This is a genomic window from Paraburkholderia sp. GAS42, assembly GCF_050436565.1.
GTDB lineage: Bacteria > Pseudomonadota > Gammaproteobacteria > Burkholderiales > Burkholderiaceae > Paraburkholderia.
Genome location: NZ_JBNDML010000022.1, coordinates 1 through 57,208 on the forward strand (window position 1 = coordinate 1; position 57,208 = coordinate 57,208).

The 57,208-nt window shown below is 62.5% G+C and carries 57 protein-coding genes (1 of these 57 cut by a window edge); 11 read left to right on the forward strand and 46 right to left on the reverse strand.

Going from position 1 to position 57,208, the window contains the following annotated elements; genetic code table 11:
- The 8 genes from P3T16_RS27135 to P3T16_RS27170 all read right to left on the reverse strand — a co-directional run.
- The coding region (locus P3T16_RS27135) for a porin (protein WP_429344636.1) at positions 1-413 on the reverse strand (413 nt) is incomplete at its 3' end.
- 368 nt (positions 414-781) lie between these two features.
- On the reverse strand, positions 782-1,114 hold the full coding sequence (locus tag P3T16_RS27140) for a 4Fe-4S binding protein (protein ID WP_429258679.1): 333 nt from the start codon (positions 1,112-1,114) through the stop codon (positions 782-784).
- Positions 1,111-2,694, reverse strand: a complete 1,584-nt coding sequence (locus P3T16_RS27145) for an FAD-dependent oxidoreductase (RefSeq protein ID WP_429344637.1) — start codon at positions 2,692-2,694, stop codon at positions 1,111-1,113. The genes P3T16_RS27140 and P3T16_RS27145 overlap by 4 nt, the downstream gene beginning before the upstream one ends.
- The gene (locus P3T16_RS27150; RefSeq protein WP_429344638.1) at positions 2,691-3,569 is read right to left on the reverse strand and encodes an ABC transporter permease subunit; all 879 of its coding nucleotides are present in this window, start codon (positions 3,567-3,569) and stop codon (positions 2,691-2,693) included. Before P3T16_RS27150 ends, P3T16_RS27145 begins: the two co-directional genes overlap by 4 nt.
- On the reverse strand, positions 3,566-4,345 hold the full coding sequence (locus tag P3T16_RS27155; RefSeq protein WP_429344639.1) for a taurine ABC transporter ATP-binding protein: 780 nt from the start codon (positions 4,343-4,345) through the stop codon (positions 3,566-3,568). The genes P3T16_RS27150 and P3T16_RS27155 overlap by 4 nt, the downstream gene beginning before the upstream one ends.
- Positions 4,346-4,400: 55 nt before the next feature.
- Positions 4,401-5,402 (reverse strand): taurine ABC transporter substrate-binding protein, encoded by a 1,002-nt coding sequence (tauA, locus tag P3T16_RS27160; RefSeq protein ID WP_429344640.1) that lies wholly within the window; start codon positions 5,400-5,402, stop codon positions 4,401-4,403.
- A gap of 110 nt (positions 5,403-5,512) precedes the next feature.
- The gene (locus P3T16_RS27165) at positions 5,513-5,938 is read right to left on the reverse strand and encodes a RidA family protein (protein WP_429344641.1); all 426 of its coding nucleotides are present in this window, start codon (positions 5,936-5,938) and stop codon (positions 5,513-5,515) included.
- Between the two features lie 404 nt (positions 5,939-6,342).
- On the reverse strand, positions 6,343-6,498 hold the full coding sequence (locus tag P3T16_RS27170; protein WP_429344642.1) for a hypothetical protein: 156 nt from the start codon (positions 6,496-6,498) through the stop codon (positions 6,343-6,345).
- Positions 6,499-6,543: 45 nt separating this feature from the next.
- On the opposite strand from P3T16_RS27170, the gene P3T16_RS27175 reads away from it, so the two are divergent.
- From P3T16_RS27175 to P3T16_RS27185, 3 genes are all read left to right on the forward strand, one after another.
- Positions 6,544-7,290 (forward strand): SDR family oxidoreductase, encoded by a 747-nt coding sequence (locus tag P3T16_RS27175; RefSeq protein WP_429258673.1) that lies wholly within the window; start codon positions 6,544-6,546, stop codon positions 7,288-7,290.
- Between the two features lie 78 nt (positions 7,291-7,368).
- A complete protein-coding gene (locus P3T16_RS27180) occupies positions 7,369-8,505 on the forward strand; it encodes a Gfo/Idh/MocA family protein (RefSeq protein ID WP_429344643.1) in 1,137 nt (378 codons plus the stop codon).
- 91 nt (positions 8,506-8,596) lie between these two features.
- A complete protein-coding gene (locus P3T16_RS27185; RefSeq protein WP_429344723.1) occupies positions 8,597-9,523 on the forward strand; it encodes a LysR family transcriptional regulator in 927 nt (308 codons plus the stop codon).
- Between the two features lie 140 nt (positions 9,524-9,663).
- Here the strand turns inward: P3T16_RS27185 and P3T16_RS27190 are convergent, their stop codons facing one another.
- Positions 9,664-10,773: an alkene reductase gene (locus P3T16_RS27190; protein ID WP_429344644.1), complete on the reverse strand. Its 1,110-nt coding sequence runs from the start codon at positions 10,771-10,773 to the stop codon at positions 9,664-9,666.
- Between the two features lie 460 nt (positions 10,774-11,233).
- On the reverse strand, positions 11,234-11,983 hold the full coding sequence (locus P3T16_RS27195; RefSeq protein ID WP_429344645.1) for an SDR family NAD(P)-dependent oxidoreductase: 750 nt from the start codon (positions 11,981-11,983) through the stop codon (positions 11,234-11,236).
- A gap of 153 nt (positions 11,984-12,136) precedes the next feature.
- Here P3T16_RS27195 and P3T16_RS27200 point away from each other — a divergent pair, with 153 nt between their 5' ends.
- Positions 12,137-12,631 (forward strand): DUF3237 domain-containing protein, encoded by a 495-nt coding sequence (locus P3T16_RS27200; RefSeq protein WP_429344646.1) that lies wholly within the window; start codon positions 12,137-12,139, stop codon positions 12,629-12,631.
- Positions 12,632-12,687: 56 nt separating this feature from the next.
- On the opposite strand, the gene P3T16_RS27205 is transcribed toward P3T16_RS27200, so the two are convergent.
- From P3T16_RS27205 to P3T16_RS27225, 5 genes are all read right to left on the reverse strand, one after another.
- Entirely contained in the window at positions 12,688-13,818 is a 1,131-nt protein-coding gene (locus P3T16_RS27205; protein ID WP_429344647.1) for a porin, read from the reverse strand.
- 43 nt (positions 13,819-13,861) lie between these two features.
- Positions 13,862-14,407, reverse strand: a complete 546-nt coding sequence (locus P3T16_RS27210; protein ID WP_429344648.1) for a hypothetical protein — start codon at positions 14,405-14,407, stop codon at positions 13,862-13,864.
- 86 nt (positions 14,408-14,493) lie between these two features.
- A complete protein-coding gene (locus tag P3T16_RS27215) occupies positions 14,494-15,837 on the reverse strand; it encodes an MFS transporter (RefSeq protein WP_429344649.1) in 1,344 nt (447 codons plus the stop codon).
- A gap of 107 nt (positions 15,838-15,944) precedes the next feature.
- Positions 15,945-16,304, reverse strand: a complete 360-nt coding sequence (locus tag P3T16_RS27220; protein ID WP_429260367.1) for a protocatechuate 3,4-dioxygenase — start codon at positions 16,302-16,304, stop codon at positions 15,945-15,947.
- Positions 16,301-17,146: a gallate dioxygenase gene (locus P3T16_RS27225; RefSeq protein WP_429344650.1), complete on the reverse strand. Its 846-nt coding sequence runs from the start codon at positions 17,144-17,146 to the stop codon at positions 16,301-16,303. The genes P3T16_RS27220 and P3T16_RS27225 overlap by 4 nt, the downstream gene beginning before the upstream one ends.
- Before the next feature lie 394 nt (positions 17,147-17,540).
- On the opposite strand from P3T16_RS27225, the gene P3T16_RS27230 reads away from it, so the two are divergent.
- Complete coding sequence (locus P3T16_RS27230; protein ID WP_429260365.1) at positions 17,541-18,242, forward strand: GntR family transcriptional regulator; 702 nt, start codon at positions 17,541-17,543, stop codon at positions 18,240-18,242.
- A 52-nt stretch (positions 18,243-18,294) separates the two neighbouring features.
- Positions 18,295-19,542, forward strand: a complete 1,248-nt coding sequence (locus P3T16_RS27235) for a LysR substrate-binding domain-containing protein (RefSeq protein ID WP_429344651.1) — start codon at positions 18,295-18,297, stop codon at positions 19,540-19,542.
- An 88-nt stretch (positions 19,543-19,630) separates the two neighbouring features.
- Here P3T16_RS27235 and P3T16_RS27240 read toward each other — a convergent pair whose 3' ends face one another.
- The 4 genes from P3T16_RS27240 to P3T16_RS27255 form a co-directional block, all read right to left on the reverse strand.
- Positions 19,631-20,740 (reverse strand): 4-oxalomesaconate tautomerase, encoded by a 1,110-nt coding sequence (locus P3T16_RS27240; protein WP_429344652.1) that lies wholly within the window; start codon positions 20,738-20,740, stop codon positions 19,631-19,633.
- A 16-nt stretch (positions 20,741-20,756) separates the two neighbouring features.
- Entirely contained in the window at positions 20,757-21,452 is a 696-nt protein-coding gene (locus P3T16_RS27245; RefSeq protein ID WP_429260362.1) for a 4-carboxy-4-hydroxy-2-oxoadipate aldolase/oxaloacetate decarboxylase, read from the reverse strand.
- Positions 21,449-22,177: a PIG-L deacetylase family protein gene (locus P3T16_RS27250; RefSeq protein ID WP_429344653.1), complete on the reverse strand. Its 729-nt coding sequence runs from the start codon at positions 22,175-22,177 to the stop codon at positions 21,449-21,451. Before P3T16_RS27250 ends, P3T16_RS27245 begins: the two co-directional genes overlap by 4 nt.
- Positions 22,178-22,369: 192 nt before the next feature.
- Positions 22,370-23,335, reverse strand: a complete 966-nt coding sequence (locus tag P3T16_RS27255) for a LysR family transcriptional regulator (protein WP_429344654.1) — start codon at positions 23,333-23,335, stop codon at positions 22,370-22,372.
- A gap of 394 nt (positions 23,336-23,729) precedes the next feature.
- Between P3T16_RS27255 and P3T16_RS27260 the strand changes: the two genes are divergently transcribed.
- Positions 23,730-24,407: a heavy metal response regulator transcription factor gene (locus tag P3T16_RS27260; protein WP_429260359.1), complete on the forward strand. Its 678-nt coding sequence runs from the start codon at positions 23,730-23,732 to the stop codon at positions 24,405-24,407.
- Complete coding sequence (locus tag P3T16_RS27265; RefSeq protein ID WP_429344655.1) at positions 24,407-25,855, forward strand: heavy metal sensor histidine kinase; 1,449 nt, start codon at positions 24,407-24,409, stop codon at positions 25,853-25,855. Before P3T16_RS27260 ends, P3T16_RS27265 begins: the two co-directional genes overlap by 1 nt.
- Here the strand turns inward: P3T16_RS27265 and P3T16_RS27270 are convergent.
- From P3T16_RS27270 to P3T16_RS27280, 3 genes are read right to left on the reverse strand one after another with little or no spacing between them, the layout of a single operon-like run.
- The gene (locus P3T16_RS27270; protein ID WP_429260357.1) at positions 25,830-27,326 is read right to left on the reverse strand and encodes an efflux transporter outer membrane subunit; all 1,497 of its coding nucleotides are present in this window, start codon (positions 27,324-27,326) and stop codon (positions 25,830-25,832) included. The two genes, P3T16_RS27265 and P3T16_RS27270, sit on opposite strands and share 26 nt — an antisense overlap.
- A gap of 26 nt (positions 27,327-27,352) precedes the next feature.
- Positions 27,353-28,579 (reverse strand): efflux RND transporter periplasmic adaptor subunit, encoded by a 1,227-nt coding sequence (locus P3T16_RS27275; protein ID WP_429344656.1) that lies wholly within the window; start codon positions 28,577-28,579, stop codon positions 27,353-27,355.
- Positions 28,580-28,600: 21 nt separating this feature from the next.
- Positions 28,601-31,843 carry an efflux RND transporter permease subunit gene (locus P3T16_RS27280; protein WP_429344657.1) on the reverse strand — a complete coding sequence of 1,081 codons (3,243 nt, stop codon included), beginning with the start codon at positions 31,841-31,843 and terminating at the stop codon, positions 28,601-28,603.
- Positions 31,844-32,173: 330 nt separating this feature from the next.
- Here P3T16_RS27280 and P3T16_RS27285 point away from each other — a divergent pair, with 330 nt between their 5' ends.
- Complete coding sequence (locus P3T16_RS27285) at positions 32,174-32,461, forward strand: DUF4148 domain-containing protein (RefSeq protein WP_429344658.1); 288 nt, start codon at positions 32,174-32,176, stop codon at positions 32,459-32,461.
- A gap of 130 nt (positions 32,462-32,591) precedes the next feature.
- On the opposite strand, the gene P3T16_RS27290 is transcribed toward P3T16_RS27285, so the two are convergent.
- From P3T16_RS27290 to P3T16_RS27370, 17 genes are all read right to left on the reverse strand, one after another.
- Entirely contained in the window at positions 32,592-33,740 is a 1,149-nt protein-coding gene (locus P3T16_RS27290; RefSeq protein ID WP_429260353.1) for a porin, read from the reverse strand.
- 161 nt (positions 33,741-33,901) lie between these two features.
- Complete coding sequence (locus P3T16_RS27295) at positions 33,902-34,834, reverse strand: LysR family transcriptional regulator (RefSeq protein WP_429260352.1); 933 nt, start codon at positions 34,832-34,834, stop codon at positions 33,902-33,904.
- Positions 34,835-34,972: 138 nt separating this feature from the next.
- Positions 34,973-35,227: a hypothetical protein gene (locus P3T16_RS27300; protein ID WP_429260351.1), complete on the reverse strand. Its 255-nt coding sequence runs from the start codon at positions 35,225-35,227 to the stop codon at positions 34,973-34,975.
- A 70-nt stretch (positions 35,228-35,297) separates the two neighbouring features.
- Complete coding sequence (locus P3T16_RS27305) at positions 35,298-35,501, reverse strand: hypothetical protein (RefSeq protein WP_429260350.1); 204 nt, start codon at positions 35,499-35,501, stop codon at positions 35,298-35,300.
- Positions 35,502-35,666: 165 nt separating this feature from the next.
- A complete protein-coding gene (locus P3T16_RS27310; protein ID WP_429344659.1) occupies positions 35,667-36,266 on the reverse strand; it encodes a type II secretion system protein in 600 nt (199 codons plus the stop codon).
- 35 nt (positions 36,267-36,301) lie between these two features.
- Complete coding sequence (locus tag P3T16_RS27315; protein WP_429344660.1) at positions 36,302-36,691, reverse strand: type IV pilin protein; 390 nt, start codon at positions 36,689-36,691, stop codon at positions 36,302-36,304.
- A gap of 9 nt (positions 36,692-36,700) precedes the next feature.
- Positions 36,701-37,219, reverse strand: a complete 519-nt coding sequence (locus tag P3T16_RS27320; RefSeq protein WP_429260348.1) for a type II secretion system protein — start codon at positions 37,217-37,219, stop codon at positions 36,701-36,703.
- Positions 37,220-37,249: 30 nt separating this feature from the next.
- Positions 37,250-39,355, reverse strand: coding sequence for a secretin N-terminal domain-containing protein (locus P3T16_RS27325; protein ID WP_429344661.1), 2,106 nt, complete (start codon positions 39,353-39,355; stop codon positions 37,250-37,252).
- Positions 39,356-39,532: 177 nt separating this feature from the next.
- Positions 39,533-40,171 carry a hypothetical protein gene (locus P3T16_RS27330; RefSeq protein ID WP_429344662.1) on the reverse strand — a complete coding sequence of 213 codons (639 nt, stop codon included), beginning with the start codon at positions 40,169-40,171 and terminating at the stop codon, positions 39,533-39,535.
- Complete coding sequence (locus tag P3T16_RS27335; RefSeq protein WP_429344663.1) at positions 40,168-40,743, reverse strand: hypothetical protein; 576 nt, start codon at positions 40,741-40,743, stop codon at positions 40,168-40,170. Before P3T16_RS27335 ends, P3T16_RS27330 begins: the two co-directional genes overlap by 4 nt.
- Entirely contained in the window at positions 40,740-41,270 is a 531-nt protein-coding gene (locus tag P3T16_RS27340; RefSeq protein WP_429344664.1) for a hypothetical protein, read from the reverse strand. Before P3T16_RS27340 ends, P3T16_RS27335 begins: the two co-directional genes overlap by 4 nt.
- Positions 41,267-42,028, reverse strand: coding sequence for a hypothetical protein (locus P3T16_RS27345; protein ID WP_429344665.1), 762 nt, complete (start codon positions 42,026-42,028; stop codon positions 41,267-41,269). Before P3T16_RS27345 ends, P3T16_RS27340 begins: the two co-directional genes overlap by 4 nt.
- A gap of 109 nt (positions 42,029-42,137) precedes the next feature.
- Complete coding sequence (locus P3T16_RS27350) at positions 42,138-43,880, reverse strand: GspE/PulE family protein (protein ID WP_429344666.1); 1,743 nt, start codon at positions 43,878-43,880, stop codon at positions 42,138-42,140.
- A gap of 19 nt (positions 43,881-43,899) precedes the next feature.
- Entirely contained in the window at positions 43,900-45,102 is a 1,203-nt protein-coding gene (locus P3T16_RS27355) for a type II secretion system F family protein (RefSeq protein WP_429344667.1), read from the reverse strand.
- 63 nt (positions 45,103-45,165) lie between these two features.
- Positions 45,166-45,615 (reverse strand): type II secretion system major pseudopilin GspG, encoded by a 450-nt coding sequence (gene gspG / locus P3T16_RS27360; protein ID WP_429344724.1) that lies wholly within the window; start codon positions 45,613-45,615, stop codon positions 45,166-45,168.
- A 167-nt stretch (positions 45,616-45,782) separates the two neighbouring features.
- The gene (locus P3T16_RS27365; protein WP_429344668.1) at positions 45,783-46,478 is read right to left on the reverse strand and encodes a response regulator; all 696 of its coding nucleotides are present in this window, start codon (positions 46,476-46,478) and stop codon (positions 45,783-45,785) included.
- 24 nt (positions 46,479-46,502) lie between these two features.
- A complete protein-coding gene (locus P3T16_RS27370; RefSeq protein ID WP_429344669.1) occupies positions 46,503-47,135 on the reverse strand; it encodes an SCO family protein in 633 nt (210 codons plus the stop codon).
- Between the two features lie 416 nt (positions 47,136-47,551).
- On the opposite strand from P3T16_RS27370, the gene P3T16_RS27375 reads away from it, so the two are divergent.
- A complete protein-coding gene (locus tag P3T16_RS27375) occupies positions 47,552-48,685 on the forward strand; it encodes a histidine kinase (RefSeq protein ID WP_429344670.1) in 1,134 nt (377 codons plus the stop codon).
- A 23-nt stretch (positions 48,686-48,708) separates the two neighbouring features.
- Here the strand turns inward: P3T16_RS27375 and P3T16_RS27380 are convergent, their stop codons facing one another.
- Positions 48,709-49,491, reverse strand: a complete 783-nt coding sequence (locus P3T16_RS27380; protein WP_429260338.1) for a response regulator — start codon at positions 49,489-49,491, stop codon at positions 48,709-48,711.
- A gap of 546 nt (positions 49,492-50,037) precedes the next feature.
- On the opposite strand from P3T16_RS27380, the gene P3T16_RS27385 reads away from it, so the two are divergent.
- Positions 50,038-50,670 (forward strand): lytic transglycosylase domain-containing protein, encoded by a 633-nt coding sequence (locus P3T16_RS27385; RefSeq protein ID WP_429344725.1) that lies wholly within the window; start codon positions 50,038-50,040, stop codon positions 50,668-50,670.
- 116 nt (positions 50,671-50,786) lie between these two features.
- Here P3T16_RS27385 and P3T16_RS27390 read toward each other — a convergent pair whose 3' ends face one another.
- From P3T16_RS27390 to P3T16_RS27415, 6 genes are all read right to left on the reverse strand, one after another.
- Positions 50,787-51,296 (reverse strand): DUF1269 domain-containing protein, encoded by a 510-nt coding sequence (locus P3T16_RS27390; RefSeq protein ID WP_429260336.1) that lies wholly within the window; start codon positions 51,294-51,296, stop codon positions 50,787-50,789.
- Positions 51,297-51,487: 191 nt separating this feature from the next.
- Positions 51,488-52,711 (reverse strand): c-type cytochrome biogenesis protein CcsB, encoded by a 1,224-nt coding sequence (ccsB, locus tag P3T16_RS27395; protein ID WP_429344671.1) that lies wholly within the window; start codon positions 52,709-52,711, stop codon positions 51,488-51,490.
- Between the two features lie 97 nt (positions 52,712-52,808).
- Positions 52,809-53,480: a c-type cytochrome gene (locus P3T16_RS27400; RefSeq protein ID WP_429344672.1), complete on the reverse strand. Its 672-nt coding sequence runs from the start codon at positions 53,478-53,480 to the stop codon at positions 52,809-52,811.
- A 78-nt stretch (positions 53,481-53,558) separates the two neighbouring features.
- On the reverse strand, positions 53,559-54,944 hold the full coding sequence (locus P3T16_RS27405; RefSeq protein ID WP_429344673.1) for a cytochrome C: 1,386 nt from the start codon (positions 54,942-54,944) through the stop codon (positions 53,559-53,561).
- 289 nt (positions 54,945-55,233) lie between these two features.
- Positions 55,234-56,928, reverse strand: a complete 1,695-nt coding sequence (locus tag P3T16_RS27410; protein WP_429344674.1) for a cytochrome C — start codon at positions 56,926-56,928, stop codon at positions 55,234-55,236.
- A 2-nt stretch (positions 56,929-56,930) separates the two neighbouring features.
- On the reverse strand, positions 56,931-57,208 hold the final stretch of the coding sequence (locus P3T16_RS27415; protein ID WP_429344675.1) for a LolA family protein. Its footprint extends 559 nt past the window's final position; 278 of the gene's 837 nt are visible here — the last part of the coding sequence; the start codon falls outside the window, past its right edge; it ends in the stop codon at positions 56,931-56,933.

Sequence of the window (57,208 nt, forward strand, 5' to 3'; positions counted from 1 at the left end):
AGGGCCTCGTTCAAACGAAACGGATCGGTCGGATACACGATGCGGAAGCTCGGTTCGTACTGACGCCCGAACGACAGCGAGCCGTACGTCGCGTGATTCAGGCCAACCCAGGCCTGACGATAGAAGAGCGCCGTCGTATCGGCAAACAGGGTGCCGTTGTTGAGGTTGAAGCCGGTCTCGACGTCGAACTGCGCCTTAAGCCCGCCGCCCAGATCTTCATCGCCCTTCAGGCCAAACAGCGAGCCGGTCGAGCCACCGCTTCGTTCGGCCCAAGTGTGTTTTCCACCATTGTCGAGGTACTGGACGAACGTGTCGGCCACACCGTACAACGTCACACTCGAATCGGCCGCTGCGGCACTGCCGGCGACGAGAACCAGCGTGGCTCCACAAATACCCTGGCTGATCAAACGCATGCATGTCTCCTCTTTTTATGTCCGCCTGCAGCGGATCTGATTGCACAGCTTTCTGTCACCAGAGGATCTGGAGATCGATTTCGCCGGGGTGTCGGCCCTCGACCCGGCCAGCGCGCGCAGGCGCTGGGTCGTACGCCGCGTTTTAGCGGCATCAGGGCGGCCCCGGTCCAACTATAAATAGAATGAGCGTGCTAATTTCACGTCAACGAAATCAATAAGGCCAGTGCATTATTTTCATGAGGAGCTTGCAGAAGACGCATGTCAGCCGAGGCGCGGAATTTCGCCCGCGAGAGGAGTCGGGACAGGGAGCGCGAGAGGGGTGGAAGACCGGTGCAGTTACAGCGATGAGGGCCAGGCCTGCGGGGATATCACGTCACGCCAATCTCAAACAGCCGGTGCGTCAGATCGTTTTCGGTGCCGCCCGCCCGCGCCTTGCGCCAGCCGAGCGCGCGGCCATAGCTGCCGAGTTGCGCCCGCTGCACGAGATCCGCTTCGTTCACCGTGACGTGCCGGTCATGAAACGGATGAACGTACATCGCATCGACGGGACAGTACAGTTCGCACATGAAGCAGGTCTGGCAATCGTCAGGACGCGCGATAACCGGAATGCCGTCTTCCACGGCATCGAAGACGCCGGTCGGGCACACCTCGACGCAGCGATTGCACGACGTACAACGCGATGCGCTGATCAGTTCAATCAAGACGCGTTCCCCCGTGATGTGTCGACGGCGTCGCGACCTGTCGTCAGCGTATCGAAGCCGCTGATGACCTGCCGATAGCGACGCGCCGCGTCGCGTCGCGGATAGTCGCTGCGTCGGTGCAACGCGCGCGACTCCCTGCGTTCGAGTGCGCTCCGGTAAGCCAGCTTCGCCACATACAGCAACGCGCGCGCGGAGCGCGCCGTGGCAAGCTTCCCGTCCGCAGGCGCGGGTTCGGCTAGCGCGTCGTCGAGCGCGCGGGTCGCGCGCAGGAGTCGCGTCCCGTTGCGAAACAGATTGACCTGCAATGGCAGAACCTCGCGTTGCAGCGTCTCGCGTGCGGCCGCCGGATGTGCAATCGATAGTGACTCGTACGCGGGCCAGTCGCCGGCAGCGGTGCTGATCGATGCACCGCCTCTGCGCTGTGACGCAGCAAAACTGCTGGCCGCCTCGCCTGCCCACGCGCCCGTTGCAATCGCCCACGCCGCATTCGGTGAGCCGCCGCCGCTACGTCCACCGACGATGACCTCGCGCGAGGCCGCGTCGCCTGCCGCGTAAAGCCCGGGCACGTCGGTCGAACAGTCGGCGCGGGCAAGCCGGATGCCGCCCGTGCCGCGCACCGTCCCTTCGAGCCGCAGCCCGACGGGAAAGCGCTGACGGAATGGGTCGATGCCCATCCGGTCGTACGGCAGAAAGGCGTTCGCCTGGCCACTGCGCAACCAGCGCTGGACCTCGTCGTCCGCGCGATCGAAGACGGCGAACACCGGCTCGTCGATCAGCACACGCGCAACGGAGACAAAGGCTTCATCGTCGTCGACGCGAATCTCGCTGCCGTCTTCGCGCGAGTAGCTCGCCCACAGAAACGGCAAGCCCTTCGTCACCGACGAGAACGCAGCTGCAAGCCCATACTGGTTCGAAAACTCCATGCCGGAGAACGTCGCGCCTGCTTCGGCTGCGGCGAGATGGCCGTCGCCGGTACAGACGTCGGTGCCGAGCGCGCCGCCGAGAAATGCGCAACCGCCCGTCGCGATGACCGTGGCGCCCGCCGAGACACGCCAGCGCGCGCCATCGCGACGCACGCCGTAGCCGCCCGCTACCCTGCCCTCGTGTTTGACGAGGCCGAGTACGGGGCTGTGATCGAGGATCGTCACGCCTGCGCGGCGAACCTGCAGCCGCATGAAGCGCATGTAGTCCGGTCCGCGCAATGTCGCGTAATTCGCGGAGCCGTCTGCTTTCCTCGCGAACGGATAGCCGAGATCGCCCAGCAGATGAAGCCGCTGGACGACTTCCGCGAGCAGTGCGTCCGTCCAGCTGCGTTCGCTGAGTTCACCGCCGGATGCATACCGCTCGGCGAAGTGCCGCCCGTAATCCGCCGGATCGGTCACGTACCAGACATTGTTGTTCGACGCGGCCGCCGCGCCCGACGTGCCGCACCAGCCTTTGTCCGCGAGTACGACGCGCGCGCCACGCCGCGCGGCACTCAATGCGGCCCACGTGCCAGCGGGGCCGCCGCCGAGCACGAGGACGTCGGCATCGAGCGCGATGGCTTCAGTCTGTCCGTTAGCCGCAGCGGACGCGCTCATGCGTGCCCATCCCACGGCACCAGCGCGCGCTGCAAGCGACGCAATCCCAGCTCGAACGTCGCCGCGATCAGCGCGATCACGATGATGCCCATCACCACGACGTCGGTGACGAGAAACTGCGCAGCCGACTGGATCATGAAACCGAGCCCGCGCGTCGCGGCGATAAGTTCCGCCGCGACCAGCACCGACCAGCCGACGCCCAGGCTGATCCGGATACCGGTCAGCACATCGGCGGCCGCGGACGGCACGACGATGTACCGGATCAGTTGCCAGCGCGTGGCGCCGAGCGCCTGCGCGCCGCGCAGGCGGCTCGGCTTCACGCGTCTGACGCCCTGCTGCGTCGCGATTGTCAGCGGCGCGAAGATCGCGAGCCAGATCAAGAGGATCTTCGACGGCTCGCCGATGCCGCACCAGATCACGATCAGCGGCAGATACGCAAGCGGCGGGATTGGACGGTAAAACTCGATCAACGGATCCGCGATCGCCTGCGCCGTGCGATTCAGGCCGACGAGTACGCCGAGCGGCACCGCCGTCAGAATCGCGAGCGCAAGCGCGGCGAATACGCGCGAAAGACTCGCGAGCGTATGTTGCAGCAACGTCGCGTCACTGAAGCCGACCGTCGCCACCGCGATCGCCTTTTTCACCACCGCAAGCGGCAACGGCAGAAACACCGGGCTCACCCATTGCATCGCCGCCGCCAGCGACCAGACCGATATCACCACGATCACCGTGACGATGCTGACAACGAGTGGTCGCGAGAGCGCGCCATGCAGATCGCCCGTGCGGTTCTCACGCCGTGTGCCCGCCTCCGCACGTGGACGCGTGAGGCGAATGCCGCCTTCTCTGCTGTCCGTGGCCGTGTTTGCTGTTGTCACGCTTCCTCCGTCTCGCCTGCAAAGAATTCCGCTTCGATTTCGTCGCGCAGTCCGATGAACGCCCGGTCGTTCTTGATCTGCCTCGACGGTTCGCCCGCGACGAAGCGTTCGCCGAAATCCAGCCGTCGAATCGAATCGATGCGCCCTGGCGACGCTTTCATCAGCACGAGGTCGGTTGCCATGAAGAGCGCCTCGGTGATGTCGTGCGTGATCATCAAAATGCCTTTGCCATAGCGGGTCCACAGGCGCAGCAGATATTCCTGCATGCGTGTGCGCGTCAGAGAATCGAGCGCGCCGAGCGGTTCGTCCAGCAGCAGAAAGCGCGGATCGACGGCGAGCGAACGCGCCAGCGCAACGCGCTGACGCATGCCGCCGGAAATTTTCCACAACGGATAGTGCGCATATGCTTCGAGCGCCGTCAGCGCGAGCAGCGACTGCACCTTCGCCTCGCGCGCCGCGCGCGGCACGCCGGCCAGCTCGAGACCGAAGCCGATGTTCTGCGCCACGTTCTGCCAGGGCAACAGCGCATCGTCCTGCGCGACGACGCCGCGATCGGCACCGGGTCCGGCGATCGTTTCGCCGTCGATCGTGAGTCGCCCTGAAGACGGCGCGATAAACCCGGCAATCGCATTCAGCAACGTCGTCTTGCCGCAACCGGAAGGACCGAGCACGACCGTGAAGCTGCCGTCGCGCAGATCGAGATCGATGTCCGACAGCACCGTTGTGTCGCCGCCGGCGCTTTCAAAGCTCACGCTGACTGAATCGATGCGTATCATCGCGCTCGCCTCCTGTGCGTTTGATGGATCGAGTGGGCAGGCCACTCAGGAAGGACTATCGGTTGCCCGCCTGCTGCACGATCGATGCCGTCACCGTCGGCCGGTAATCGGGCAGCACGTCGTCAATCCGCTTCTGCTCTTTCAGAAAGCGCGATGTATCCGCAAGCGCCGAAGCCGTTCCGCCACCCAGCAACGTCTGCCCGGCCTGCTCGCTCAGGAGCGGGAAGGTCGTGCCGCGCAACAGCGCGGGCACGTCCGCCGGGTCCGAGCCACTGACGCGCGCGATCTCCTGGATCTGTGGCGAATTCGCCGTCCAGTTCGCGCCGTCCTTGCGGTATTCGGCGTTGACGTCGCCCGTCACCTTCGCGAACGTCACAAGAAACTCCGGATGCGCCTGCGCGAAGTCATTCCGCGCAACCCACGCGAGGAACGTCGGCGCACCCCACTTGCGCACATCGGCGGAGGTCGTCAGCACCTTGCCCGTTTTCGCGATCTTTCCGAGCGCCGGGTCCCAGACGTAGGCGGCGTCGATGTCGCCGCGTTGCCACGCCGCAGCAATTTCAGGCGGCGCAAGATTGAGGATCGCGACCTGTTGCGGCGAGATATCCCAATGCTTGAGTGCGGCGAGCAGACTGTAGTGCGTCGTCGAAACGAACGGCACAGCGATCTTCTTGCCGATCAGATCTTTTGGATTGTCGATATGGCTGCCATTGCGCACGACGAGCGCCTCCGCCGAGCCGATTTCAGCCGCGATGAAGAACGTCTGCAACGGCAGGCCGCGCGTGATGCCCGCTGCCAGCGGACTGCTGCCTGTGAAGCCCACCTGCACATCCCCGGATGCCATCGCCGCGATCACTTCCGCGCCGGTCGAAAACTTCCGCCAGTTGATTTTCCAGCCGCTCGCCTTCTCGTAGCGCCCTTCCGCCTGCGCGATTTTCGATGGTTCGATGTCGGTCTGGTAACCGATCGTGACTGTCCTGTCGGCGGCAAGCGCCGAGGTGGCCAGCGTCGCAAACGACAAGGCAAGCGCGAAGCTGCGCGCGAGTTTTCCGTACATGGTCAATGCTCCCCGAAAATGAATGCGCCGGTCGGGCGCGCGATGTATCCGGCTGTTTGCAAAGCGGAGGTGTCCGCCTGCGATGTATGAATGCCTGATTGCAGTGGTGATTACCGGGCTGCCGCCCGAGCCTCGTGTGAAAACAGCACGAGGTCGATCTCGACGCGTGCATCACGGCCAAGACGCGCAACGCCGACTGTCGTACGCGACGGCAGACGTTGCGGGTCGTCGAAGTGCGCGTCGTAGACACGATTGAATGCCGCGTAGTCCGCGTCGAAATCGCGCAGATAGATGCGCACGAATACCGTGTCGCGCAGCGCGTAACCTGCGTGCGTGACGATGCGCTTCAGGTTGTCGAAACACAATTGCGCCTGCGCGGCGATATCGCCGGGCAGCGGGGCGTCGGGACGCCGTGGATCGACCGGCAACTGCCCGGTTACGTGAAGCCAGCCGTCGGCTTCCACCGCATGGCTGTAGCGCGCCGAAACCGGCGCGGGCGCCGCGGCCGCCACTGTATGAAAGATCGTCGACGACATCTGTTATATCCGCTCTGGCATGGCCTGGCCAACTTCGTGCCTGTTCGTGCTGCTACGTGCTGCGTTTGCAGCACGGTGCTGTCTGGGGTTGTTTTAACAACGATGATTCCGGAGCCAGTATATGAACGGCGTCGTGACGCTCAAAGCAACCATTCCTGACTTGCTTATCGCTGACGGAGATTTGGCGTGGCCATCGAACAGGCCGCAGAAGACTAAAGTGGGACAGCGGATTAGCCCGCGCCAGTGATCGCTGAAGTGACCGTCAGGGGTGTCGCAACAGTTCGCCGAGGCCGATCGGCCGTGAGCGCGGTTCGGGCCCAATTGCTTCTCGACGCGCCCGGAAAATCCATTTTTTGGTACTTCCCCGCCATTTCTGCGCCATAAGGATGCCCAATCTTTCCAGTTCATATCCAGCGCGGACATTGTTGGGACAGATCGAATAGTGAATTTGGAATGATCGTCTTGATCGGGGTAATGCGTTCATCCATATTTGTCGCCGTGACGACGACCCAGGGCATCGGCAAAAGCGGTGACTCGATCTTTCGATGCCCTTCGGTCATGCCCCTGCTTTCGTCCAGAAATCATTCATCTCTCGAAGACATGCCATGAAACTGACAGGAAACACCATTCTCATCACCGGCGGCGGCGCCGGCATCGGTCGCGGCCTCGCAGAAGCGCTGCACAAGCTGGGCAATCAGGTCATCATCGCTGGCCGTCGCAAGGCCGCTCTCGATGAGACTACCAGCGCCAACCCTGGCATGAAGTCGATCGAACTCGACATCACGAATCCGGAAAGCGTGACGTCTGTCGCGCGCCAGTTGATCGAGACGTATCCCGCACTGAACGTGCTGATCAATAACGCGGGCATCATGCACATCGATGATCTCAGCGCACCCGTCGACGACGCGATGATGGTGTCGACGCTCACGACCAACCTGATGGGTCCGATCCGCATGACCGGTGCGCTGGTCGAGCATCTCCAGAAGCAGAACGACGCTGCGATCCTGAACGTATCGTCGGTGCTGGGCTTCGTGCCGATGGCAATCGCGGGCGTCTATTCGTCGACGAAGGCCGCCATGCATTCGTATACGCAATCGCTGCGCTACAAGCTGAAAGATACGACGGTGCGCGTCATCGAAATCGCACCGCCGTGGGTTCAAACCGATCTACTGAACAGCAGGAATGAACCGCGTGCAATGCCGCTTGCACCGTTCATCGAACAGACGATGCATGAACTCGGCACCGACGCAGACGAAGCGCTTGTCGAGATCGCGCGTCCGATGCGCAACAACGCGGGCCCGAACGAAGCCGCATTTGTCACGCAGTTCAACGATATGTTCGCGGAAGGTTAAGCGAGCGCGCGACCGGACGGAATGTATGCAACAGTAGATACGTTCTGCCCGGCATCCGGACTTCCAGCAGGTGATTCGATGACTGAGCAATCCGGCCCATCCCTTCCCGCCGCAACTCTCGTCGCTCCAGTCCGCGTCGGCCTCGTCGGTGTCGGCAACTGGGCGCAACATGGACACGTCCGTGTGCTGAGCCTGCTGCCGCAGTACGAACTGACCGCCGTCTACAGCCAGCGGCGCGAAGCCGCCGCATCGGTCGCCGAACGTTACGGCTTCAAATATGTGGTGAACTCGCTAACCGAACTGGTCGAGCATCCGGAAGTCGACCTTGTGATCGTTCTGACGACGGCACCGCAACACGAAGAAGGTATCCGCGCCGCCATCGCCGCGAAGAAGAACGTCTATAGCGAGTGGCCGCTGACGCCCGCCGTCGAGACTTCGCAGGCGTTGATCGAACTCGCGAAAGAGGCTGGCGTGCGTCATGTGGTGGGTCTTCAGCGACGCCTCGCGCCTCACAACCGCTATGTTCGCGACCTGCTCGCGCAAGGCTATGTGGGCAAGCTTCGCTCCGTGCGCATTCACGTGAGCATGGACTACTTCCAGTCGCTGCGTTCGAATTCGCTGCGGTGGACCGTGCCTCCTGAAAACTTTTCGAGCGTGATCGCGATCTACGCAGGGCATTTCCTCGACATGCTGTTCGAAGCCACAGGCTGGCCGACCAGCGTCGCTGCACTGGCCGTCAACCAGTTCGAAACCGTCACGATCAGGGAAACCGGCGAGGTGCTGCCCACGTCGACACCGGACCAGCTCGTGCTCATCGGCAGGCTGCGTGACGGCGCCGTGGTCACGGTGCACGTTGAAGGCGGCAAGCGCAATGGGTCCGGCGTGCAGATCGATATCACCGGCACCGAAGGCGATCTTCGCATCTCGAACCGGTCCGCGTTCGGCAATGTCGGCGACGACTATGTGGTTGAAGGCGCGCACGGCGACAACCTGCCGCTCGCGACCCTGCCTGTGCCCGCTTCGTACGATCGCCTGCCGCCGTCGGACCTGCCGTCGGCCGTGCTCGAACTGGCGCAGCTATACGCCGCGTATGCGGATGACGTGCGCACAGGAACCCACTCCGCGCCGACCTTCGAGGACGCCGTGCGCATGCACAAGCTGATCAATGCAGCAGTGGAATCGACCGAAACCGGCCGGCACATCAACCTCGACTGACCAGGAACATCACATGTCGTCGCGCCAGACTTCCGCCACGTCGCGGCCCGCGTCGTCCGTTACCGCCGAAGCCGCAAGCGGATCGGGCGCGATGGAGCGTTTCGGGGCGCTCAATGTTTTCGTGCGTGCCGCGGAAACGCGGAGCTTCACGGAAGCCGGGCGGCAGCTCGGCATCTCTGCTTCCGCCGTCGGCAAGGCGATCTCACGGCTCGAAACGCGGCTCAACGTACGCCTCTTCCACCGAAGCACACGCAGCATCGCGTTGACACCCGAAGGAGCGATCTTCCTGAAGCGCTGTCAACGCATCGTCGAGGAGATCGAGTCCGCGGAGGCCGAGCTGGCGCTGGCCAATTCCGCGCCACGGGGACAACTGCGCGTCAGTATGCCGATGGTCGGCACGCTTGTGATGCCGGTGATCGGCGCGTTCATGAAGGCGTATCCAGACATCACGCTCGACATCGACTTTTCCGATCGCATGGTGGACGTCATCGAAGAAGGCTTCGACGTCGTCATGCGCACGGGCGACGCAAGCGACTCGCAGCTCATCACGCGCGCAATGGGAACGTACCGGCATGTGATCGTCGGCTCTCCGCAGTACTTCGCGAAACACGGGCCGGTGACCGATCCGCATCAACTGCCGGATCACGCGTGCCTTCAGCATCGCTTTCCGACGACCGGCAAGCTGCGCCGCTGGCCGCTCAACAGCGACGGCGAGTCGCTCGATATCGACCTGCCGAACACAGCAACCGCGAGCGCCGTCGAGCCGTTGATTCATCTCGCCGAACACGGTCTCGGTCTTGCCTGCGTACCTGATTTCACTGTGCGCGCGCAGCTTGCGAGAGGCTCGCTGGTCTCCGTGCTGAATCAATACGTCGACACGCCCAGCACGTTCCGCGCGGTGTGGCCTTCCGGTCGGCAGGTGTCGCCCAAGGTGCGTGTATTCGTCGACTTCATGAGCAAATACCTTTTCCCCGCCGGGACTGAATCTGTTCGCGACCCGTCCTCATCAATGGAGTAAGGCGGCTTCGTACGCTGCATCCCATCCGCAGTACGACGGCTCGATCACAGCGGCGTTCCGCGTTAACGAGAAAAGGCCGGCGCATCCAGCAACGCTGAATGCGCCGGCCTTTTTACACGGCGGTCAGAAAACGCACCCCCTTACGCGGTCTCAGCTTCTTCCGCGAAGAACGGATAATCGGTGTACCCCACTTCCGTGCCGCCGAAGAACGTCGGACGGTCATACGGATTCAGCGGAAGCTTGAGACGCAGGCGTTCCGGCAAATCCGGATTCGCGATGAAATCGCGACCGAATGCGACGAGGTCCGCATCGCCATCCACGAGGATCGCTTCCGCCGTATCGCCCTTGAAGCCGCCTGCAACGATGATGGTGCCGTTGTAGTGCTTGCGGATCGTCTGCGCGGCGACCGGGTCCGGATTGCGGCTTTCATCGTCGAGGTAACCGGCGATGCGCGGCTCGATCAGATGCAGATACGCGAGATCGAGTTTCGCAAGCTCCGAAGCGACGTAAGTGAAGAGTCCGATCGGATCGCTATCCGACATGTCGCCAAACGAACCGCTCGGTCCAAGACGCACGGCAACCTTGTCGCTGCCCCACACCGAGATCACCGCACGTGTTGCTTCCAGCAGGAAGCGTGCGCGGTTTTCGAACGAACCGCCATACACGTCAGTGCGCTTGTTGCTGCCGTCCTGCAGGAACTGGTCGAACAGATAGCCGTTAGCCGCGTGCAGTTCGACGCCGTCGAAGCCCGCTTCGACGCCGCGCTCCGCGGCGCTGCGGAAGCGCTCGACAATGCCTGCGATCTCGTCGGTTTGCAGCGCACAGTTCGGCGTGTTCGGTACCCATCCGGCGTTCGTGTAAGCGACGCCGCCGTGCAGCACTTCCGAAGGGCCGACCGGACGGCCACCCTCCGGCTGCAATTCGGCGTTCGACTGGCGGCCAGCGTGATACAGCTGCAGGAAGATCTTGCCGCCCTTCGCGTGCACGGCATCCGTCACGAGACGCCATCCTGCGATCTGGCTGTCTTCGTACAGGCCGGGCGCGCCGAGGTAGCCGTTGCCGTTCGCGGCAGCGATGGTCGCTTCGCCGATCAGCAAGGCGCCTCGCGACGTGCGCTGCGCGTAGTACTCAGCCATCAGCGGGCCAGGCTGCGCGCCGTCTTCTGCACGCATACGGGTGAGCGGTGCGAGCACGACACGGTGCGAAATTTCGTAGGGTCCGACTTTGACGCCGGTGAAGAGTTTGGACATGGTTGCCTCAAGACTGAAGTGCTGGATAACTGTCGCCGCGGCATCGAGGTGCTCAGAAAACCGTGGGATCCGTTGCCCGTTGCTGAGTTGAAATTTACAGGCCCGGACCTCGAAGAAAAACGGCTCTACGTTCCACAGACTCTGGACCCTGGGGTCCGCAATAGGCGGAGAGCCGCGCCAGTGATGGCTCCGGCGGTGTCGCAGGATTGATCGGAGATTCTGAATAGTGTTTTCGGACAGGGATTTGTCCGGCTTCAAGACATGAAAAAAGCCAGTGACGGTTCACCGTCACTGACTTCCTTCCAACGTCACCGCGTGGGCGACATGACTTCTCGAGCACTTCCTTCAGCGTCGCGCGGCGTGTGCTGAACGTGGCTGTCAATAAACAGTCTTACCGTTGAAGCATGGCAGCCCCTTGCGCGATGGGAACGCGACATGACGCGACGTCTCACGTCACGCTTCACATCGCCGTCTTTCCACCGTTGATCCGGACGATCTCGCCCGTCATGAAGCTCGCCTTCGCGGACGCGACGAAAACGATCGCATCGGCGATCTCTTCCGGTGTGCCAGCGCGCTTGAGCGGCACGTTGGCGAGGAACTGGGCGCGTCGCTCCTCAGCGCCGATCAGCCGCTTCAGCATCGCGGTTTCCACGGGACCGGGGGCGACGGCATTGACGCGCACGCCGAACGCAGCCGCTTCGAGTGCCGCAGACTTTGTCAGCCCTTCGACTGCATGTTTGCTGGCCACGTACAGCGACGCGTTCGCGGCGCCGCGTGCGCCCATCGTGGAAGAAATGTTGACGATGCTACCGCTGCCCTGTTTCGACATCGCCCTCAGTTCGTACTTCATGCTGAGCAGCGTACCGAGCACATTCGTATCGAAGACGGCAGCGTAGCGTTCGGGCGTCTGATCCATGACGGCGCCCGACTCGCCTTCCGTGCCCGCGCTGTTCACGGCAATGTCAAGGCGCCCGAAGGTCGTGACGGTGAAGTCGACGAGACTTTGCACCTGGTCTTCGAACCGGACGTCGGACAGGAAAAACGCCGCTTCGGCACCGGGCGTGCGAAGTGCTTCCGCCAGCTGGCGGCCCTCTTCTTCGCGGCGCCCCGACAGGACGATACGCGCACCCTCGCGTGCAAAGGCTTCCGCGGTTGCGCGTCCAATGCCAGTCAGCGCGCCGGTAATCAGGATGACAGGACTGTTTGACATGTGCTTCCTCAGGTAAATACATCGGTCTGTGCAAAGCCCGGCGAACTCAAATATAGTGTGTTTTCGATAAAAGGACAGCGAACGGACCTGGTCTGAACGAGACTTGCAGTGTGTTCGCGTCGCTCGCCCATTCAGTCCACTGACGAGGTTCACATGAGTGCCCCTTCCTTCGACAGTCTCCCCGTCGAACTCAAGAGCGTGCAAACGCGTCCGCTATTCGTCATGCGTCTGGATGTCAAAGGGCCGGTCATCATCGGCGGGACACCGGCGTCATTCAGGCGCGTGGGTATCGTGCCGTCGGGCACGTTCGCGGGCGAACGGCTCTCCGGTACGGTGCTCGACGGCGCCAGCGACTGGCAGACGGTACGCAGCGACGGCAGCGCAACGCTCGATGTCCGCCTCGTCCTCAAGACGGATGACGACGTGCTGATCGGCATGTCGTATAAAGGTGTCCGGTCCGGGCCGCCCGGTGTCCTCGACCAGATCAATCGGGGCATTGTTGTCGATCCCGGCAGCTACTATTTCCGGATCAACCCAATCTTCGAGGTCGCCTCGCCAAAATACGACTGGCTCAACAACGTGCTCGCCATTGGCGTGGGTCACCGGTTGTCCGATGGCCCCGTCTATAGCGTCTTCGAGGTGCTTTAGGCAACAGCGCCCTCCCGAACTCGCCGGGCCGTTTGTGCAGACAGGCGGCACACCTGTCAGAACAGGTGACGAATGCCCACCTGCACGCCGGTTTCATTCTGGCCACGGTCTGGTGTCAGGAACGAACCTGTTGTGATGCTGGCCCCCGCCATCTTGAACTGGGCCGATTTATAGTTATTCAACCGCGAGATGACGCCATAGAGTCGCGTCGCTTTTGAAAGGTCGTAGTTCACAATCGCGCTCATCTGGCTTGCATCATTCCCGAGCGACGAGCTGTCCTTGATGTAGGCATAGCCGGCACCGACGGCGAGGAAAGGACTGAACCGGTAATCGGCAGATAGCGACCAGGTGCTGTGATAATCGCCACGCGTGTTGCCTACCGGACCGATCGCCGGGTCATATTTCCCCGCTGGATTCGTCAACGCGTTCCCTGTCGTGGCGGAAATCACGTCGTTGGCCCTGAAAAAGCCGAGATAGATCTTTCCCCAGCCATAATCAAAGTTTCCGCCCGCCATGATTTCCTGAACACGGTTAGTGTTTGTGGCGTTGGCTGCATTCAGGTATGCCAGCGCGAGATAAACCGGACCCTGGGTCGTTTGCACTCCAACCTGGTAGACGGCATTTCCCGCCAGCGTCCCGGGTTGCCCCCCGACCGAATAGTGAGCTTCGAGCTGGGTGCCCAGCACTCTCGGAGAGATGTAGCTGATGTCGCTATCGACACGGGCCTGCCAGTTGGCGAAATTGTTATAGCCGGATCCATACGTTGCGGCACTGAACGCATCGAGATTTCCGCTCCACGCGAACATGGGCGTATTCTGGCGGCCGAACCTCACTTCGCCGTAAGGCGCCGCGACGCCGACCCACGCCTGCCGGTCGAAAAACCGGTACGGATTCTGCTGCTTGCCCGTCCCGGGATCAAACCCGTTCTCCAGAACAAACGTGGTGCGGTATCCTCCGCCAAGATCTTCCGATCCGCGCAGCCCCCAACGGCTTGTGAGTTCGCCGTTGTTCCCAAGCACATACAGAGACGTATTCTTCCCTCCTACTTTCGCCGACTGATAGCCCGCGAAGACGTCCATGATCCCGTACATCGTCAGCGATGACTGCGCGTGCGCCTCCCCTGCACCCATCGCTCCAATAGCTACCGTCATCAGTAGTACTTTGTTTTTAGATTTCGATTTTTTCACCTTGTCTCCTGTCGTTAACCCAATCTGTTCAAAACCGGCAGCGTCAGTGCGCCGATTCCGGAGCCAGCAGTCTCTTCACGATCAGTGCGAGTGGAACGGTAAAGCAGAAATGGGACATGAATCCGCCAATGATCACAGCGGGGTCGTAATAATTGGGGTGATTGTCGGACACGATCATGATCGCCACATGCATTACGATCCACGCGAGGACGGCGTAAAACAATGCGACGAAAGTCGCTTCATATCCGCGTCGGCGGAAATACGGCCAGATCATGGCGAACAGGACACCCCACGCAATCGCGAAACAAAAGTGAATGCCTGTACCGACGAAATACGCCCATACACCGATCGACTCCTGCACCGCCTTGCCGAACACGAGGCCCGTCGCGTTGCGTGGAATGCCGGCTAAGGGCATCAGGTGCTGCGCCCCCACCCACACAAGAGCCTCGTAAATCCAGATGATCACCGCGCCGGCCAATCCGCCGGCCACTCCGGCGCGCAAGATTGCCTTGCGACCCGGCTTGTCCAGAACACCAGACGCCAAACCGTTATTGAGCTCACTCCCGCTCACGCTGAAATTGCCACCCATGTCTGCTCTCCTCGAAAAAAACTTATATGGTGGATGTCATGCCGCGGACGATCCACACCATTGCGCGCACAACTTCCTTTGCGGGCTCACGCGTCGGCCATCGGACTGGTAATGAACCGGAGCGCGAGGCGGTTCATGACGATGGCCACAGCGGCGATGATTGCCGGAACAGCGAGCACGGAAAATACGGTCGAAAAACTGAAGCCAAGGGACAGCAATGCACCGCCGACGAGTGAGCCAAGAATGCCGCCGAGCCGGCCGAACCCAAGCATCCAGCTCACGCCCGTTGCCCGGGCGCGGGTCGGATAGCAACTCGGCGCAAGCGCGTTCAGACCTGTCTGCGCGCCGCTCATGAAGAATCCGGCGCATGCCACGAGGACAGGAAGCAGGTCCGACTTGAGCGTTCCCATTCCCAGCGCAAAGATGAATACCCCTCCAAGCAGATAGGACGCTCCGATCACTGCATTGCGATCCATACGGTCCATGGCAAACCCGACCGCGATCGCGCCCACCGTACCGCCAAGCTGGAACATTCCGGTGATCGCCGCCGCGCGCTCTACCGGCAAACCTGCATCCTTGATCAGCGTCGGGAGCCAGCCGGTCAGCAGATAGATGATCAGCAGTCCCATGAAGTACGTGAGCCAAAGCATGAGCGTACTGAGCGCATAACCATCCGCGAACAGCATCCGGACTGGCGTCTTGACAGAAATCGTCGGTTCCGGCGCGGTAAATCTCACGTCGCGATCGAAGGCGTGACCACACACCCGCCCCAGGGTCGCTGCGATCCGGGAGGTTCCAACGCTGCGCACGAGCATCAGTCGGGCAGACTCAGGGAGCAGCCACAGAAGCAATGGCACCGTCACGAGCGGCAGGATGCCGCCGAACATGAACACGGCGCGCCAGCCGAAATGCGGAATCAGCGCAGCTGCAATAAAACCGCCAGCACCCGATCCAAAATTGAAGCCCGTGAACATGATCGTCAAAAGCAGCGACCGGCTTCGCGTCGGCACGTATTCCGACAGCAGCGTAGTCGAATTCGGCATCGCAGCGCCAAGCCCGAGGCCGGTCAGAAAGCGCAGTACGATCAGTTGACTGGGCGATTCGGCAAATGCGCAGAGCAGGCTGAAGAGGCCAAAGCAGAATACCGATCCGATCAGCACTTTCTTGCGCCCCACGCGGTCGGCAGCGGGCCCGGCGACGAGCGCGCCGATCGCCAGCCCGACCATTGCTGCACTCATCACAGGACCGAACGCAGCACGGCTCACGCTCCAGTCATGCATGATGACAGGCGCCACGAAGCCCATTACGGCAGTGTCGAGGCCGTCCATCGTGACGATCAGAAAACATAGGGCGAGTACCAGCCACTGATAAGCTGACATCTTGCGCGCGTCGATGAACGCCTTGATGTCGACTGATTCTGCAGGTTTCATGCGTGTCTCCAGACAAAAGATTCCCCGCCCCGGGTTCTGTCGACTCCGGGGTCATATTTCCATGCAAAAGAGAGGCGCCTGCGTGCTATACCGGGCGGCTCATCACATCAGACCGCCTCGGGCACCCTGCGCGTCTTGAGAAACGCTTCGAGCGTCTCCCCCCGCATGCTGGCGTACATGCCCAGATTCGTTACCTTCACCACGCGCGCGAATTTCTCGAGCACGAAGAAGCACACTCCGTAGCGAATCAGGCCAAGCCAGTCTGCGTTGTCCACCAGTGCCCGCTCCTCATCGGTCAGGCTGGCTGCGTCGTACGCCGATGCGCGGCTTTCGAGCCACAGCGCGCGCGCCGACGGCTCGCGCATCTGCCAGAAAAAGCGGTTTAACCGCATCGCCTTGATGCTCTGGCGAATATCGAATGGATAGGTACCGGTCAATTCCTCGACACCTGTCAGTTGAGGGTTCATTGCGTCACCTCGTCCTCATAGATCGTCACCGCCATCGCGGTGCTCGTCGCGAGATAGTAGTTGCGATGGAGTTCGCGGATCCGCGGTCCCAGTGCTCCGCGCATCGCGAGCCACATAATGGTTTCGACGCTTTCTGCTCCGCCAAGCCGCACATAGTCGACATGCTTCATCGCCGCGAGGCGCTGCGGATCACGGACGATCAGATCAAGGAACTCCATGTCCCAGTCTGTATTGTTGAAGCCACTACGCTCGCCGTGAACCTGATGGGAAAGACCCCCGGTGCCGACCACCACGACGTCCAGATCCTGCTCGAACGACTCGATTGCGCGGCGCAGGGCCTGGCCGAGGCGGTAGCAACGGTTCGCCGTGGGCAGCGGATATTGCAGGACGTTGACCTCCATCGGCACCAGCGACATCGGCCAGCCGCCCTCATGCGGCAACATCAGTGATAGCGGCGAATTGCAGCCATGGTCGAGTGGACGGTCCTGGAAAATCGTGAGATCGAATTCGTCGGAGACCAGTTGCTCCGCGATGTGAATCGCGAGATCCGGATGACCCGCGATGTCAGGCAGCGGACGCTTGCCTGCCCCCTCGTCGGCAAACTCATGATTGGGAGAGACGCCCAGTGCGAATGTCGGATAACAGTCGAAGAAGAAACTGTTTGCGTGATCGTTATAGAACATCACCATCACATCTGGCTTGCGCTCCGCAAGCCACTTCGCCACGGGTTCGTAGCCTCTGAAGAGAGGCGCCCATGCCGGATCGTTCTGCTTGCCCTTGTCGTACGCCATGCCTATCGTGGGCACATGTGACGTGCCGATCCCGCCTATGATCCTTGCCATTTCGATGCCTTCCGTTGCTTCAGCCCGCGTTCTTCGAGCGCGCAAATTGAATAAGTTGCCTCCGCCGCCCGCTTGCGAAGAACGACCCGTTGGGATACGAAGATATTAAAACCCGCGCCTTACCGAAAGTACGGGTAAAACCTGATCCACCCCGGAATATCCGGTATTTATTGGGCATTCCGGATTCCCGGGCTGGAACAGAGGCCGCTGGAAGCCGCGCCGCATAAAGGCCCGTTGGTATCCCGTGCTTTCTATGGGACGTATCTTTCGAGCTGACTGATTCAGGTAGCCATAACTGGATTAGATGGCAAAAAAACGAAGTCGCAAGCTCGCCTGCGCGCGGGATGCGACACTTCACATGTCGCTATACTTCTGGCAACAGAGACAGATAGACATGAACGAGACCACACAGCAGGCAATAGTTCAGACACTGCGCGAAAAGATACTTGCCGGTGAGATGGAACCGGGGCAGCGCCTCGTGGAAGCGCAGGTCGCGCAATGGCTCGGCGTGTCACGCACGCCGCTGCGTTATGCGCTCAGCGTGCTGTCGTCGGAAGGGCTGCTTGAACGGTCAGGCGCGCGAGGGTACGTCGTGCGCCGGTTCAGCGTAAGCGATGTCCTGGATGCGATCGACGTGCGCGGTGTGCTCGAAGGGCTCGCCGCCCGCTCCGTTGCGGAACGGCGAGTCGATGCCGCACTCGCGCGTTCGCTCGAAGAATGCCTGCGCGAAGGCGACGCGATTTTTGAGGCCGGTTACCTGCGCGAAGGCGACGAAACGCGATACGCGTCGATGAATGGACGCTTCCATGCGCTTATCGTCGATGCCGCGCAGAATTCCGCAGTCAGCGCCGCGCTCAGGCTGAACGACAAGGTCCCGTTCGTCTCGCCGCTTACAGTCGTCTTCGATGAAACTGCAAGAGAGCGACAGTTCATGATGTTGATGTATGCCCACCGTCAGCATCATGCGATCGTGGGAGCGCTCCTGAATGGCGAAGGCGCGCGAGTGGAAGCATTAATGAAGGAACATACGCATATTTCGAAAGAAAGCCTCAACCTCTCCTCTCCCCGACTCCATCTGATTGCTGGGGCGGCATAAAGCCGGTCAAGTGCCCGGCTGGTCATCGCGCTCCTTCACGACACCTTTATCTGTGAGCAACACCGAACTCCTCAACCTCGCGCATCTGCGTGCGTTCAAACTTGTCGCCGATACGGGCAGCGCGACGCGAGCCGCCGTGGAGCTCTTCCGCGCACAGTCCGCCGTCACGCGTTCCGTGCAGGAGCTCGAGAGAGCGCTCGGCGAGCCGCTTTTCGAGCGCAAGCCGTCCGGCATGATGCTCACGCCGACTGGCCGCGCCGTTTTTGAGCGATGCGAGCGGATCTTTGCCGAGCTGGGAGAACTGGCTCATTGGTGCGCGGCACGACAGGCGCGCCGACGCGCGCTTGTGGAAGGCGCGCTGCCCGCCTATCTGCTCAATACGCGACGGCTTCAGATATTCGTTTCGCTCGCTCGCCATCGGCATATGCCGACCGCTGCGAACGCCTTTGGCATCAGCCAGCCAGCTGTGAGCAGCGCCATGCGCGTTCTCGAAAGCGGGTCAGGTCTGCGCCTCTTCCATCGCAGCGCGCGCGGGATTCTGCTCACTACCGAGGGCGAATCCTTCCTGCTGCATGTGCGTCGAGCGTTGAACGAATTGCGCCATGTCCCGGACGACATTGCCGCGCTGCACGGAAATATCCAGGGTGCGGTGACCGTCGGCGCGCTGCCGCTAGGCCGGACACTGCTCCTTCCCTACGCGATTGCCCGCATGAACGCGCGGCATCCCGGTGTGCGCGTGGTGACGGATGAGAGTGCATACGAAACGCTTGTCGCCGGGCTGCGCGCGGGCGACATCGATTTCATCCTGGGTGCGTTGCGGGACAACGACGCAACGAGCGGCTTGCAGAATGAGCAGCTGATGTCGGAAGACATGGTCGTGCTGGCCCGACGTAACCATCCGCTTGCGAACGCGCGTGGACTGACGATCGCGGACTTGCGCAATGCGCGCTGGATTCTGCCTCGCACTCACGCTCCCGCACGCGGTCTTTTCGAAGCGCAGTTTCGGCGTGTCAAGCTAAAGCCGCCCATGCCCGCAGTCGAAACCGCGGACCTCGCGATCATTCGGGGATTGCTGTTGGGCACAGACATGGTGGCGGCTCTCTCCGCGCAGCAGCTGTATCACGAATGCGAGTCTGGCCAGCTGACTGTCCTCGACGTTGCGTTGCATAACACGCAACGCGATATCGGGCTCACAGTGCGTGCGGAAGGCACGCCCTCTCCCGCAGCACGCGCGTTAATCGATGCGATCCGGCTGGCAGTAGCCGACGTTGCGCGCGCAACGCAAACCGCCGGTCATTGACCCCGACCAGCAATACGGCGTCGGACGCTGTCGTCCGGGACGCCGCCCGCCTCACCGAACCCAGGAAACGCGACGTGCGCTGAGGCAATCACGCGCCCTCTCGCCACACGGACGCGGGAATACCCACGACCCCATCGAACAGCCATCTGGCGGTGCGAAGCAGCGCTGCGCCCAGCACTTCAGGCTTCCCTGGATCGCCACCGAGCGCAAGCTCCACCGTGAACTCTCCGGTCGGATGTTCGACAGAAACCTGCCGATGGGCTCCGTCAGCACTCACGACGGCGAGACCCTCGCACACAGTGCCGGACAGCACGGCCGCCGTCGCGACGCTCACGGCGCCCAACACGCCGATCGATGCATGGCATCGGTGCGGAATAAAGCTGCGCGTGCAAATCGCGCCGTTGTTGCGCGGCGCTGCAACCAGGCACATCTTCGGCACCGTGCGCGCGCTCACGTCGCCGAGATTCATCAGCGGCCCGACGGCAAGACGAATCGCTTCGATGCGCGACTTCAATTCAACGTCGGCGTCGAGCTGCTCCCGCGTCTCGTATCCGGTGCGCTCCAGATCGCGTGCGCGGATCAGCACGAGCGGCATGCCGTTATCGATGCAGGTCACGTCGACACCCTTGATCGTGTCCATGAGACGACCGGTCGGCAGAAGCGCACCGCAGGTCGAGCCTGCGGTATTGCGAAACTCAAGCGGAATCGCGGCAGCGGTGCCGGGCACGCCGTCGATCCTGGCGTCGCCTTCGTACATCACCCGGCCGCCGGGCGTCGACACGGTTGCTACTGCGATCTGCCCGGTGTTCACCATATGGATCGAGACCTGCGTACTGCCCCGACGCGCGTCGACGAGTCCGCGCTCGATCGCGAAAGGACCGACGCCCGCCAGAATGTTGCCGCAGTTCTGCCCGAAGTCGACCCGGGCCTCGTTCACCACGACCTGGGCGAACAGGTAGTCGACGTCGGCGTCGCTACGTGTAGAGCGCGACACGATCGCAACCTTGCTCGTCAAAGGATCGGCTCCGCCGATACCATCGATCTGGCGCGGGTCGGGAGACCCCATCACGGCAAGCAGCACGCGATCGCGCGCGGCGGGATCGGCAGGCAGGTCCGAGGCGAGAAAATAAGCGCCTTTCGACGTGCCACCGCGCATCATCATGCACGGAATGCGGGTCTGACTGCTGAGTGCGGACATAGGTCTTGTCCTTCCGTCAAACGTCCGCTGCCGACGCGACGTAGTGCAGGCCCTTTTCAGCAAGACGTTCGCGCATCGCATAGTAGTCGAGCCCAGGCGTGCCGCCAGCGAGCACCGCGCGCGTTTTCTCTTCCCTGGCCATACGCGCCTGTGACGCCTCGGCCACGCGTTGCACCGTGTGCAGCGGGACCACCACGACGCCATCGTCATCGGCCACGATCACGTCGCCTGGATGCACGATCTGCTGTGCGCACACCACCGGAATGTTGACCGAACCGAGTGTCTCCTTGACTGTGCCCTGTGCGGAAACCGCCTTCGACCAGACCGGAAAATTCATTGCTTCCAGCGCGCGCAGATCGCGACACCCGGCATCGATGATGAGACCCCGCACACCGCGCGCCGCAAGCGAGGTCGCCAGCAATTCGCCGAAGTAACCGTCCTCGCAGGGAGATGTGGGCGCGACGACCAGCACGTCGCCCTCACGACACTGCTCGACTGCAACGTGCAACATCCAGTTGTCAGACGGCGGCACGAGCACTGTGACGGCAGAGCCGGCAATCGCTGCCCCCCGATAGATCGGACGCATATACGAGGCCAGCAGACCCAGCCGGCTTTGCGCTTCGTGCACGGTCGCAACGCCTGCCCGCAGGAGTACCGCTACGTCACGCGCATCGGCGCGCGGAATATCAGTCACCACCACACCGCGTCTCATGCCAGGTCTCCCGTCACTGCGGGCGTCATGCGCATATAGCCTTCAGCGTATCTGATGTCGAGCGCCGCCGTAATGCCGATGTTGCGTTTGGCCTGCACGCCGCGCTGCAGTGCAACCCGCGTGTAGTAGTCCCACAGGTGCTCCTGTCCGGCCATGCATTCGATTGCGCGTCGCTTGATGTCCCACACCCCGGTGATGTCGAGGAACGTATTGGGTATCCACTCGCACTGTTCGGTCTGGTGTGGCTCGAATGCGTACACCGGCGGTGCGCCGATGATCTTCTGCCCGGGATGATGGCCCTCGGCCTGTGCGATGATTCGCGCTTCCTGCGCGACATGCATCGCGAGCGGATGATCGAAATTGTAGGGGTCCTTTGACGAGTGACTCAGCACGAACGCCGGCTGCACATCCCGGTATACGTCGACGAGGCGCAACAGCGCTTCGTCCGGCACGCGCAACGGATAATCGCCGAGATCGAAGAATTCCACCTCGGCCCCGAGGATTTCCGCAGCCTGCTCTGCTTCGTCACGACGTGCCGCCTTGACCTTCTCGACGGTCATCTCACCCTTGCGCCAAAGCTTCGCCGACTCGCCACGCTCACCAAAGGACAGACACACCACCTTGGCCCGGTATCCGTTCTTTTTGTGCAGCGCGATAGCGCCACCTGCGCGCCATACAAAGTCGGCGCTGTGTGCGCTCACCACCAGCATCGATTTTTCTGCCATTTTCAGCTCACTGTTGTTCCGTCATTACCAGAGCCAATTGTAGGACTCAAGGCAGTTACCAGATCAACGAATCAGCCCTATGACGCCATCGAATTTGCTTATCGGGCGAGATCTCCCACCTATGACATTGCGACGTCCCCCAAACGGTTGAACGTCGTCATTCGCTTCATGCCTCTCGAATGCCTCCTCCACTCAGGCCGCTTCGTCTGCCTCGATCCCGCGCAGAATCCGGCGCGCATGTGACACATCACGATTCATGTGCCGCGCCGTCTCGAACAGTTCCGCGAGCCAGTCGATGAACGCACGCACGCGCGGCGGCACGCTGCGATGACGCAGATACGCCACCGATACCGGCATCGGCGCGGGCCTGTGGTGCGGCAGCACTTCACGGAGCCGCCCGGAGTCGAGGTACGGCTGCGCGAGCGCCCGCGGAGGCTGGATCAGCCCGAGCCCGCGCAGTCCACATTCGAGATACGCATGCTCGTCGCTGACCTGAACGAAGCCCCCAAGCGGTACGTTGACCGTGCCGCCGTCGACCTGAAAATCGAAGTCTGCCGCGCGCCCGGTCTGCGCGCGCATGCAATTCACCGCAACGTGACCGGTCAGCTCGTCGAGCCGCTGCGGCATGCCGTGCCGCGCGAGATAGAGCACGCTCGCACAGGTCACATGCTCGAGCGCGCCGAGGGGGCGGGCCGCAAGGCCCGAATCCGGCAACGCGCCAGTCACGATGCAGCAATCGATCGCTTCGCCGACGAGGTCGACCTGCCGGTTACTGACGCCGAACGCGAGCTCGATATGCTCGTAGCGCGCGTGAAAGTCGTCGAGCGCCGGCAATACGATCGCGTTCGCGACCGCTGCCGGCATCTCGACGCGCAGCCGGCCGCGCGGCTGATTGTGCGGATGCCGCAGGCTCGCCTCGATGTCGTCGATGTCGGCGAGAATCTGCACGCAACGTTCGTAATATGCGGCGCCCTCGGCAGTCAGGTTGAGCCGGCGCGTGGTGCGCACGAGCAGATGGATGCCGAGCATTGCCTCGAGGCTCTGCACCAGCGTTGTCGCGCTTGTGCGCGGAATTCCGAGCGACTGCGCAGCGCGGGTAAAGCTGTTGGTGTCGACGATGCGCACGAACGTCCGCATCGCCATGATGCGGTCCATCACGGGCGCTTCTCCTGTGGATTTCAAGGCACCGCGCGCGCTGCCGGCTCGCAATGTCGATGCCTGCTGGCAACGTTTGCATCTTAGGCGCCGCCACCGTGGCCGGGTATATCCGGGGCCCCGCCATATTTGTCTGGTGCTCCTGCGCGAGCGCACCGACCGCCGCGTGCCGGGGCTGGCTTCCATACACTTAACCAATAGGTTAACTATAGAAGTTCACCCCATGAAGTCAAGCAGGGTCATGGAAATTTTTTGGGGGTCGTGCCGGCAGATGCAATCGTCGGACTACGGGCGGATGGCACGCCTCGCAGCCGGAGCGCAACATTGCCGGATTGTAATCATGCCAGGCAGCGCTTGCCGTTATGATTGACGGATAACCGGCGACCGGAGTGCGACGATGCGAATCCTGATCATCGAAGATGAACTCAAGACCAGTGCGTACCTGAAAAAAGGACTGGAGGAATCCGGTTATTCCGTCGATGTCGCCAACGATGGTCCGCACGGCCTGATCCTCGCCCAGGAAGAAGAGTACGAGGTCATCGTGCTCGATGTGATGCTGCCGGGCATGGACGGCTGGACCATCGTCAAGACGCTGCGCGCCACGCGCACCACGCCCGTCCTGTTTCTGACCGCGCGCGACGACGTCAACGACCGCGTCCGCGGCCTCGAACTCGGCGCGGACGACTACCTCGTCAAGCCCTTTGCCTTTGTCGAACTGCTGGCGCGCGTGCGTACGCTTGCGCGTCGCGGACCGCCGCGCGAAAGCGAACTGATCAAGGTCGCTGACCTCGAAATGGATATCAACCGCCGGCGCGTGAAGCGCGGCGACACGCGCATCGATCTCACGCCGCGGGAATTCGCGCTGCTGCATCTGCTCGCACGACGTCACGGTGAAGTGCTGAGCCGCACGCAGATCGCCTCCTACGTGTGGGACATGAACTTCGACAGCGACACGAATGTGGTGGAAGTCGCGATCCGCCGGCTGCGCACCAAGATCGATGACAACTTCCCTGTGAAGCTGATCCAGACCGTGCGCGGCGTGGGTTACGTGCTCGAACCGAAGGAAGTGGGTTGATGCGCGCACGCTCGCTCACCACGACGCTCGCGCTCGCGTTCGGTGGCACGACACTCGCGGTGTTCGTGCTGGTCGGCACCTTCGTGTATATCGCGCTCTCCCATCAGATCAAGGCACAGGACGATCTGGACATCGTGCTGGCCGCACGTCACGCGCGCCGGCTCGCGCAGGAGATCGAAACGTCACGTGGCATCGACGAGCACGCCGAGCGGCTGACCAGCATCGTGCTCGGCAACGAGGCGATGTCGATGGAGGTCGACGATGCGGGCGGACGGCGGCTGGTCGAACATAACATCGCGGGCGCGCTGGGCGCGTCAGCGGCGGCAGCGAGCAGCGCTCCGCCGCCCGGCATCACGCGCGTGCCGGCTTCGGCGCGCATCACCGAAGGGGCGATCGCCGAATGGCGCACGCCCAGCGGCGCGCCGGTTCGCGGCATCCTCGCGGACGTGATGCTGCACGACGGCGAACTGGCGACGGTGCTCGTCGCGCGTAACATGAGCGACCGCTGGCTGCTGCTCGACCGTTATCGCGACAAGCTGCACATCGCCGGCGCCGCGGGCGTCGTACTGGCGTTCCTGCTGGGCTATCTGCTGATCCGCACGTTGTTGCGGCCGTTGCGCGACATCGCCAGCAGTACAGGACGCGTGACCGTCGACCGGCTGCATACGCGGATTGCCGTGACGCGCGTGCCGCAGGAACTGGAAACCCTCGTGGCGTCGCTGAACGCGATGCTGGAGCGGCTCGACACCGGCTTTCAACGCCTGTCCGGTTTCACCGCCGACCTCGCTCACGACATGCGCACGCCGCTAGGCAACATGCGCGGCGCGACCGAAGTGGCGCTCGCGCGCCCACGTTCGAGCGACGAATACCAGACGCTGCTCGAATCGAACCTCGAAGAATGCGACCGCCTGTCGCGGATGATCGAAAACGTGCTGTTTCTCGCGCGCGCCGAGCATCCGCAATTCGTCAAACACATGCGCGAATTCGACGCCGGCCAGGAACTGACGCGTATCGCCGAATATTTCGAGGGACTCGCCGAAGATGCCGGCGTGACCATGCGCATGACCGGCGGCTGCAAGTTGAGCGCCGATCCCGAACTCTTCCGGCGCGCCGTCAGCAACCTGCTCGCGAACGCCATGCGTTACACGCCACGCGGCGGCTTGATCACGCTGGACGCGACCGACGCCGGTGAAGGCGTACGCGTGACGATTGCGAACCAGGGCACGCCGATCGCCGCGGAACATCTCGAACGCATCTTCGACCGCTTCTATCGGGTCGATCCGTCGCGCAGCACGTTGCCTTCGTCCGAAGGCGCGGCGGGTACGAGCGGGTCGACCGGGCTCGGCCTCGCGATCGTCCGCACGATCATGGAACTGCACGGCGGCACCGTGCACGCGGAGAGCGACGCGCAGGGCACGCGGTTCATCCTGCAGTTCCGGCGCGGTTGACCGCCGATGCGGTGGCCGGTTGTTCACCGTTCCACGAACCACCGAGCGCTTTTAGCAACAGAACACTCGCGTCCATCTGGCGTGCGGCGATCTGGTCCGCGGTGCGTTGATTCGTCAACGCGATGGTCTGCGCGGTCACGACGTCGAGATAGCTGACGGCGCCGGCCTGGTACCGGTTCGTCGTCAGTTTCAGCGACAGGTCGGCAGCGGACGTGGCGCGCTGCTGACTCGTGGCTTCGTTCGCGAGCGTGTGCAGCGCGGAAAGGTTGTCCTCCACCTGCTGGAACGCGACCAGCACGGTCTGCCGGTAGTCCGCGACCGAGCCATCGTATTGCGCAGTCGCGTTATGCAGCGTCGCATCGCGCCGACCGCCGTCGAACAGCGTGCCCACCAGTTGAGGCCCCAGCGACCAGAACAGACTCGGCGCACTGAGCCACGGCGCGAAAAACGTGCTTTCAAGACCGGCAGTCGCGGACAGCACAAGATCGGGAAAGAACGCTGCGTGCGCTTCGCCGATCTGCGCATTTGCCGCGGCTACGCGTCGCTCCGCCGCGGCGATGTCGGGCCGTCGCTCAAGTAACTGCGACGGCAGGCCGACCGGAATATCCGGCGTCGTGAACGATTGCACCTTCGGCGGTAGCGAAAACGTCGATGCCGGTTCGCCGACCAGCGTGGCAATCGCATGCTGCAACTGCGCACGCGTGACATCGATATCCGAATCCTGCGTGCGGGTGGCTTCGAGTTGCGTTTCGGCCTGCGCGACCGCGGATGCATCGATCGCGCCACTGCGCAGCTGTTGCTGCAACAGCTGCAGCGCTGCGCTGTATGCGCTCACTGTGTCGTCGAGCAGTTTCTTCTGCGTATCGAGCGAGCGCAGGTCGAAGTAATCGGTGGCGAGATCGGCGCTCATCGACAGGCGCACGGCTTCGAGATCCGCCGCGCTCGCCTCCGCGTTCGCCTGCGCGCCGGTGACGGCATCGCGCACGCGGCCGAACAGATCAGGCTCCCAGCTCGCCGTCACGCCCGCCGAATAGTCGGGCACGGTCTTGCCCGCGAGCGCGCGGTCCACCAGATTCTGCGACGTGCGCGAGCGGCTCTGCGCGAGTCCGGCGGTAATCGTCGGGAAAAAACCCGAGCGCTGATAGTCGATCATCGACCGCGCCTGCTGCAATTGCGCGACCGCTTTTTTAACGGTCTGGTTCGAGACGTCGATGCGTGCTTCGAGCTGGTTCAGCTCGGGGTCGTTGAAGACTGTCCACCATGCGCCACGCGGCTGGCCGTCGGCCGGCGCGGCGACGGCCCAGCCGGGGGTGGTCGCCGCAGCGGTCGCGCCGGCGTAGTGCGCAGGAACGTCGACCGCAGGGGCCTTATAGGGCGGCAGCGTCGAGCATGCCGCGAGGGTGCCCGCCAGCGCGATCGCCAGAGCGCCAGGCAGTCGTGGGCGAGTTCGGGACGGATGTGTGCGGAACATGGATGAATCCTCAGGGCAATAGCGCATCAACCGTGCGCGGCCGAAGCGATCTGGACGGTCTGGCCCGCGCTGATTGCATCGCCCGGGTTGTCGATCACGCGATCCGTCGCCGACAGGCCCGATGTAATTTCGACATGGGTGCCGAAGTCGCGGCCGATATGAACCGTCTTCAGCACTGTCCTGTTGCTACTGTCGACCACGGCGATCGTCACGCCATCCGGCCGGAACAGCAGCGCGCTGACAGGCAGTTCGAGCGCGGGCGTCGACGTCTGCAACTGCAGATGCACCTGCGCATACGCGCCTGGCAACAGCGAGCCATCATGGTTGTCGACATCGACTTCCGTACGCAGCGTGCGGCTGACCGGATCGATCGCACCCGCGCTGCGCGCCACATGTGCCACGAAATGTCTGCCGGGATACTGCTGCGCCGTCAGGTACACGGCCGATCCCGGCGTGACATACGCCGAATCGTTCTGCGGGACGTCGACATAGACGCGCAATGTGTCCGTCTGTGCGATGTGGAAGAGTTCACCCGACATGCCCGCTGTGCCCGGCGTGCCACCCGCCGTCACGAGCGCGCCGACGTCGACATTGCGCGCGGTCACCACGCCGTCGAACGGTGCGGTGAGCTTTTCGTACGACACCAGCTCGGCCAGGTGCGTGACGTTCGCCTCTGCGGCAGCAAGCATCGCGCGGCGTGCCTCCATATCGCTAACTTTCGTATCGGTGTCCTGTTGCGAAACGGACTGCGTCGACAGCATCTCCTGCCAGCGCTTCGCGGTGCCCTGCGCGTAGTCGAAGTTCGCCCGCGCGGTGGCGGCATCGGCGCGCGCCTGGCGCAGTTGCGCATCGAGTTCGGGCGCATCGATTGTGGCGAGCGACTGTCCCGCCTTCACGTGCGTGCCGATATCCGTCGTCCAGTGCGCAAGATAGCCGCTCGTGCGGGCATAGATCGACGCTTCCGCAAATGCCATCACGGAGCCAGGCAGCAACAGTTCCTGACCGCCCGGCGCCGCTTTCGGTGCAATCACGGCAACATTGAGCACGCGCTGCGCGTCGGTCTGCCGCGTCAGCGCGGCGCTCGCGTGAAGACGCGGCACGATGCCGATGGTCAGCAACGCACCGGCGACAACGGCGAGCGCGAGCGGCGCAATGTACCGGCGCTTTCGGGTGCGTGCCGGTTCGCCGGTTTCAGCGTGCACGGCGGGCGCGTCGCCCGGCGGCAGGTTCGGAGGCAGGGATGAATCGTTCATGGCGGATTTTTCTCGACGAGATCAGTGGGTAGACGCGGGCGAACCGGGTTCGATGGGGCCTCGTGCGGCATCCCTTGCGGTGCGGCGCCGTTCGAGCCACGCATGCACCATCCCGAACACGACAGGCACGAAGAGCAGTGTCGACACAGTGCCGATTGCGAGACCGCCGATCACCGCACGTCCAAGCGGCGCGTTCTGCTCGCCGCCGTCGCCGAGGCCGAGCGCCATCGGCAGCATGCCGATCAGCATCGCAAGCGCCGTCATCACCACCGGGCGGAAGCGGCTGAAACCCGCTTCGAGCGCGGCCTTCAATGGCGGCTGTCCAGCGAGCAACATTTCCCGCGCGGTATTGATGACGAGAATGCTGTTTGCCGTCGCGATCCCGATACACAGGATCGTGCCGGTGAGCGCGGGGACGCTCAATGGCGTATTGGTTGCGAACAGCATCCACGCGATGCCTGCGAGCGATGCAGGCAATCCGCTGATAATCACAAGTGGGTCGAGCCACGACTGGAAATTGACGACCATCAGCAGATACACCAGCGCGACCGCGAACACGAGTCCGCTTGCGAGTCCGACGAACGAGTCTTGCATCGCCTGCACCTGACCGCGCATGACAATCGACGAACCCGGCGGCAGTTGCGCACGCGCGTCGTCGACGCGCTTCGTCACGTCACCCGCGACGCCCCCGAGATCGCGACCTTGCACCGACGCGAAAATATCCAGCACCGGCTGTACGTTGTAGTGCGAGACCACCGCCTGCTGGGTGCCGCGCGACAGCGTGCCCAGCGCGCCGAGCAGATTCTGCGGACGACCGCCGCTCGTGCCCGACGCCGCGGGTTGCGTCGATGCTGCGCCGTTCGCAGTCAACGGCACGTTCGCCAGCGCCTGCAGCGAATTCACGTCGTACTGCGGCATCTGCACCATCAACGGATAACTCACGCCATTCTTCGGGTCGAGCCAGAAATTCGGCGACGTCTGCGAACTGCCTGACAGCGCGATCAGCAGGTTTTGCGACACATCGCGTTGCAACAGGCCCGCCTGAATCGCACGCGTGCGGTCGACGTCGACGTTGATCGCGGGTTCATCGCCCGGTTGCTGAATCCGCGCATCCACGAGCCCACGCACGCCGCGTAGTTGCGCGAGCAACCTGTTCGCCACGACGCGATTCGCATCCAGCTTGTTGCCGACGATCTGGATGTCGATCGGCGCGGGCAAACCGAAGTTGAGGATCTGGCTGACGATATCGGCGGGCAGGAACGCGAACGTCACGCCGGGGAAGGCATTCGTCAGCACATCGCGCAGCGAGGCGACGTATTGCGCCGTCGGAGGATGACCGGGCTTCAGCGAGATCATGATGTCGGCGTCTTCAGGGCCGATCGGGTCTGACGAGTCGTAGGTCAGGTTGATGCCGCTCACGGGCACGCCGATGTTATCGAGAATCGCCGCCTGCTGGTTCTGCGGAATCACCGTGCGGATACGCGCTTCCACCTGATCCGTTAGACGCGCGGTCTGCTCGATACGTGTGCCGGTCGGGGCACGCAGATGCAGACGTATTTCGCCGGTATCGACCGCCGGAAAGAAGTCGCGGCCCGCGAACGGCAGCAGCGCGAGCGACGCCACGCAGGCCAGCAGAAACGCGCCGAGAAATCGTCGACGATTGTCGATCGCCCGCGCGAGCATCCCGCGATAACCATCGCGCACCTGTTCGAAGCGCCGCTCGAATGCCGCCTGAAACCGAACGATGAAAGCAAACCGGCCGCCCTTGCTGGAGCCATCCTTCGAAGGCGCGCGCATCAGATACATCGCGAGCGTCGGCACCAGCGTGCGCGAGAAGAAGTACGACGCGCACATCGCGAACACCACGGCTTCAGCGAGCGGCACGAACAGATAGCGCGCGACGCCCGACAGCAGGAACATCGGCACGAACACGATGCAGATCGACAGCGTCGACACGAATGTCGGCACGGCGATTTCACCGGAGCCGTCGAGAATCGCGTCGTGCAGCGGCTTGCCGTTCTCCAGATGATGCGTGATGTTCTCGATCGCGACGGTCGCATCGTCGACGAGAATGCCCACCGCGAGCGCGAGGCCGCCGAGCGTCATGATGTTGATCGTCTGCCCGAGCGCCGCGAGTGCGACGAGAGACGTCAACACCGCGAGCGGAATCGAAATCGCGATGATCAGCGTCGCGCGCCAGCTGCCGAGGAACAGCAGGATCATCAGCGCGGTGAGGCACGCGGCAATCAACGCTTCGCGCGCCACGCCCTGAATCGCCGACTTGACGAACACCGACTGGTCCGACAGCGGCGTGATGTGGAGCGCCGGCGGCAGACCGGCCGCGATCTTCGGCAGCATCGCCTTCACCTGCTGGATGATCGTGAGCGTCGAGGTCGCGCCCGATTTCTCGATGGTCAGCAGTGCCGCGCGCTTGCCGTCGCTACGCACGATGTTCGTCTGCGGCGCGTAGCCGTCGCGCACGTGCGCGACGTCGCGGATATACACGACGCCGCCCGCGACCGTCTTGACCGGCAGATTGTTGAGCGCGGCGACACTGTCGGTGCTGCCGTTCATCTGCACGTTGTATTCACGCGTGCCGATCTTCGCGGTGCCGCCCGGCAGAATCAGGTTCTGCGCGTTGATCGCGTTGACGACGTCGAGTGGTGCGAGCCCTTTTTCCTGCAGTGCACGCGGATCGATATCGACCATGATCTGGCGGATCTTGCCGCCGAACGGCAACGGCACCGAGGCGCCCTGCACCGTCGCGAGCTGCGTGCGGATGAAGCTGTTGCCGAGGTCGTAGAGCTGCTGTTCGGGCAGTGTGTCGCTGGAGAGGCCGAGTTGCAGGATCGGCACCGTCGAGGCGTTGTACGTGATGATGTTCGGCGGCAGCGTGCCTGGCGGCAGCACGCGCAGGATCGACGCCGAGTTGGACGCGGCCTCCGCGATGGCGCGGTTGATGTCCGCGCCCGGATGAAAGAACACCTTGATCACCGACACGCCATTGAGCGACTGCGACTCGATGTGCTCGATGTCATCGACATCCGATGTCAGTGCGCGCTCGTAATTCGACGTGATGCGCCGCGCCATGTCTTCGGACGAAAAGCCGTTATACGACCAGACGATGCTGACCACCGGGATATCGATGTTCGGAAAGATATCGGTCGGCGTGCGCAGAATGGCGAGCGGCCCTGCAATGAATAGCAGGATCGCCAGAACGATAAAGGTATAGGGCCGACGCAGCGCGAGCCTGACAATCCACATGGCAGCTTCCCGAAAAAAAACGGAATGGAACGCGGGATGCGCCGATGGCGCAGCGTGGGTTCCGTGATGTGGGAAGTCTGGCGAAGTGGCGCTGACCCGACACTGACCGGAACATTACCGATCTGTTATCTGCACGAGGTGGGCGCGACGGGACGGCGCGCAACGCCGGGTTCAAGATGACGAAAACGTAATCTTGTGGTCAGCGTTCGGACAAGGTCGGTGGCCAAGAATGGGAACCATGGTTCGGGTGAATGGCGCACCTGGACAAACGGGATCGAAGCCATCTGTGCAGCGATTCACGTTCCCCTCGCCACTTACTGGAGACTCACCATGAAACTGACCACCACTATGGTTCTTGCTGCCCTCACCCTGTCGTTCGGCGCCAACGCGTTCGCACAGAGCACCGCGCCACAACTGACGCGTGCCGAAGTGATCGCGCAACTGGCCGAGGCTCAGCGAGACGGACTCGTGCCGACGAGCAAGAGTGACTACCCGCCGTCCGAACAGGAGATCGCGCGCAACCGCGAAATCTATGCGATCCAGCACGGTCAGGATGGCGCCACTGCCACGGCGTCGCAAACGTCGCCAGCCGCTTCGGGCGCTTCGTCGTCGAACTGATGCGTGAGCCGGTGCAGGTCGATGCGCCGTTTGACGGATTTCATCATGCGCCGGGCTTGCACAGCCCGGCATCGCCGCTGGCCGGATGGCCCGCCCTTCGGTCCATCGAGGGCGGCCCGTCTCTCCTGGTTTAGAACGTGTGCCGCATCGCTACACGCGCGATAAACTGGTTCGCGGTGGAAGACGGTGCGTCCGCGCCGGTGATGAATGCGGTATTCAGCGGGGCCGCGACAGACGATGCGCCCGACACATGCTGATACATGCCCTGAACGTACACGTCGGTCCGTTGCGACAGTTTGTAGTCGCCCATCAGGCCGAACTGGTGCCACTTCGGCTTTGAACTGCCTGCCGCGCTGTCGAAGTGTCCGAGCGTGTAGTTGTACATCGCGCCGGCGAAGATATTCGGCGTGAACTGGTATTTCGCGTTCAGTTCGAAGTTGTCGAATTTCAGCGAACTGGCCGGATTGGCGAAGTTGCCGACGTAGACCGAGCCGGTCGCGTCAGTCAGGTCGGTGTGGGAATACACGAACCCGAGCGTCGTTGCCCCTGCGATCGTGTAGTTGAGCCCTGCCCCCCACACGCGTTCGCGGGCGGCCGTGAAGGCCGTATCGTTCGTTGCGAGCGATCCGCCCGACGTTGCGCCCGGATTGTTGATCTGCATGTACGCCGCGGCAATCGAAAGCGCTGACCCGACATACTGCGCACCGAAGCTGTACGAGCGGTTATCGTTGAAACCGCCGGCCTGGTTGCTGAAACCGTAGAGACCGCCGAACGAGAACCCGTTGTAGGTGTTGCTCGTGTACTTGACGGTGTTGTTCAGGCGAAACGAGTTATCCGTGTTGTCGTTATCGTACGGATGCGAGAGCAGATAGCCGGCCCAGTTTCCGTTTGCAGTGAGCGGAGCCAGATAGTCGACGACAGAATCGTATTGCCGGCCGAGCGTCACCGTACCGAACCTGTCGGACGCAAGACCGACATAGGCTTGCCGGCCGAACATCCGGCTGCCCTGCCCCAATGCACCCGAGTTCACGTCGAAGCCGTTTTCCAGCTGGAACAGCGCTTTCAGACCACCGCCGAGGTCTTCCTGGCCCCTGACGCCCCAGCGGCTTCCCTGCGCGAAACCGCTTTCCATCTGATAGTTCGAATGACCGCCGACGTTGCTCGTGTAGTTGAAACCTTCGTCGATCAAACCGTACAGCGTCACGCTGCTCTGCGCCGACGCATAAAGTGGCAGAACGGCGCATCCCAACGATACGCCCGTAACCAGAAATCGCTTCATGAGTAGTGGATCCTTTGTGTGATGTTCACCCTCACGGCGCCGCTATCGGTCAGTCCCGTGCGCCGTTGGGTTGCGCACACTTTAGGGTCATCAAAATGCGGGGAATCCGGCAATTCAGTGTTGCTGGAATGACGTTGCGTCCAGCCCACGCCCATAGCCGATTACGCTGGAACTAAAGTATCGGATCGGGTCTGCGACGACTTCTCCTCGCGATAGCGCGACACGACAAAGTCGACGAAACTGCGCACGGAAAGCGGCATATGACGGCGTCGCGAATACAGGATCCATACGGTCCGCTCATTGCTGTCCAGCAGGAAATTGCCCAGCAGTTCGACAAGCGTGCCCGATTCGATCTGGTCGTGTATGAGCGATCTGGAAAGCCGTGCGATCCCGAGGCCGGCTTCGGCCGCCCGCGCCACCACGGCAGGACTTTGTGCGTTCATCACGGGTCGCAGCACCACGCGGTGCGCGCCGTTCGTGTCGCGGAACTCCCAGTAGCGGCTCGGTGCGTCCGCGCCGAGCAGGATGTCGTGGTCGGACAGATCCTGCGGTTTCTTCGGCGCACGACGTCGCGCGAGGTAGGCAGGTGAAGCGACGATGACGTCCTGCGTCTGTGCGAGCGATCGACATATCAGCGACGAATCCCTCAGGCGATGTTCCGCGGTGAAGCACACGTCGAAATCATTGGCGACAACGTGCTTCATATTGTCGAACACCGTGAGTTCGAAGTTCACGAGCGGTTCCTCGCGATGATAGGCGGCGAGTATGTCTCCAAGATCGGTGGTGGCATACGATGAAGGCGCGGCGATCTTGAGCGACCCGACCGACTGGCTCGTTGCGGACGCAATCATCTCTTCCATCGCGTCGAGCTGCCGGAGAAGATCGATGCACCCCTGCCAGTAGATCTGCCCTGCGGCTGTCAGCGACACACGCCGTGTCGTTCGATTGATCAACCGGACGTTGAGGTGGGCTTCGAGGGCGGCGACACCACGCGTGACGACCGAGCAGGACACGCCGAGTACCCTGGCTGCATCGGCGAAGTTAAGCGATTCGGCAACCCTGGCGAAGATCCGGATGGAGGCTAGCAGATTCATGACGTTGTCCCGAGAGCGTGACCCGATGTTGGCAGATCACGACTGACGGGATACGAACGCCCAGATTACGATTTTGTCATTTTTGGCGGTCAAAGCCCCTTCGCGATGGTGCGGGCGAAGGCGCGTGGGATGCCTTGTTTAGAGGAAATGGGTGGCATTCAGCGTGAGAAGCCCGACTTTCGGATTGGCTCGCCTCACTGCGTATGCCACCTTTCGAATTCTCTCCTTATTGCGGGCAAAAGCCACTTGAGGGTGCTCTCCACGCGCCAGAACCGAAAGCGCAATCAGGGATACGCGCGCGGCCACCGTCTCATCACCGTCGATGACGTAGAAGTTCAGGGAGTCACCGAATACGTCTTTAAGCGGATCCGAAATCTGAAACCTGCTGTCCATGCCTCCTCCTGTGAAACACTGGGGAAATTTATTAGAAACAACGTTATGCCCAGCCAGTTTTCGTCGACAGTCAGTTCCTCCGGCTGAGAATCTCGCCGATGACGACGTCTGGCCCGAGGTGTTCATCGATCGCCGCAAACAGAAACTCGTTCACTTGGGCATCGTCGAGTTCGTGTCCCTCAATGCGACGTAGACGACAAACAAGTGCGAGCGTCAGGGCGGCAGCGGCAAAGACTTCGTGCACATCGCGCGGAGTCGGGGTTTTCTTGTCCATCCATGGGATATCGGCAATCCGGTCCAACACTTTAGGGATGGATCCGTGAAAAACACCCTGGCCTTTTCAGCGGGGCTGGTGGTGCGGCGCGTCGGGAGCAGGACGGAAATGCGGCGCGGCGCGTCGTCAAAGGACCGCGCCTTCCCGCATCGAGGCGGCACCGCGCTACCGCAACAAGGACGAACCGGGCACCAACGGACGCCACCCCGCTCCATTCTGCGGATTAATGGTCCTCACCTGATTACCGGGTGCCGCCGCCGCACCAGCATTGGCGGGATTGCTGCGCAGCCCCGGAGCCAGATAGATGAACTTCCAGCCACCGTAAGTCTGCTCGTTCTCGAAGTCCTGATATCGCCGCGGAAACTCCGCGCGCTTGATCGCCAGCGCCTCCGAGCTGCTATAGATGCCATAAATACGATCCCCCTGACGCAAGAAGAGCCAATCGTTCTTACCGGTGACCGGATCCGGGTATGCCTGACGCAGATGATGCATGGGAACCGGGAAGCGGGTGTCGTCCAGCAGATCGTCGACCGACGCCGGATAAACGCGGCCGGCACGGTAATACCGCACAATTGCCTGCCGGTACTGATCGCCGGCGAACAACAGCTGCGTCTCCTGCTCGCGCTGCCGTTGCAACGACCAGACGTCAAGCGCACCCAACAACGCGATCGAAATCAGCATCAGCGCGATCAATAGCGCCAGCAGCACGAGCCCACGCTGGCGCGCGCCGCGAGGCCGGTTTCGAGGCCGGGCAGCCGATGTCATGCGCGCGCTCAGACGCGATGACGAAACGCGATGCCTCATTTGCTGGCTCCGTCTGTATCGGCGGGCGTACCCTGCGCACTGCTCGCGGGTGCGACGTCGTATACGCCCGGCTTGGTGTCGTCCGGCGAGGCGATCACCGCCCACTTCTCGTCTCCATTGACTGGATCGACCGGAACTGCGCGCAGGTAGTGTTTCGCCACCAGTTCATCGAGCGTCTCCGGATACTGGCCGTTGTCGCCGTAGTATTGATCGATTGCATTGCGCATCACCGCGACGTTCTGCTGCCGGACCTGCTCCTTGCCGCGTTCGATGCTGTGCATGTAACGCGGCACCGCAATCGACAGCAGCAAGCCGATGATCGCCATCACGACCACCAGTTCGATCAGCGTGAAACCGCAGGGCCTGAGCGTATGAGCGGGTTTCATGATGCACGGTCACCATTGTTTGTACGGAATGCCGTTGATGCCGACGCGACCGGATCTCGACGACACATCGAACACATCCTTGTTCGCCTGATCATTCCCGGACGTCCCCTCGGCGCTGGCCTGATCCGGCGGCACTCCATAGGGCCGCACGTTCCAGGTATCTTCCGCAGCCGTATCCGGCTCGCCTGCAAAGAACGGATCGCGCGGCACGTTGCGAAGGAACATCAGCAGGCCGCCTTTCGGATCCTTCGCATTTGGCACGCCTGTCACAAGCACAGTCAGCGACGGCGGATAGCCGGACGCTTCCGCCTCCCTGTCGATCAGACCCGCGTCGCTCGCGTCCTTGTAGGCATCGAGTGCCGTACGGATCTCACGCAACGCGGCGCTCAATTGCTGTTCCTTTTGACGCTGCACGATCAGTTCGGAGAACGGCATGATCGCGAGCGCCAGGATGCCCACGAGCGCGAGCGTGATCACCAGCTCGATCAGCGTGAAGCCGCGCTGATCGAGCCGGGCTGCGCGAGGCATACGGATCGCGTTCGTCGGGATAGCCACGGCTTAGTACCCGTTTTGAATGGAGTGAAGCGGGTTATCGTTCGGAATGTCGCCAGGGGGCATCACCAGGGTGGGCGGAGGAGGCGCGGGCGCGGGTGTGGGCGTGGGTGCTGCCGGCGCCTGAGCCGGCGCGGGCGCCACGCCTGCCCCGGTGCCCTGCTCCGCCTCGCCGCCCGACTGCTCCGCCGCCTGCGGGGCAGCTGCCGGTGGCGTACCGGGAACCTGCGGCGCCGCAGGCGCAGCATACGGCGTCGAGAAACGTCCGCCGTAGGGTGGCGGCGGCGGCGTCGTGCGCGGCGCTGCAGGCGGTTGCCCAAACGCGCCGGTGGGCGGCACTTCCATCGAACGGTTCGCCGGTGCGCCCGTTCGGCCGGACGCGCCGCCGGTCGTGCCGCCGCCCACATTGCCGGGCAGCGGCTTCACGGCAGTCGCTCCGGGCGCCTGCGCGGCGACCGTGACGGGATCGAGCCGAAGCTGGTCGGCATGCACGTTGACGTCGGTGCCGGACCAGACCTCCTGCGTGTCCACATCCGCAGCAAGCTGCGGCCGGACAATGTGCGGTGTGATCTGCAACACGATCTCCGTCTTCACATGGTCGCCGTTGTGGTCCGAGAACAGGCGCCCGAGCACCGGCAGCTGTCCGAGGCCGGGCACCTTGTCGGCGCTCTTGCGGTCCTCGTCCGAGATCAGGCCACCGAGAATCTGGCTTTCGCCATCCCTGACGCGCAGGCTCGTCGACGCGCTACGCGTTCCGATCTGATACGCAAGCGAACTCAGGCCGGTCTGCGAATTGCCGCTCTGGATCGTTTTGGTGATATTGCTGACTTCGAGATTCAGCTTCATGCCGACGTCGCCATCGCGATACACCTGCGGCTCGACTTCGAGCTTGATGCCGACATCGATGTATTGAATCATTTGGGTAAACGATGGACCGCTCGTGCTCGGCGTGCTGGAGCTCGAAATCACCGGCAGCTTGTCGCCGATCAGAATCCGGGCCTTCTCCTTGTTGCGCGTCCGGATGCGTGGACTTGCCAGCAGATTCGCGTCCGTATCGGTGAGCTTGAAGTTCGCTGTCGCCGACAGGCCGCTGACATTCAGCGCATTGATGGGCAGATGGTGCAACGCGCCCCACGTGTTCGCCGTACTCGGCGTCGACATCGTGAACGAGTTCGGCCATTCGATCCCGAGATCGGACATGCGCTCATGCGAGACCTCCAGCACCTCGACTTCCAGCATCACCTCCGGTTCCGGCAAATCGTGCGCGGCGATCATCTCTTCGGCAACCCGGATGGTGTCCGGTGTACTGCGGATCGTCACGGTATTCGCACGCTCGTCGATCACGACTTCCTTGATCTTCAGCAGGCTCTTCAGCAGCGACTGGACCTGCTTGGCTTCGACGTTCGACAACTGGAACGTGCGCACCTTCAATTCCTGATACTCGAGCTGCTTGTTGGGCGTTGCCGGGTAGATGAACAGCGTATTCGCGTTGAGCTGCTTTTTGTCGAGCTGATTCTGCATCAGGATCATATCGACCGTGTCCTGCAGCGACGCGTTCGTCACGAAGATCGTCGTCTTCAGGTCCGCACGGACGTCGCGGTCAAAGATGACGTTCAATCCCGAAGTGCGTGACAATGCTTCGAAGACCATGCGCACGTTCGCGTCACGAAACTGCAGCGAGACCGGCGTACGCATGATGGACGACGCGACAAGCTTTTCCTGCTTGTCTGCGCGTTGCTGCTGAATCTTTTCGTCGATCTCCTTTTGCAACTGCATCGCCAGCGCATTGGTCGGATTTTTCAGCAGCACGCGGTGCACGCGTTCAGCCGCCGAGGCATACGAACCGCGCCCCATCATGCGGTCCGCTTCCTGCAGGATCCCGAGGTCCCTGCGGTCCTCGTCGATCAGGGCGCCGATCTTGCGCCCGCGTTCGCTGGTCGGATCGATCTGGCTTGCCGCATAGAGCTTCTGGATGGCGGCATCGAACTGATAGGTCTTCCGGAGCTCATCGGCCTGATCGAGCAGCGCATTGACCTGGGCATTGCGATCGCGCAGATAGTCGAGTTTCAGCTCGGCGTTGGTCGGATCGGTCTGTCGGGTCGGCACTTGCATGCAACCGCCAAACGCAAGCGCTGACATGACGACCACCAGCACACGTCGCCTGGTGGCCTCCCCGATCGGCGCGCGCGGGTCTCGAAACAGGTCTCGGAACTGAATGACAGGCGAGAGGTGTAGCGTTCGGCCGCCGTCCCCATTGCGGCTCGCACCCCGTGTGCGTGAGGTTTTCATCTACTTTCCTTCTCTTGGAATAGATACGGTCTGCGTCTGGTTCAGCGGCAGATAGGTCAGCACCACGTCGGATTCGGAAACCGATTCGACGCGATACTGGTCATCGACAACTTCACCGGGTGAGACGATCAGCAACCGGTCCCCATTACTGAGGAATACCTGCGGCTTCGCCGCTTTCGAATCCAGCTCCCCGAGGTAGGTGAAGGGCACCAGCGGCGCAACGGGCGCAGCCGCGCGCACTTCAGGTACGACCGGCACCACGACGGGAGGCGGCGGCAGCCACGAAGAAGCGGCGAACGGATTGTTGGCCGACTCGATGGACAACGGCGCGCGCAGGGACATGAGCCTCGCGCGTGGTGTCGCCGGCGTTGCGCTGGCGGCCGTGCTGTGCGACGCAGGAGCCGGCGCTTGCGCCGCTGCGTGCGTGCTCGCGCGCGTGGCTGCCTGCGAGGCTGTGTGCGGCAAGGGCTGGCCATGAACGGAAGCCGGCCGCGCTCGTGTATCGTCACGGTGCTGGACGTTGATCGCGGCAAGCTCCGCCGGCGTGTGTGTCGCTGCCACCAGCGCGAGACAGCCGGCCCCCGCGGCAGCGATTCCGCAGAGCGTCTGCAGCACGCGTTTGACAAGAGCGGGTTTCATGGCTGCGCTGCCCGATAAATGAGCTCGAAGCGGACCCGTGCATCGAGAATGTTGCCGTCTACCGCGGGACGCTCGACGTGGATTTCCTGGAGCGCCGCGTTCGGCACGTGGTTGAGAACCGACGCAAGAAAATGCCGGATTGCGCTGTACTGATCCTTGACCGGCAGCAGCACCTCATAACGCGTGAAGCGCCCACCGGATTCGCTCGCTACCTGATACTCAGCAGAGCCGAGCGTCAGATTGACCTCGCGGGCCTGCGCGAGGATCACGGCGATATCGTCCGCGCTTTGCGCAAACCCCGGGAACAGCTGGGGCAACGCCTCGAGCGCGATCGCATCGGCCGCCGCATCGCGGTTGTCGACCTTTTCGTGAGTTCTGGCCGCACGCGCGAGGCGGGCGGGATCCTGCGTCGCGTTCATGTCGTGCGTCTCGGACTCCACACCGGGAATCGCGGCGCTCACCACAACGGCTGCGCCAAGTACCAGCGCGCCTAGCAACCCCGGCATGCCAAACGAGCGCTGCATCTCGAAGCGCAGCGTCAACAGCCTGTCCCGCAACTGGTCCGCTTTCATGATTTCCTCCAGACGGCCGTGATCTGGAAACGCACCGGTTTGCCCGGCACATTCGTCTCGATCAGGTGACCGTTGAGCACGGCTTGCCGCAGCAGCACACTCTTTTGCAGATACTTCAGGTACGCGATCATCGCGTCGAAGTTCTTCGCTTCGGCCGTGATCCGGATCTGGCTTTGCGCGGGGTTCTGATCGATGCCGATCAGCGCGACATCGTGATCGGGATAGTCTTCGACAATCGAGAAGAGGTCCTGCCACGGCACCGTCAGTTCACGCAGAACCGACTGGCTCTGCTTTTCCGCGAGCCTGGCGGCGGGCGTCGGCGGCGCCTTCACCGCGTGCCGGGTCGCAAGCGTGTGCTGCCGGACGACGTCCAGTAGCGCCTGCGCGCGGTCGTTTTCCGCGTACGCATGCCAGAGCCGCCCACCGCTCGCGAGCAGCAGCACAGCAGCGACGCCCAGCAGGATCATGCCGCCCTTCGCAGGGCGGGCACGGCGTCCGCTGAAGTCGATGTCGAGGTGCGGGATCATTGCGCATACTCCATCAGTCGCTGCGCAGGCGAGCAGTCCATCGCCGGCTGTTCCAGCCGGAACGCCTCGGCAAAATGCCGGGCGAACGGCCCGAGCTCGGTCTCGATCCCGAACAGATAGATGTTGCAGTCTTCGCGCCGGAGGTTCGCTTTGGTCGCCGAGCGTTCGAACAGTTGCTCGGCCAGCACGGCAAGCCGGGACGCATCGCCTGCATCGCCCGGAAAGAGGCGCTGCGAGTCGTAGGCAACCCAGTTCCCCTGTTCGATCATGACCGCCTGCAGCAACTCGTCGGCGACGAACAACAGCAGCGCCTCGCCGCCGTCGGCGCCACTGCCGATGCGATTGAGCATCTGCGGAAGACATAGGCTCAGCCGGCTGATCCCGACGTTTTCGGACGCGCTCACCTCGTGGATGCCGTCGAGCAGCGCGTGCGGTAGCGCACTGGCAAACAGCGCCTGGCCGCCGCGTTGCACGCGGAAGCGTACCCGCAGCGACTCGCCGTCGATCCCGTAGGTATCGGTGAAATGGGCCAGCACGATCTCTTCGAGTTCGCGTGGGCGCAGTGTGCGGAAATCGCCGCGCAAGATCGCGTGATTGCCCCAGAAGTCGTCCAGCACCAGGCAGGCACTGCGCTTCTGCCCAGGCGCCTGCACCGCTGGCGCGGCGGCGTCGGCGGGTGGCGTGGTGAGCGCGGGGGAAAGCGCGGCGCGCAGCGCGTCGAGCACGCCCGTTTCGGTGCAGCACTGCTCTTGCGCCATCGCGACTCTGACAGGCTCGCTAGCCGGTGCCGGTTTGCGCAGACGCGACAGCCAGGGCGTGCCTGCTCCCACGACGATCTCGCGCGTGCCGACGCCGATTGCGACCGGATTATTCAACCATCGTGACACGGTTAATCTCCTCGAGTGTGGTTTCGCCACGCCTGACGAGTTCGATCGCGGCCGTGCGCAACGTCTGCATGCCGTAGCGCATGGCCGCCGCCTTGATCGCGCCGAGCGGCGCGCGCTCCGACAGCAGTTGCCGCAACTCGTCGTTCATGCGCAAGGCTTCCGCGATCGCGCGGCGTCCGCGATACCCGCTGCCGCGGCACGTTGCGCAGCCCGTGCCGCGGTGAAAGAGGTAGCTGCCTGCAGTGTCCGGATCGATGCCCGAGCGCACCAGCGTGTCTGCGTCGACGGTTTCATCGGTGGTGCAGTCCGGACAGCACTGCCGCAACAGACGCTGCGCGACGACGCCATTGAGCGCGGACACGAAGCTGTAGGGGTCGACCTCCATGTTCGTGAAGCGGCCGATCACGTCGAACACGTTGTTCGCGTGGACGGTCGTGAATACCTGGTGACCGGTTAGCGCGGCCTGCACGGCAATCTGCGCGGTTTCCGCATCGCGGATTTCCCCGACCATGATCTTGTCCGGGTCGTGCCGCAAAATCGACCGAAGTCCGCGCGCGAACGTCAGCCCCTTCGCTTCGTTGACCGGAATCTGCAGGATGTCGCCCAATTGATATTCGACCGGGTCCTCGATGGTGACGATCTTCTCGAGCCCGCTGTTGATCTCGGTGAGGATCGCGTAAAGCGTCGTGGTCTTGCCGCTGCCGGTCGGGCCGGTCACGAGCAGCATCCCATACGGCATCGACGCGACTGAGCGCATGAAGCGCGTATCGGCCTGCTGAAAGCCCAGCGCTTCGAGCGTCAGACCGCCTGAGGCCTGCGACAGCTGATAGCGATCGAGGATCCGCAGCACCGCGTCCTCGCCGAACTGGTTCGGCATGATCGACACGCGAAAGTCGATCTCGCGGCCCGCGTACTGCGCCTTGAAGCGCCCGTCCTGCGGAACGCGGCGCTCCGCAATATCGAGTTCGGAAATCACCTTCACACGCGACAGAACCTGGTCCGCGACGTCGCGGCCTTCGACACGGCCGACCACGGTCAGCACACCGTCCACACGGCATTTGATCATTAACCCGTTGGCGCGGCATTCGAGGTGGATGTCGCTTGCCATCATCTTGAGCGCGTCATAAATCGTCGAATTGAGGAGCCTCACCACCGGGCTGTCGTCGTTGCTGATTCCCTGTAGCGTCAACGCCAGGGATGACGGATCCGTCGCGCGCTGGATCGGATCGTCGAACGCGAGCGAGTCCATCGCCCGCACGTCCTTTTCGCGCACGGCCAGAAACGCGTTGATGTCCCCCGCGCTCGCGAGCGCCCAGCGGTACGGCACGGTCGGCCGCGAGCGCATCCGGTGTTCGACCCAGCCACGCGTGCGGGCATCGAGCGGATCGGCGATCACAAACAGCAGGCCCTTGCCGCTGTGTGTGCTGCTTGCGTCGTTTGTCTCGCGAAAACAGATGCACAGGCGGGTCGTCGCTTCGACAAAGGACAGCACGTCGAAATCGGGTTCGTACTGATTCAGCTCGCGCATGCTGATCGGTTTCATGCGGAATTGCGCGGCCAGTCGCACGCACACCTCGTCCGCGCTCAACGCCGTCTGCGCGATCAACTCCTCCAGCGCGCGAATGCCGGAGCCATGGCGCTCGCCGAGCGTGCGCAGTGCGTCGCGCAGGTCGCCGCGCGGCTCGGTGCTGAGGCTGTCCGGTGTTGTGCTGACGGTATCCACGCGTGTTCCCCAAGACGGACTATTGAATGCTCGATGCGATTTCGAAAATCGGCATGTACATCAGCACGACGATTCCGCCGATGACCACCCCGATAACAATCATCATCGCGGGCTCGATCAGGCGCGAGAGCAGATCGATCGCGCGCGACACCTGCGCCTCCTGAAACGCGGCGATGCGGTCGAGAACGGGCCCAAGGCCGCCGGTCTTCTCCGCAACGGTGAGCAGCCGGTAGGAAATCGCATTGGCGAGCCCCGCCTGCTGAAAGGCGTCGGAGATCTTTGCGCCGTTGCGCACCTGCTGCAGGGCGCCGGCGAGCGCGGCCTGATCGGCGCGGCCGACGAGGCCCTGCGCGAGGTCGAAGGCGCGCACGGCGGGAATGCCGCCGTCGACCAGCATCGCGGTCGTGCGATAAAACTGCGACTGGCGAAAGACCCGGAAGTGTTGCCCAATGCCAGGCAGCGCAAGCATGCGATCGGCAATCCAGTTCCGGACCACTGGCCTGCGCAGCGCAAAAGCGGCCACCACCACCAGCACAGCCAGGCCAACGCTTAACTCCGCACCGTGGGCATGCACCATGCCACCCCAGGCCATCAGCAATCGCGAGAGCAGCGGAAGTTCGCGCCCGCTGTGTTCAAGCAAGGTTGCGAAGCGCGGCACGACGAAACCCAGCAGAAATAGCACGACGACCGCGCCCACCAGCAGCAGGACGGACGGATAGATCGCCGCTGACACCACCCGGCCGCGCAGTTCATGAAGCAGCGCGCTATTGCGCGAATAGCGCGTCAAGCTATCCGCGAGACCGCCGGTCTGCTCGCTTGACTTTACGCAGGCAACCAGAACCGGCGGAAAGATGTGGCTCGCGTGCTCGAGTGCGGCGGATAGCGACTGCCCCTCTTCCAGTTGCCGCAACAGGTCGCGATACACCTGTGCCGAAGCTTCGCGGCGCTCATTGCCGCCAAGCGTGCGCAGTGCGTCGACGACGCCGACGCCGGCATCGAGCAATGCCGCGAGCTCGCGCGCGAACAGTTCGACGTTGAACCTCGCGCCGGGCATCGCCCGCCAGTTCGCCCGCCGGCGCTGCCGGCCGCCCTCGACACGAACCGACACCACACGCAGGCCGCGCGCACGTGCGAGCGAAGCCGCAGTCGACGAAGAATCGCTGTCGATACGAAGCGTCTGGACTGAGCCACTGGTATCGAAGACTCGCAGCACGTACCTCACGTCGACTCTCCTTGCAAACAATCCACTACCGGCCCGGCGTCGCACCAACCGCGCGACGCGCCGTTACCACGAAGAGACGGTCTGGTTTTCGCCCACGCCGCCACCTCGCCCGTCCTTGCCAGGCGAGAACAGGTCATAGTCGCCGTGCTCACCCGGCGAACGGTACTGGTAGGGGCGATCCCACGGATCGACCGGCACCGCCTTCTGCAGATACGGCCCGCTCCAGCGCGTCGCATTCTGCGGTTTGGTCACGAGCGCCTCCAGGCCTTCTTCGGTCGTCGGATAGGACCCGACATCCAGCCGGTATTGATCGAGTGCCTGACCCAGCGAGACGATCTGCGCGCGCGCGATCTTCGTATTCGACTTGCCAACCTGTTCGAAATATCGCGGGGCGACGAGGCCTGCCAGCAAGCCGATGATGACCATCACCACGAGCAGTTCGAGCAGCGTGAAGCCGCGGCTGAGTCGTGTATTCGTCGCAAGGCGGGCGCCATGCCACCGATGCCCGGGCATGCCGGACTGGATAGAGGTCAACTGGATGTGCACGGCTCCCCCCTGTATCGACCGACCGCCTCGGCGTCGCCGAGGCCGTTGAATGCATTCTTGTTCAGGTCGATACGGGCAAGAAGTAGGGAGAGCCGTCCAAAGACATGGGTAAAGACCCTCCAGTTGCGCCGTCCTCAGGTGGACGGATAACGCACGTGCTCTTCGTCGGGCAGCGTCAGGACGCCCATGTCGATGGCGATGCGGACCAGACCGGCCACGTTCGTGATGCCCAGCTTGCGCATCAGGCTCGCGCGATGTTTTTCTATCGTTTTCGGGCTGAGTTTCAGGTGCTCGCCGACCTGCCGATTGGTGTGCCCCTCGACCACGAGTCGCAGCACTGAACGCTCGCGACCGGTCAATGCGTCCCACCGCTGCGTTTTTTGCGGTGTCACCGGGACCAGGTCGCGCGAAGCAGCACAGTGCCTGCCAACCTCGAGACTCGTATTGCGCCTGCCCTGCATGACAAGACGCATCTCACCGACCAGGTCTTCGAATGACGCATCCTTGATCACATAGCCATCGGCGCCCGCAGCGAGCGACTCCCGCACGTGTTCTTCACTACGGTGAACAGTGAGAACGATAATTCGAATCTGCGGGGCGTTGTATTTGATCGCGGCGATTGCCTCGAAACCGCTCCCGCCCGGCATCGACAGGTCCATCAGGATCAGGTCGGGCATCGTCGCGAGGGCGAGACGATACGCTTCGAGTCCGTCGCTCGCCTCGCCGACGATGCTGTAGTCATCCAGTTCGGACACCATGCGGCAAAGACCGCTGCGCAAAAGATGCTGGTCGTCCGCAATCAGCACACGATGCTTGTTCGCCAATTTCATCGCTCCTTGCGTGACGATGTGCGATTAGTTCGAGGCAACGGCGTCATGGTAGGCACTCAGCAGCTCCGCTGGCGTCGCGAAACCGTCGATACGCAGCCATGGCTTGCCGGGCGCCGCACGCACGAAAGCCACCGGCGTGTGATTCATCTTGTCGCCCCGATAGACGTTGAAGGCGCGTTGCGTCTCAATGCTCGCTGCAACAGTGCCGGTATAGTGCTGCCACTCCGGACCCGCGTCGAATCTGGCGGCATACGATCTGAGACGTGCTGGCGTGTCCTGTTCCGGATCGATCGAGATCGACACGATATGGACCTTGTCCCGGTCGCTGCCCAGCTCGCTTTGCAGCTTTTCGAACGTCTGGCTGACCATCGGGCAGATGGTCGTGCAGGTGGTGTAGATGAAGGTCAGGATCACCGGGCGGCCGTCGTTCAGTTCATCGATCAGCGAGACCGTCTTGCCGTCTTCCCTGATCAGTTTCACGGGCGGCAGCGTGTAGTCGACGGTCGAGCGCATCGTGCCCGACATCATGTGATGATGCATATGCATGTCGCCGCCTTCGGCCGCGTCTGCGGCCCACGCGCACCGTGCTGCGGGGACTGTCAGTGCGGCGCCGGCCAGCAGGGCTGAGCCGATCAGGATTGCGTGGGTCGTTTTCATCGCGGTCTCCGGAAGTGGGAACAATGTTCGGTTGCGCAAGACGCGGGTTGTGTCGGTCACCAGCATCGCAACAGCGCTGACGAATCGTTCCGGCAACCCGGAGATGAACAGGCCGGGACCCCACCTACGCCCGCCGGTGATCGCTCTCCCAGGCTCGGCATCGACACGATGCGTGACCGCATGGAAGGCGCGTTCCACCTTACACATTTAGTCTCATGAATTTGCGCGCTAGCGTCATTGGATGAGGGCCCCCAAAGCGCGGTAGGGTATGCCCGCCCGAGGGAAATCCCGCCGCATGCAACCGGGTGCTCCCCACTTGGCAACCCAGCGGTTGCCCCGTTGCAGCGAGCGTCGGTCGTGACCTACAATCGGGCAACGGCTTACGATTCCCTTAAGCCAACGCATCGGGAGGTCCAATGGATGCCCGTGAGCCCGAGGGACTACAGGTGAAGTTGCTCGATCTGATCGAGGCAATGCGAAGGCTTTGCGTTGCGGCGAAACCCAACGAACCGGGTAGCGGTAGCGTGACCGATGCGCGCGGCGCCGCACTCGCCGTTCTCACGCCGGACGGCACATTCCTCTCGGCGAACCGCAGTGCTGCGGCCCTGCTGGGCTACTCGAGCGCCGACCTGATCGGCAAGCAACTTCTGGACATGGCGCCGGACGGCTTTTTCGCCGCGCTGGCGAGCGAATTGTCCGTGAGCGCGCATTGCGAGTTCCATTCTTTTAGCGCGGTGCTCGGCGCCCGGACGGGTGAGCCGACCCGGCTCATGCTGCACCAGCAGTCGGTTCCCACGGGCGAGGCCGGGCGCAGTGCGTTGCTGACGCTGTTCGAGGAGCCGCTGACTCCAGAGACTGGCCTCGCGGACGCCGCGGACCTGCCCGAAGCGAATGCGCGGGACCGCCTGACGTATCTGACGATGGGCCAACAGAAAGAACGTCAACGCCTCGCGGCGGAACTGCACGACGGTCTCGGGCAGTCATTAACGCTCGTCAAGCTGATGGCCGAGGACGCACTGATGCGCATACGCCGCGGCCAGGTCGACGACGCGGCGCATCTGCTGGACGCAACCGTGCTCAGAATCCGCGAAACGATCGGCGATGTGCGGCACATCTGCGGCGAGTTGCGTCCGGTGATGCTCGATCAGCTTGGCCTGCCCGCCGCGCTGGGCTCACTATGCCGACGCATCGAGCGCAGCGCCGACGACATCTCAGTCTGCTTCGACTCCGATGTCGACGATCGAGACGTGCCGGAACATCTGAAGGCGGATATGTTCAGAGTCGCTCAGGAAGCGTTGAACAACATCGTCAAACATGCGGGGGCCACGGAAATCACGCTCGGTTTCCGGCACATGGCGGGCGGTCTGTTGATGACGATTCAGGACAACGGCATCGGTTACGAAAACCGGCCCCTGTCGACGGAGGAAGCAGGGGCAACAGGCCTTGGCCTGATCGGCATGCAACACCGGGTCGAGTCGCACGGCGGCATGTTTTCGATCCAGTCGTCAGGTACGCGCGGCACGCTGGTCTCGGCGGCGTGGATTATTTAGCGCGCGCCTTCGCCGCGCGCTCATCACGCCGCGCCGCCGAGCTTGTATTTTGGCAAGTCCGTGTCCGTAATGGATTCAGGCGGCGACTCCGGATTAACGGGTAGCCGGACCAGAGTGTCGTCGGCGTCCGGCTCGGAGCACTTCGCGGCCAGAGAAGTGAGCAGGCCCATACTGATCGCCACCAAAACCAGTTCCGTCAAATTGGCGATGTTGAGCTTGTGCATCATGCTGGCGCGATACTTTTCGATCGTCTTCGGGCTGAGACTCAGGTACTGTCCTACCTGCCGGTTGGTACACCCTTCGGCGATCAGTTTGAGCACGCTGCGTTCTCGCGCCGTCAGGACATCCCACGCCTTCTTTGGGGCGGGTGCTTCGTGTCCCGTGACGAACGAGTCAACCATGTGCCCGTACACGTCTGCGCTCAAATGTTTTTTCCCCTGCATGACCATACGCATGGCGATCAGGAGTTCATCGAACGAGACGTCTTTCAGCACGTAACCCTCGACGCCGGCGCGCAGCGCCTCACGCACGTATTCTTCGCTCTGGTGAACCGTGAGCGCCACGATGCGCACGTTCGGCGATCGCCGCTTGATCGCCGCGCTGGCATCGATTCCATTCATGCCACGCATCGACAGATCCATCAGCATCAGGTTGGGATTGAGCGTCATTGCCATCTGACAGGCTTCCTTGCCGTCTCTCGCTTCGCCGACGACGTCGTAGTCGCCTTGCGCCGAAAGCATCGAGCGCAGACCGTTGCGCAGCAGATCGTGATCTTCGGCGATCACGACGCGGTATTTGATATTCACGTTGGAGGCTCCCGGTGGTCATGAACCGGTCGGGACAATGCAATGGAGTCGTTAAACGGCGCTACCGCACGTCTCGTCTTTTGCTTCTTCTCTGCTTCCTGAAGTTCCCTTTCACTACTGATGCAACGTCATGTCCTCGAAGTGTCAAATGCAAGGTTCGCGCCACCGCCCTGCAAGCCAGTAGCGACCAGTATGTGGAATTGGTACGAAATTGAATGCGGCCGAATACCCACCCAAATGTTTCAAATTTGAACTGATTTGCCCCGAACTGGAGATTAGTAGCAATACGGATGGAGCAGAGATCACGCGCTATGTCGACCAGAAAGACATAGGTCACCGTCTATCGACCTGAAGCGGAAATGATTTACCAGGACGAAGAAGTTCCGGCGACTAAAGTGAGGCTCGCGATGATTACGGTTCGTTACGCACGTAACATTTCTGCACAGGCCGCGGATGCGCTCGCCTCGCGTTGCAAAGTGTAGGGAGGTGCCCCATTGCAGATGCCCTTTTCTCCACACCACAATTCAGGTGCGGGAGAACATGACTATGCGCTGCAGCCCTTCATCCTGGTCGGGAAACGCGATACTTGTCGCATGCGTAGTGCTTGGCATGGCGTCGCCGGGTGTTGTGCGCGCAGAGATTTTTGGAGCGATTGACAGCAATGGCGCGATCGTCCTGACCAACGTACCGGGCAAACCCGGATTGGCCGTCATCGTCGCGGGGGACCCGCCTCCCGGACGCGACGCGAAGCGTGCGGGCGCCACTGCATCGCGCGGCATCGACATCGCGCAGTTTGCAGATGTCATCGACGAAGCGAGCCGCACCTTCCGCGTACAGCGTGAATTGTTGCGCGCCGTGATCGACGTCGAATCCCGATACAACCCGAAGGCGGTATCGGACAAAGGTGCGTTGGGACTGATGCAGTTGATGCCGGAAACCGCACGTCGCTTTGCGGGTGGAGACATGCTCAATCCGCGAGACAATGTGCTGACCGGCGCACGCTATCTGCGCTTCCTCCTCGATCTGTTCAAGGACGATGTCGAACTCGCGCTGGCCGCGTACAACGCCGGGGAAAATGCTGTGATCCGGGCCGGCTACCGTGTGCCCTCTCTTCCGGAAACACGCCAGTACGTCCCGCGGGTGTTGGAGCGCTATCGGCGCCTGCTCGCGGCTAGTTAACGTCTCACGCTGTTGCGGTGAGCCGGTATCGAGACGAATGGCATAAAGGCGCGTCCGGGCGTCGGCGCGCGCCGGCTTTGTCGCATCGCTGCATCGTTGCTGAGCCCGCGAGCAGGTTACGGAAACGCCGGAATGGTCGGCTCGGTTCCCTGGATGTCCGCCTCCGCGTGATGGAGCTTGATCATCGCCTCGATTTCCTCGACGCGATTGCCGGGGACGTCGATCATCATCAGCAGTTCGCCCCGTTCGATCGCCTCTTCGAATCGCTTCAACCGCGTATTCGGTACATCGATACCGATCATCGTCGCTGTCCATGCGCCAAACCCGGCGCCCGCGAGCGTGAGCGCAACGACCGTGCCGCCCGCAATGGTCAGGCCGGCAGGCGGAAACACCAACGCGATCAGGCCCGTCAACATTCCCGTCGCGCAACCCACCGCCGTCCCTCGCGTGAGGGCATGAAGCAAGTCGCTACTCTGCGCAAGCGTGGCCGCCGGCAGATCGTCGTGCTGCACGTTGTGGTTGGCAATCACATGGATATGGCGCCACTCGACCCGCTTCAACAGGAGCTCGCCAACGATCATCTGCGCACATTGCGTGCTCGGCAGCAAAAAGTATATGCGTCTCATGGCGGCCTCTCCGACCGTGGATCACGGGGCACCCGGACCCGTGAATACATTCTTGCCCGAATCAGGAGCAGGAGGAAGTAGGAACACTCGCCTATAGGGATGGGTGGAGACCCGCAAGTGTTTCGCCCATCGAGCTGTGCCATCCGCAAGCCGGCGATACGTGCGGAAGGCGCGAGCACGCCAGCGTTCTTTTACAGCCTTCCGTAGCTATGCAGCCCGGACAGGAACATGTTCACGCCGAGGAAGGCGAAAGTCGTGACGAGCAGGCCAGTCAGCGCCCACCAGGCGGCGACATTGCCGCGCAGGCCCTTCATCAGCCGCATGTGCAGCCAGGCCGCGTAGTTCAGCCAGACGATCAGCGCCCACGTTTCCTTCGGGTCCCAGCTCCAGTAGCCGCCCCACGCTTCGGCGGCCCACAGCGCACCGAGAATCGTCGCGATGGTGAAGAACGCAAAACCGACGGCGATCGACTTGTACATCACGTCGTCGAGCACGTCGAGCGTCGGCAGGCGGTCCACCAGCACGCCGTGCTCCTTCATCAGATACGCCACACCGACCATCGCCGACAGCGCGAAGCTGCCGTAACCGATGAAGTTCGCCGGCACGTGAATCTTCATCCACCAGCTTTGCAGCGCAGGGACGAGCGGCTGGATCTGCTGCGCATCGCGGGCGATCGAGTACCACATCAGGAAACCGACGGCCGCGCTGATCACGAGCAGCACGAACGCGCCGAGCGCGCGCGTGTTGTAGTGCTTTTCGTAATACAGATAGAAGAGCGCCGTGATCAGGCTGAACAGCACGAATACTTCGTACAGGTTCGAGACAGGAATATGGCCGACGTCCGCGCCGATCAGGTACGACTCGTACCAGCGCACCATCAGCCCGACAAAGCCCATCAGCACCGCGGCCCACGTCATCTTCGAACCGATCGCGGCGCCCGTCGGCGAACGCGACAGCAGGCCGATCCAGTAGAACACCGTGGCGAGCACGAAGAGCGCGCTCATCCACAGAATGGCCGACTGGCTCGACAGGAAATACTTAAGGAAGAACGCGCTATCGGCGCGCGCCAGATCGCCGTGATAGAGCTGGATCGAGAACAGCGACAGCGCCGCGATGCCCGCGATCAGCAGCCGCGCCGGTTTCCAGCGCCAGCCGAGCACGACGAAAACCGGCACCGCGCACACGAGCACCAGTTTGTCGTAGTCATTCATGAAGGGGGAATAGCGCGACAGCGCGAAACCCGCGCCGGCGACCATCGCCAGCGCAAACAGCCAGTCAGTGATGCCGAGGCGCTTCAGAAACGGGCGTTCGTCGAACAGCGACGACGCCTGAGACGCGGCCAGTCGAGGGGATTGTTGAAGCGCAAGCTCTGGGCTCGGTACACCGGCACCCGGAGACGATCGTGTCAGGTTCATGGTCTTCACCGTTGCGAAGATCGCGTCGACGAGACGCCGTTCATATGCAATTGACCGGGTTCAATGCTCGCATTGGCCATGTGAAAAGCCAGCTCGCTCATTGATCGGCCGGCGGGTTGGCCGCTGCCTCCGTCTCTGGCGGAAACGCCTCCAGGTACGCGGCTACGGCGCGCATATCTTCGTCCGACATATTGGCGCAGACCGCCTTCATGGGCCCACCGCGAGGCCTTTGTTCGGTGCGCTGGAAAACCAGTAGCTGCTTGACGATGTAGTCCGCGTGTTGACCAGCGAGGCGAGGAAACTGGCTCGTCCCCTCGCCGTGCTGGCCGTGACATGAAGCGCAGGACGCGACGCCCTTGTCTGGCAGCCCAGACACAAAAATCGCTTTCCCTTCGCCCATCAGCGCACGATCGCCGGGTTCACCCATAGCCGGCTGCTGGCTCGAAAAATACGTCGCCAGCTCGTCGATCTGCGCCTCGCTCAGGTGAGTAAAGCCCCACATAAATCGTTTGGCGTTCGGGTCGGTTCGGGCATGCGTCTTGAAGTCCGTCAATTGATCGACAAGGTATTCCCGTCGTTGCCCCGCCAGCTTGGGAAAGGTCGGCGATACCGACACGCCGTTCACGCCATGACAGTTCGAGCAGACTTGCAGAGCGATGGTCTTGCCGGCGACAGCCGGGTTATCGACAGCCCGGGACCGCTCCAGGTCGTGACAACCCGACCCGGCAAGCAACATCCCAATGGAGACGAACTGCGCCAGTTTGTTCATGTCACGATCCTCCTTACCGCTGCTTTTGCCGCTCTTTGAATCGACTTCGTTCCGCGCGAGAACACCACCCCATGAATGTCACCAAAACGCGGCCCATAAGTAGGCGAACAGCGTGTCGTTGTCCGATGCGTTGCGTCCGGTGCCGTCGTAGTTGGATCGGGCTCCAAGGTATTTGGTGAAATGCGTGTATTGCAGGCCGATACGGATGTTCTGCACCGGAATCCAGAAGATCTCGGGTATCCACCCCTGCGTGGCAGGAGAAAAGTTCGCGCTGCTGGCGTAAGCCACGCTATCGGTGCTGCCCGTCACATTGAAGAAGGCGAGGCTCACGCCATACCTGGCCTGATAGACGTACGACACTTTCAGCAGCATCGATTTGAGATTTGCCGACTGGCTGTCGCCTAAAACGAAATTATTCGGATCACTGATATTCTCGTGAACGTAGCGTGCCTGTGCGGTAATCGTATGCGGATCCAGCAGGTATTGATACTGCGCGTCCACGCCGATATCACGATAGCGGGTCACACCCTGCGTGAATATCGGGAAAGTGTTTGGATCGTTGGGATAGACGTCGGCATACAACCCGAACGTCCCCAGCATGATGTTATGCGGGCCCCATTCGCGAGTCAGCGCAACGCGCCAATACGGGTTGTAGCCCTTCAGATAGATCTGCGGGTGGGCCAGGTTTCCAGCCTTGTTGCCATGGCTCAGAAACGACCAGATTCCGTCGGCAGTTTTGTACGCGGTCAGTTCCGCGTATACCATTTTGTTCCAGTACAGGTAGCCGCCAACGCCGACGACCTGCTGCGCCAATGCCCCCTCGATGAGAGGCGTAAACTGCGGAGACCCCACCGCGCTCGTCGATGAAGAGAGGTAGGGGTAGCTCCATGCAGGCGCGGTGTTCCAGACGTCCTGCACGGTCGGATTGTTGTGCAACGTTACGCCCAGTATGAAATCGCTCGCTTCACCGATGATCCTTTCCACGAAACGGAGGTCGGTGTTGTCCGATGCCCATTTACCTACCCACTTGCCGTCGCCATTCTGGTGATCGTAGTTCGTGTAGGTATATTGGGCGAAGCCGCCGATCTTGTCGGTGATCTTGCCGGCGAGAAAAATGCTCGCCGCATCCCAGGTCATATTGCCGTCCTTGGGTGAGATGGGATTTCCGTTGGCGTCGTTGTTGTGTCTTGTCTTGGTCACATCGACCGTTCCCATCACGGCGATCGGAATGGTGCGTTCGCCGAGCGTATATCCATTCAGCTTGAACATGCGTCCATAGGGCGTGAGCTCAGGAAACTGGCCGCCGGCGTGACACGCCACGCAGCTTTGTCCCGTCTGGCGCGCGAATATCGGCAGAGCGTGTGCGGTGGAAGCCTGGAACAGACAAAGCGCCACGATGGCGGCTACCCAGCCACGGTGAAGCAGCTGATGAAGTGCAGTGTTGCTGATAAGAGCCTTTGTCATGGCCGGTTCTCCCTGCGCCGTGTTTCGCACTCTTTACCTGCAGTGGCAAAGATCGACGGCTGCATTTCCGGGTTGCGTCCGACGGTGAAAGACGGGACGAGTAAGACGTTTTCCGGCTACAGCGATCATTCCCGATGTGGCATTCGCGCCTCTCGCCACATCTTTATTGTGCAAACAGGCGACAGGAACCGACATGGGTCAATGTCCTATTCTTGTGGTAGTGAAAGCGCTCGAAGTCACCCTGTCCGCGCAAGCGGCCCCGCCGTTCACCCGCAACCTCGCGGCACGATCACGGCACCATCCAGTCCCCATCGGCAACGAGCCTGACGCGATCCGGCTCGGCAAACCGGACGATATAGCCGCCCTTCGACGCGAAGCGCTGCCCCGGCGCCAGCGTCAGGCGCGGATAGTAGCCAGTCAGGATGCGGCGTTCCAGCATGTCCTGGATGCGCTCGATCAGATAGTCCTTCTCGAACGCGTCGACCATGTGGCTCAGCGTCTCCGCAAGCAGGCCGCACGCGAGATAGGTATCCGCCTGTACCTGCGGAGCGACCATCGGAATCTTGCGGATCGAGAACCAGCCGAACGCGTAGTCGACACGGACACGCCGTCCCTCCGGCAGGTCGAACGGATACGCAAGGCGCGTCACGCCGCGCCAGCTCGCTGACAATGGCGTGTTATCCAGCCCGCCCAGCAGCCCCGACATGAACACGATGTTCGACGGCGGTGGTGAACGGCCGAGCGCCGCGATGTCGGGCGGACGCAGCCACAGCACCAGCACGTCCGCATGCGCAATACCACGCATGGCGCCTGCGACGTCGTCGCCCGGCGCGAGAGTGCGATTCGACACCGCGATGCCATGACCCCTCAATGCGGCGGCAAGCGTCTGGGCGCCCCGCTCGCCATTGTCGCCTGCGCGATAGACCTGCCAGACCGTTTTCATCGCTTTCGCCGGCTTGCCGCCGGCGTCATCGAGAATCCGCTTTGCCAGCAGATCCGCCTCGAGCAGCACACCCTTCGAGAAATACACGGAATAGAAATCGTGGTCGGTTTCGACCGGCACTTCCACGTTGGGGAAGAGACACGGCACGGCCTCCTGCTCGCAGAACGCGTGGACCGGAGCCCAGTTCTTGCCGCCCAGTCCCGACAGGACAGCAAACACCGGCTGCTCCGCCAGATAGCGCTTCAATTGTTCATGCCACGTCGCCGGCGGGCCGCTCAACTCCCACACATGCAGTTCCCAGCGACGATTGACCATGAACATCATCTTGCGCGACGTGCGCAGCGGCGGCGTCGCGCCGAGCGGAAACACGTTCTTGTCATCGAAGTACTGTTTGAGCACATCGAGCATGCCGCGCCGTTTCACCGGGTCCGCATCGGGCGTGACGATCGTCGCGAAGTGCAGCACCGTGTCCGTCACACCCGGTGACCTGCGTTGATCGAGGCGCTTCAGATAACCGGTCAGCGCCGCCATGTCGGTGTCGTTCAGCGCGTACTGCGGCATCAGGTTGCCAAGCGGCCTGCCTTCCGAGTCGAGCCCTTCGCGTATCGCTCTCGCGATCGTCGCATCGGTATAGGGCTCGCGATTGGTGCGCATGCCGGGAATGTACGGGAGGTCGAATTCCTCGGGGGTTTCTACGCGGGGATGGAACAGATACCGGGCAGTGATCGGCGGGATGCTGCTGTTGCCTTCGCGGGAGCCGAGGCCGCTGCGACGATGGCAATTCATGCAGGCCGCCGCGGCGCCTCGCAGGTTCACGCCGCCGTCGTGCATCGCTTCGAGCGGTTCGCCCGAACCCAGCACGCCTTTCTGGAAAATCGCTTCCCCTGTGCTCACGGCCGTAACGGGAGCCGCCGAAGGCGCACAGTTTGCCTTGCCTGCCGGCACCAGCAGCGCAGCGAGCAACACACATCGAACGAGCGTGCGCGCCGCGCGCGGCCGTGCCCGCGCGATGACGCCTCTGCTGACACGGAGCCGGTCCATGGCTAAGGGGATGGCCGGTTCATCGCGGGAAGCGCCGGCGGCGACACCTCGGCGTTGACCGACGCCGAATTGCGGTGGCCCTGCGAAGGGGGGCGCGTGAACATCATGTCGTCCAGCGGCGGATTGAGCGTCACCTTGTCCAGCGTCAGCTTGTCGTGCTTTCCGGAAGCCGCCGCGCCGCTTTCGATCGCGAACGGTATCTGCAAACCGTTGACGCTCCGGTAGTCGCCGTACGTCACTTCGACGGTGACCGGCCCATGAGGACCGCGCGCCTGGCGGT

Bases quoted from the DNA above. Each gene is read 5' to 3' on its own strand.
- P3T16_RS27165 (WP_429344641.1), bottom strand. From the start codon at position 5,938: ATGTCGTCGACGATCTTTCATACAGTGGCGGCCGCGGCGCCCGCGCCG.
- P3T16_RS27340 (WP_429344664.1), bottom strand. From the start codon at position 41,270: ATGATCCCGCACCTCGACATCGACTTCAGCGGACGCCGTGCCCGCCCT.
- P3T16_RS27230 (WP_429260365.1), top strand. From the start codon at position 17,541: ATGAACGAGACCACACAGCAGGCAATAGTTCAGACACTGCGCGAAAAG.
- P3T16_RS27180 (WP_429344643.1), top strand. From the start codon at position 7,369: ATGACTGAGCAATCCGGCCCATCCCTTCCCGCCGCAACTCTCGTCGCT.
- P3T16_RS27275 (WP_429344656.1), bottom strand. From the start codon at position 28,579: ATGAACGATTCATCCCTGCCTCCGAACCTGCCGCCGGGCGACGCGCCC.
- P3T16_RS27320 (WP_429260348.1), bottom strand. From the start codon at position 37,219: ATGCCTCGCGCAGCCCGGCTCGATCAGCGCGGCTTCACGCTGATCGAG.
- P3T16_RS27365 (WP_429344668.1), bottom strand. From the start codon at position 46,478: ATGAAATTGGCGAACAAGCATCGTGTGCTGATTGCGGACGACCAGCAT.
- P3T16_RS27305 (WP_429260350.1), bottom strand. From the start codon at position 35,501: ATGGACAAGAAAACCCCGACTCCGCGCGATGTGCACGAAGTCTTTGCC.
- P3T16_RS27370 (WP_429344669.1), bottom strand. From the start codon at position 47,135: ATGAAAACGACCCACGCAATCCTGATCGGCTCAGCCCTGCTGGCCGGC.
- P3T16_RS27330 (WP_429344662.1), bottom strand. From the start codon at position 40,171: ATGAAACCCGCTCTTGTCAAACGCGTGCTGCAGACGCTCTGCGGAATC.
- P3T16_RS27170 (WP_429344642.1), bottom strand. From the start codon at position 6,498: ATGACCGAAGGGCATCGAAAGATCGAGTCACCGCTTTTGCCGATGCCC.
- P3T16_RS27405 (WP_429344673.1), bottom strand. From the start codon at position 54,944: ATGACAAAGGCTCTTATCAGCAACACTGCACTTCATCAGCTGCTTCAC.
- P3T16_RS27215 (WP_429344649.1), bottom strand. From the start codon at position 15,837: ATGAAACCTGCAGAATCAGTCGACATCAAGGCGTTCATCGACGCGCGC.
- P3T16_RS27300 (WP_429260351.1), bottom strand. From the start codon at position 35,227: ATGGACAGCAGGTTTCAGATTTCGGATCCGCTTAAAGACGTATTCGGT.
- P3T16_RS27145 (WP_429344637.1), bottom strand. From the start codon at position 2,694: ATGAGCGCGTCCGCTGCGGCTAACGGACAGACTGAAGCCATCGCGCTC.
- P3T16_RS27245 (WP_429260362.1), bottom strand. From the start codon at position 21,452: ATGAGACGCGGTGTGGTGGTGACTGATATTCCGCGCGCCGATGCGCGT.
- P3T16_RS27250 (WP_429344653.1), bottom strand. From the start codon at position 22,177: ATGGCAGAAAAATCGATGCTGGTGGTGAGCGCACACAGCGCCGACTTT.
- P3T16_RS27240 (WP_429344652.1), bottom strand. From the start codon at position 20,740: ATGTCCGCACTCAGCAGTCAGACCCGCATTCCGTGCATGATGATGCGC.
- P3T16_RS27185 (WP_429344723.1), top strand. From the start codon at position 8,597: ATGGAGCGTTTCGGGGCGCTCAATGTTTTCGTGCGTGCCGCGGAAACG.
- P3T16_RS27225 (WP_429344650.1), bottom strand. From the start codon at position 17,146: ATGGCAAGGATCATAGGCGGGATCGGCACGTCACATGTGCCCACGATA.
- P3T16_RS27190 (WP_429344644.1), bottom strand. From the start codon at position 10,773: ATGTCCAAACTCTTCACCGGCGTCAAAGTCGGACCCTACGAAATTTCG.
- P3T16_RS27155 (WP_429344639.1), bottom strand. From the start codon at position 4,345: ATGATACGCATCGATTCAGTCAGCGTGAGCTTTGAAAGCGCCGGCGGC.
- ccsB (WP_429344671.1), bottom strand. From the start codon at position 52,711: ATGAACCTGACACGATCGTCTCCGGGTGCCGGTGTACCGAGCCCAGAG.
- P3T16_RS27385 (WP_429344725.1), top strand. From the start codon at position 50,038: ATGCGCTGCAGCCCTTCATCCTGGTCGGGAAACGCGATACTTGTCGCA.
- P3T16_RS27270 (WP_429260357.1), bottom strand. From the start codon at position 27,326: ATGTTCCGCACACATCCGTCCCGAACTCGCCCACGACTGCCTGGCGCT.
- P3T16_RS27210 (WP_429344648.1), bottom strand. From the start codon at position 14,407: ATGGGTGGCAATTTCAGCGTGAGCGGGAGTGAGCTCAATAACGGTTTG.
- P3T16_RS27390 (WP_429260336.1), bottom strand. From the start codon at position 51,296: ATGAGACGCATATACTTTTTGCTGCCGAGCACGCAATGTGCGCAGATG.
- P3T16_RS27220 (WP_429260367.1), bottom strand. From the start codon at position 16,304: ATGAACCCTCAACTGACAGGTGTCGAGGAATTGACCGGTACCTATCCA.
- P3T16_RS27345 (WP_429344665.1), bottom strand. From the start codon at position 42,028: ATGGCGCAAGAGCAGTGCTGCACCGAAACGGGCGTGCTCGACGCGCTG.
- P3T16_RS27295 (WP_429260352.1), bottom strand. From the start codon at position 34,834: ATGAATCTGCTAGCCTCCATCCGGATCTTCGCCAGGGTTGCCGAATCG.
- P3T16_RS27325 (WP_429344661.1), bottom strand. From the start codon at position 39,355: ATGCAAGTGCCGACCCGACAGACCGATCCGACCAACGCCGAGCTGAAA.
- P3T16_RS27200 (WP_429344646.1), top strand. From the start codon at position 12,137: ATGAGTGCCCCTTCCTTCGACAGTCTCCCCGTCGAACTCAAGAGCGTG.
- P3T16_RS27260 (WP_429260359.1), top strand. From the start codon at position 23,730: ATGCGAATCCTGATCATCGAAGATGAACTCAAGACCAGTGCGTACCTG.
- P3T16_RS27400 (WP_429344672.1), bottom strand. From the start codon at position 53,480: ATGAACAAACTGGCGCAGTTCGTCTCCATTGGGATGTTGCTTGCCGGG.
- P3T16_RS27280 (WP_429344657.1), bottom strand. From the start codon at position 31,843: ATGTGGATTGTCAGGCTCGCGCTGCGTCGGCCCTATACCTTTATCGTT.
- P3T16_RS27375 (WP_429344670.1), top strand. From the start codon at position 47,552: ATGGATGCCCGTGAGCCCGAGGGACTACAGGTGAAGTTGCTCGATCTG.
- P3T16_RS27175 (WP_429258673.1), top strand. From the start codon at position 6,544: ATGAAACTGACAGGAAACACCATTCTCATCACCGGCGGCGGCGCCGGC.
- tauA (WP_429344640.1), bottom strand. From the start codon at position 5,402: ATGTACGGAAAACTCGCGCGCAGCTTCGCGCTTGCCTTGTCGTTTGCG.
- P3T16_RS27315 (WP_429344660.1), bottom strand. From the start codon at position 36,691: ATGAAACCCGCTCATACGCTCAGGCCCTGCGGTTTCACGCTGATCGAA.
- P3T16_RS27290 (WP_429260353.1), bottom strand. From the start codon at position 33,740: ATGAAGCGATTTCTGGTTACGGGCGTATCGTTGGGATGCGCCGTTCTG.
- P3T16_RS27310 (WP_429344659.1), bottom strand. From the start codon at position 36,266: ATGACATCGGCTGCCCGGCCTCGAAACCGGCCTCGCGGCGCGCGCCAG.
- P3T16_RS27265 (WP_429344655.1), top strand. From the start codon at position 24,407: ATGCGCGCACGCTCGCTCACCACGACGCTCGCGCTCGCGTTCGGTGGC.
- P3T16_RS27335 (WP_429344663.1), bottom strand. From the start codon at position 40,743: ATGAAAGCGGACCAGTTGCGGGACAGGCTGTTGACGCTGCGCTTCGAG.
- gspG (WP_429344724.1), bottom strand. From the start codon at position 45,615: ATGCCCGGGCATCGGTGGCATGGCGCCCGCCTTGCGACGAATACACGA.
- P3T16_RS27285 (WP_429344658.1), top strand. From the start codon at position 32,174: ATGAAACTGACCACCACTATGGTTCTTGCTGCCCTCACCCTGTCGTTC.
- P3T16_RS27195 (WP_429344645.1), bottom strand. From the start codon at position 11,983: ATGTCAAACAGTCCTGTCATCCTGATTACCGGCGCGCTGACTGGCATT.
- P3T16_RS27410 (WP_429344674.1), bottom strand. From the start codon at position 56,928: ATGGACCGGCTCCGTGTCAGCAGAGGCGTCATCGCGCGGGCACGGCCG.